Annotated in this window: 46 protein-coding genes (1 of these 46 cut by a window edge); 25 read left to right on the top strand and 21 right to left on the bottom strand. The window is 71.5% G+C overall.

Going from position 1 to position 57,521, the window contains the following annotated elements:
* On the top strand, positions 1-141 hold the final stretch of the coding sequence (locus tag POL25_RS11665) for an alkene reductase (protein ID WP_272086040.1). 927 nt of this gene lie to the left of the window's left edge; the window shows 141 of its 1,068 coding nt (coding positions 928-1,068); the start codon falls outside the window, past its left edge; the stop codon is at positions 139-141.
* A gap of 398 nt (positions 142-539) precedes the next feature.
* Here POL25_RS11665 and POL25_RS11660 read toward each other — a convergent pair whose 3' ends face one another.
* Entirely contained in the window at positions 540-908 is a 369-nt protein-coding gene (locus tag POL25_RS11660; RefSeq protein WP_272086039.1) for a TraR/DksA family transcriptional regulator, read from the bottom strand.
* A gap of 118 nt (positions 909-1,026) precedes the next feature.
* Here POL25_RS11660 and POL25_RS11655 point away from each other — a divergent pair, with 118 nt between their 5' ends.
* Both POL25_RS11655 and POL25_RS11650 read left to right on the top strand, forming a co-directional pair.
* On the top strand, positions 1,027-2,229 hold the full coding sequence (locus POL25_RS11655; protein ID WP_272086038.1) for a cytochrome-c peroxidase: 1,203 nt from the start codon (positions 1,027-1,029) through the stop codon (positions 2,227-2,229).
* Positions 2,230-2,285: 56 nt separating this feature from the next.
* Entirely contained in the window at positions 2,286-2,492 is a 207-nt protein-coding gene (locus POL25_RS11650; RefSeq protein WP_272086037.1) for an Rdx family protein, read from the top strand.
* 255 nt (positions 2,493-2,747) lie between these two features.
* Here POL25_RS11650 and POL25_RS11645 read toward each other — a convergent pair whose 3' ends face one another.
* Positions 2,748-3,473: a hypothetical protein gene (locus POL25_RS11645; RefSeq protein ID WP_272086036.1), complete on the bottom strand. Its 726-nt coding sequence runs from the start codon at positions 3,471-3,473 to the stop codon at positions 2,748-2,750.
* Between the two features lie 112 nt (positions 3,474-3,585).
* Here POL25_RS11645 and POL25_RS11640 point away from each other — a divergent pair, with 112 nt between their 5' ends.
* Together POL25_RS11640 and ftsZ are read left to right on the top strand one after the other, a co-directional pair.
* Positions 3,586-4,437: a shikimate dehydrogenase family protein gene (locus tag POL25_RS11640; RefSeq protein ID WP_272086035.1), complete on the top strand. Its 852-nt coding sequence runs from the start codon at positions 3,586-3,588 to the stop codon at positions 4,435-4,437.
* A gap of 878 nt (positions 4,438-5,315) precedes the next feature.
* On the top strand, positions 5,316-6,767 hold the full coding sequence (ftsZ, locus tag POL25_RS11635; protein WP_272086034.1) for a cell division protein FtsZ: 1,452 nt from the start codon (positions 5,316-5,318) through the stop codon (positions 6,765-6,767).
* 131 nt (positions 6,768-6,898) lie between these two features.
* Here ftsZ and POL25_RS11630 read toward each other — a convergent pair whose 3' ends face one another.
* From POL25_RS11630 to POL25_RS11620, 3 genes are all read right to left on the bottom strand, one after another.
* Positions 6,899-8,269, bottom strand: coding sequence for a hypothetical protein (locus tag POL25_RS11630; RefSeq protein ID WP_272086033.1), 1,371 nt, complete (start codon positions 8,267-8,269; stop codon positions 6,899-6,901).
* Positions 8,270-8,357: 88 nt separating this feature from the next.
* Complete coding sequence (locus POL25_RS11625; protein WP_272086032.1) at positions 8,358-11,894, bottom strand: WD40 repeat domain-containing serine/threonine protein kinase; 3,537 nt, start codon at positions 11,892-11,894, stop codon at positions 8,358-8,360.
* A gap of 79 nt (positions 11,895-11,973) precedes the next feature.
* Complete coding sequence (locus POL25_RS11620; RefSeq protein ID WP_272086031.1) at positions 11,974-12,702, bottom strand: SDR family oxidoreductase; 729 nt, start codon at positions 12,700-12,702, stop codon at positions 11,974-11,976.
* Between the two features lie 77 nt (positions 12,703-12,779).
* Here POL25_RS11620 and POL25_RS11615 point away from each other — a divergent pair, with 77 nt between their 5' ends.
* The 5 genes from POL25_RS11615 (at position 12,780) to ftsA (ending at position 17,851) form a co-directional block, all read left to right on the top strand.
* Positions 12,780-13,709 (top strand): LysR family transcriptional regulator, encoded by a 930-nt coding sequence (locus POL25_RS11615; protein WP_272086030.1) that lies wholly within the window; start codon positions 12,780-12,782, stop codon positions 13,707-13,709.
* 43 nt (positions 13,710-13,752) lie between these two features.
* Complete coding sequence (locus POL25_RS11610; protein WP_272086029.1) at positions 13,753-14,592, top strand: phytanoyl-CoA dioxygenase family protein; 840 nt, start codon at positions 13,753-13,755, stop codon at positions 14,590-14,592.
* 181 nt (positions 14,593-14,773) lie between these two features.
* A complete protein-coding gene (locus POL25_RS11605) occupies positions 14,774-15,082 on the top strand; it encodes a hypothetical protein (protein ID WP_272086028.1) in 309 nt (102 codons plus the stop codon).
* Positions 15,083-15,366: 284 nt separating this feature from the next.
* Positions 15,367-16,569, top strand: a complete 1,203-nt coding sequence (locus POL25_RS11600) for a cell division protein FtsQ/DivIB (protein WP_272086027.1) — start codon at positions 15,367-15,369, stop codon at positions 16,567-16,569.
* A gap of 10 nt (positions 16,570-16,579) precedes the next feature.
* Complete coding sequence (ftsA, locus tag POL25_RS11595; RefSeq protein WP_272086026.1) at positions 16,580-17,851, top strand: cell division protein FtsA; 1,272 nt, start codon at positions 16,580-16,582, stop codon at positions 17,849-17,851.
* 56 nt (positions 17,852-17,907) lie between these two features.
* Here the strand turns inward: ftsA and POL25_RS11590 are convergent, their stop codons facing one another.
* From POL25_RS11590 to POL25_RS11575, 4 genes are all read right to left on the bottom strand, one after another.
* Positions 17,908-18,285 carry a YidH family protein gene (locus tag POL25_RS11590; RefSeq protein ID WP_272086025.1) on the bottom strand — a complete coding sequence of 126 codons (378 nt, stop codon included), beginning with the start codon at positions 18,283-18,285 and terminating at the stop codon, positions 17,908-17,910.
* A gap of 92 nt (positions 18,286-18,377) precedes the next feature.
* On the bottom strand, positions 18,378-20,726 hold the full coding sequence (locus POL25_RS11585) for a TonB-dependent receptor (RefSeq protein ID WP_272086024.1): 2,349 nt from the start codon (positions 20,724-20,726) through the stop codon (positions 18,378-18,380).
* On the bottom strand, positions 20,723-21,760 hold the full coding sequence (locus POL25_RS11580) for a hypothetical protein (RefSeq protein WP_272086023.1): 1,038 nt from the start codon (positions 21,758-21,760) through the stop codon (positions 20,723-20,725). Before POL25_RS11580 ends, POL25_RS11585 begins: the two co-directional genes overlap by 4 nt.
* Positions 21,761-21,830: 70 nt before the next feature.
* Positions 21,831-23,447 (bottom strand): DUF8224 domain-containing phage-derived protein, encoded by a 1,617-nt coding sequence (locus POL25_RS11575; RefSeq protein WP_272086022.1) that lies wholly within the window; start codon positions 23,445-23,447, stop codon positions 21,831-21,833.
* A gap of 504 nt (positions 23,448-23,951) precedes the next feature.
* On the opposite strand from POL25_RS11575, the gene POL25_RS11570 reads away from it, so the two are divergent.
* Positions 23,952-24,536, top strand: coding sequence for a superoxide dismutase (locus POL25_RS11570; RefSeq protein ID WP_272086021.1), 585 nt, complete (start codon positions 23,952-23,954; stop codon positions 24,534-24,536).
* Between the two features lie 224 nt (positions 24,537-24,760).
* On the opposite strand, the gene POL25_RS11565 is transcribed toward POL25_RS11570, so the two are convergent.
* The gene (locus POL25_RS11565; protein WP_272086020.1) at positions 24,761-25,294 is read right to left on the bottom strand and encodes a hypothetical protein; all 534 of its coding nucleotides are present in this window, start codon (positions 25,292-25,294) and stop codon (positions 24,761-24,763) included.
* Positions 25,295-26,218: 924 nt separating this feature from the next.
* On the opposite strand from POL25_RS11565, the gene POL25_RS11560 reads away from it, so the two are divergent.
* Genes POL25_RS11560 through POL25_RS11550 form a run of 3 tightly spaced genes read left to right on the top strand, consistent with a single transcriptional unit; the run spans position 26,219 to position 34,995 of the window.
* A complete protein-coding gene (locus tag POL25_RS11560; protein ID WP_272086019.1) occupies positions 26,219-30,688 on the top strand; it encodes a type I polyketide synthase in 4,470 nt (1,489 codons plus the stop codon).
* Positions 30,685-34,041 (top strand): non-ribosomal peptide synthetase, encoded by a 3,357-nt coding sequence (locus POL25_RS11555; RefSeq protein ID WP_272086018.1) that lies wholly within the window; start codon positions 30,685-30,687, stop codon positions 34,039-34,041. The genes POL25_RS11560 and POL25_RS11555 overlap by 4 nt, the downstream gene beginning before the upstream one ends.
* 18 nt (positions 34,042-34,059) lie before the next feature.
* The gene (locus POL25_RS11550) at positions 34,060-34,995 is read left to right on the top strand and encodes a thioesterase domain-containing protein (RefSeq protein ID WP_272086017.1); all 936 of its coding nucleotides are present in this window, start codon (positions 34,060-34,062) and stop codon (positions 34,993-34,995) included.
* 310 nt (positions 34,996-35,305) lie between these two features.
* Here POL25_RS11550 and POL25_RS11545 read toward each other — a convergent pair whose 3' ends face one another.
* From POL25_RS11545 to POL25_RS11530, 4 genes are all read right to left on the bottom strand, one after another.
* The gene (locus POL25_RS11545) at positions 35,306-35,860 is read right to left on the bottom strand and encodes a hypothetical protein (RefSeq protein WP_272086016.1); all 555 of its coding nucleotides are present in this window, start codon (positions 35,858-35,860) and stop codon (positions 35,306-35,308) included.
* 33 nt (positions 35,861-35,893) lie between these two features.
* Complete coding sequence (locus tag POL25_RS11540; RefSeq protein WP_272086015.1) at positions 35,894-36,964, bottom strand: RNA polymerase sigma factor; 1,071 nt, start codon at positions 36,962-36,964, stop codon at positions 35,894-35,896.
* A gap of 39 nt (positions 36,965-37,003) precedes the next feature.
* A complete protein-coding gene (locus POL25_RS11535) occupies positions 37,004-38,227 on the bottom strand; it encodes a hypothetical protein (RefSeq protein ID WP_272086014.1) in 1,224 nt (407 codons plus the stop codon).
* Between the two features lie 106 nt (positions 38,228-38,333).
* Complete coding sequence (locus POL25_RS11530; RefSeq protein ID WP_272086013.1) at positions 38,334-39,128, bottom strand: hypothetical protein; 795 nt, start codon at positions 39,126-39,128, stop codon at positions 38,334-38,336.
* A 124-nt stretch (positions 39,129-39,252) separates the two neighbouring features.
* Between POL25_RS11530 and POL25_RS11525 the strand changes: the two genes are divergently transcribed.
* Positions 39,253-39,636, top strand: a complete 384-nt coding sequence (locus POL25_RS11525; protein ID WP_272086012.1) for a hypothetical protein — start codon at positions 39,253-39,255, stop codon at positions 39,634-39,636.
* Positions 39,637-39,655: 19 nt separating this feature from the next.
* On the opposite strand, the gene POL25_RS11520 is transcribed toward POL25_RS11525, so the two are convergent.
* The 5 genes from POL25_RS11520 to POL25_RS11500 all read right to left on the bottom strand — a co-directional run bounded on the left by POL25_RS11520 (position 39,656) and on the right by POL25_RS11500 (position 45,950).
* Positions 39,656-40,426 carry an SDR family NAD(P)-dependent oxidoreductase gene (locus tag POL25_RS11520; protein ID WP_272086011.1) on the bottom strand — a complete coding sequence of 257 codons (771 nt, stop codon included), beginning with the start codon at positions 40,424-40,426 and terminating at the stop codon, positions 39,656-39,658.
* A 14-nt stretch (positions 40,427-40,440) separates the two neighbouring features.
* Positions 40,441-41,739 carry a family 1 glycosylhydrolase gene (locus POL25_RS11515; protein WP_272086010.1) on the bottom strand — a complete coding sequence of 433 codons (1,299 nt, stop codon included), beginning with the start codon at positions 41,737-41,739 and terminating at the stop codon, positions 40,441-40,443.
* Between the two features lie 227 nt (positions 41,740-41,966).
* Positions 41,967-43,001: a TOMM precursor leader peptide-binding protein gene (locus tag POL25_RS11510; protein WP_272086009.1), complete on the bottom strand. Its 1,035-nt coding sequence runs from the start codon at positions 42,999-43,001 to the stop codon at positions 41,967-41,969.
* 29 nt (positions 43,002-43,030) lie between these two features.
* Positions 43,031-43,795 (bottom strand): SagB/ThcOx family dehydrogenase, encoded by a 765-nt coding sequence (locus POL25_RS11505; RefSeq protein ID WP_272086008.1) that lies wholly within the window; start codon positions 43,793-43,795, stop codon positions 43,031-43,033.
* A gap of 10 nt (positions 43,796-43,805) precedes the next feature.
* Positions 43,806-45,950 (bottom strand): TOMM precursor leader peptide-binding protein, encoded by a 2,145-nt coding sequence (locus tag POL25_RS11500; protein WP_272086007.1) that lies wholly within the window; start codon positions 45,948-45,950, stop codon positions 43,806-43,808.
* A 73-nt stretch (positions 45,951-46,023) separates the two neighbouring features.
* On the opposite strand from POL25_RS11500, the gene POL25_RS11495 reads away from it, so the two are divergent.
* Positions 46,024-46,173, top strand: coding sequence for a hypothetical protein (locus POL25_RS11495; protein ID WP_272086006.1), 150 nt, complete (start codon positions 46,024-46,026; stop codon positions 46,171-46,173).
* Between the two features lie 255 nt (positions 46,174-46,428).
* Complete coding sequence (locus POL25_RS11490) at positions 46,429-46,590, top strand: hypothetical protein (protein WP_272086005.1); 162 nt, start codon at positions 46,429-46,431, stop codon at positions 46,588-46,590.
* Positions 46,591-46,953: 363 nt separating this feature from the next.
* Here the strand turns inward: POL25_RS11490 and POL25_RS11485 are convergent, their stop codons facing one another.
* Both POL25_RS11485 and POL25_RS11480 read right to left on the bottom strand, forming a co-directional pair.
* Positions 46,954-47,655: a hypothetical protein gene (locus POL25_RS11485; RefSeq protein ID WP_272086004.1), complete on the bottom strand. Its 702-nt coding sequence runs from the start codon at positions 47,653-47,655 to the stop codon at positions 46,954-46,956.
* A gap of 92 nt (positions 47,656-47,747) precedes the next feature.
* On the bottom strand, positions 47,748-48,968 hold the full coding sequence (locus POL25_RS11480; protein WP_272086003.1) for a multiheme c-type cytochrome: 1,221 nt from the start codon (positions 48,966-48,968) through the stop codon (positions 47,748-47,750).
* A gap of 894 nt (positions 48,969-49,862) precedes the next feature.
* Between POL25_RS11480 and POL25_RS11475 the strand changes: the two genes are divergently transcribed.
* The 8 genes from POL25_RS11475 (at position 49,863) to POL25_RS11440 (ending at position 57,459) form a co-directional block, all read left to right on the top strand.
* Positions 49,863-51,242, top strand: coding sequence for a class II 3-deoxy-7-phosphoheptulonate synthase (locus tag POL25_RS11475; protein ID WP_272087250.1), 1,380 nt, complete (start codon positions 49,863-49,865; stop codon positions 51,240-51,242).
* A gap of 239 nt (positions 51,243-51,481) precedes the next feature.
* The gene (locus tag POL25_RS11470) at positions 51,482-51,940 is read left to right on the top strand and encodes a PhzA/PhzB family protein (protein ID WP_272086002.1); all 459 of its coding nucleotides are present in this window, start codon (positions 51,482-51,484) and stop codon (positions 51,938-51,940) included.
* Positions 51,941-51,945: 5 nt separating this feature from the next.
* A complete protein-coding gene (locus POL25_RS11465; RefSeq protein ID WP_272086001.1) occupies positions 51,946-52,569 on the top strand; it encodes an isochorismatase family protein in 624 nt (207 codons plus the stop codon).
* Positions 52,566-54,440 carry an anthranilate synthase family protein gene (locus POL25_RS11460; RefSeq protein ID WP_272086000.1) on the top strand — a complete coding sequence of 625 codons (1,875 nt, stop codon included), beginning with the start codon at positions 52,566-52,568 and terminating at the stop codon, positions 54,438-54,440. The genes POL25_RS11465 and POL25_RS11460 overlap by 4 nt, the downstream gene beginning before the upstream one ends.
* On the top strand, positions 54,430-54,732 hold the full coding sequence (locus tag POL25_RS11455) for a hypothetical protein (protein WP_272087263.1): 303 nt from the start codon (positions 54,430-54,432) through the stop codon (positions 54,730-54,732). The genes POL25_RS11460 and POL25_RS11455 overlap by 11 nt, the downstream gene beginning before the upstream one ends.
* Positions 54,714-55,556, top strand: a complete 843-nt coding sequence (locus tag POL25_RS11450; protein ID WP_272087249.1) for a PhzF family phenazine biosynthesis protein — start codon at positions 54,714-54,716, stop codon at positions 55,554-55,556. Before POL25_RS11455 ends, POL25_RS11450 begins: the two co-directional genes overlap by 19 nt.
* Before the next feature lie 30 nt (positions 55,557-55,586).
* Entirely contained in the window at positions 55,587-56,198 is a 612-nt protein-coding gene (locus tag POL25_RS11445) for a pyridoxal 5'-phosphate synthase (RefSeq protein WP_272085999.1), read from the top strand.
* 22 nt (positions 56,199-56,220) lie between these two features.
* A complete protein-coding gene (locus POL25_RS11440; RefSeq protein ID WP_272085998.1) occupies positions 56,221-57,459 on the top strand; it encodes an FAD-dependent monooxygenase in 1,239 nt (412 codons plus the stop codon).
* The last annotated feature ends 62 nt before the right edge of the window (positions 57,460-57,521 follow it).

Raw genomic sequence — 57,521 nt, 5'->3', positions numbered from 1 at the left:
CTGATCGCGTTCGGCCGCCCGTTCATCGCCAACCCGCGCCTGGTCTCGCGCCTGCGCGCCGGCCTGCCGCTGGCCCAGGGCGACCCCTCGACCTTCTACACGCCCGGCGAGCGCGGCTACACCGACTACCCGCTCGCGTGATCCGCGGAGCGCGAGAGGCGCCCGCCCGCCGCGCGCTCGACCCGGCGCCTCGGAGAGGCCTCGCGTGCGCGGCACGGGCGCGCTCGACTCAGCGCCTCGGTGACGTCGCGCTCGCGTGCGCAGCACGGCGTCCGTCCTCGGCCCAGGCGCCACCCACCTCGGTCGCGGGTCTCGGTCGCCGGGCCATGCCCGGGTCGCTCAGGCGTCCTGGGCTCCTCGCGCGTGGATCGCGTCGCGCCGGACCCCGCCCGGATCGCTCGCCGACGCCGGCATCGGGGCGCGCAGACCGGCCGGGCTCGTGCTCGCGGTCTGCTTGAACCGACATGTCCCCATGGACATGCTCACACAGGCATGTCCGGGCAGACATGCCCGATCGGGCATGTCTTTGCGGCCAGCCTTCAGCGGTAGTCGGTGAGGTGGCGGCGGCTGCGGCCGCGGGAGCTGTTGGCCTCGTCCTCGCGCTGGCAGGTCGCGCACAGGGTCGCGGTCGGCACCAGCACCAGGCGGCGCTGGGCGATCGGCTCGTCGCAGGCCTCGCACAGGCCGAACTCCTCCGGGTCGTCGACCATGCGGCGCAGGGCGTCCTCGATCGCGGCCAGGGCCTCGGTGCGGGCGCGGTTGCGGTTGGAGGCGATGACCTGCGTCATCTCGACCAGCGGCGCCGCGTCTTCGTCGGGCCTGGTCACCACCTCTTGCTGCTCGAACTCCACCGGCACGTCGCCGCCCTTGAGCAGCTCGGTGCGGCGTTGCAAGAGGAGCGTCCGCATGGGCCCGAGCTCTTCCGGCTTCATCGCCGACGCAGGATACTCGAGCCCCGGCGCGCGGGCGAGTCGTCCGGCTGCGGCGTGCTTGGGGCCGCATTGGAACTGGTGTAGGGTGCCGCGCATGGACGCGCGCAACCTCCACCTGGCATCCTCGCCTCGCCTCCGCACCGCGCTCGCGGGCGGGCTCTGCACGCTGCTCGCCTGCGGTGAGCCCGACGCGCCGAAGGCCGCCGGGGCCGACAAGGCCGACAAGGGCGACAGGGGCGACAAGGCGAGCGACGCCAGGCCGGCCGAACCGGCGCCGGAGCCCGCGCCGGTCGAGGAGTACGCGTGGGAGCTGCCGCAGGGCATGCGCGCCCCGGAGGTGCCGGCCGACAACCCGATGACGGCGGCCAAGGTCGAGCTCGGGCACCAGCTCTTCATGGACAAGCGGCTCAGCGTCGACGGCACGCGCAGCTGTTACAGCTGCCACCAGAACGAGCTCGGCAACGCCGACGGGCGGGCCAAGGCGCTCGGCCCCGGTGACAAGCTGCTCGCGCGCAACACCCCGACGATCTGGAACGTCGCCTATCACACCGCCCACTACTGGGACGGCCGCGCGGCCTCGCTCGAGAAGCAGGCGATCGGCGCGTGGAAGGGCGGCAACATGGCGGTCGGCGAGGACAAGCTGGCGGCCAAGGCGGCGGAGATCGGCGCGCTGCCCGAGTACGCGCCGGCGTTCGCCCGCGAGTTCGGGCTCGAGGCCGGCGAGCCGGTGCTGCCCGAGCACGTCGCCAAGGCGCTGTCGGCCTACGAGCGCACGCTCCTGTGCGGCGCGACCGCGTGGGACAAGAACAGCATGAACGAGGCCCAGCAGCGCGGCTGGGAGCTGTTCCGCGGCAAGGGCTCGTGCACCACCTGCCACAGCGGCGACAACTTCAGCGACGACCTCTACCACAAGATGGGCATCGGCCTGTCCGACGCCGGCGAGGGGCCCGACAAGGGCCGCATGGACGCGACGAAGGATCCGGCCGACCTCTACAAGTTCCGCACGCCGACCCTGCGCAACGTGACGCGGACTGCGCCGTACTTCCACGACGGCAGCGTGACCGACCTGCGCGCCGCGGTGAAGACGATGGCCGGGGGCCCGAAGCGCCCCGACCTCGACCCGAACTACGCCGACCGCAACCTCAGCGACGCCGAGATCGACGACCTCGTGGCCTTCCTCGGCGCGCTCGACTGCCCGGGCTCGCTGGCGACGATCGGCGACCAGAGCGTCCCGGGCATCACGAGCCCGGCTCAGCCCGCCGCGCCGGCCGAGCCGACGTCAGCCGCCGCGAAGTGACGTGCTAGGATCGGCGCATGCAGATCGACATCTACTACTGCGTGCGCTGAAACTACATGCCCCAAGCCACCGGTCTGGTGGCCGACCTGCAGGCCCGTTTCGGCGACAAGATCGCGTGCAAGATCCACCGCGGCGATCGAGGCGTGTTCGACATCCTCGTCGACGGCGAGCGGATTTTTTCCAAAGATCAGCTGCAGCGCTTCCCCAAGCGCGGCGAGATCGCGGACCTGATCGCGCCGCGCCTCGGCGGCCGCTCGCGCTGAACGGCGGTTTCCACGAGGGGACGAGGACGTGGCCCGCCGGCCGTCGTCCTCGTTCGCGATCGCCAGCGCGTCACGATGAAGCGTCGTGCTCGTTCGCGATCGCCAGCGCGTCACGATGACGCGTCGTGCTCGTTCGGGCCACGCCGAGGTGGCCAGTCACGCTGATCGTGATGTCCGCGGACGACTCGCGAGGCGGCACGTGGATGCGCGATCGCGGAGGCGCCCGGGCGGGCCAGCGCCCTCACGGCTCACGCCTCACTGGCCTGGCTCGGTGACCGTCGCTGCGCACCAGTCGACCAGCACGAGCTCGCGTCGCCGCGCCAGCTCGGCCAGCGCTGGTGGCAGCTCGTCGACGATCCCGAGCGCCGCCACCCGGCCCTCGTGCTCGTGGCCGTAGACCGGCGCTTCCATGGGCAGGAACACGAACCCGTCGGCCACGCGCAGGCCGCCGAGTCCCAGGTCGCGCCGCGGCGGCTGACCGAACGCGAGCTGCAATTCTGCCAGCACGAGGCCCGTATCGCGCAGAGGTTCGGCGATCCGCTCGCGCACGTGCAGGTTGGCGAACCCGCCGCCCGTGGGAGCCGCGAGCACCGCCCGGATCGCCGCCAGCTCGGCCTCGATCTCCGGCATGAACGCGATCGACACCAGCTCGCGCTGGCGCCAGTCGTCCTCGTGCATGCTGAAGCCGTCGGCCGGCTCGTCGAGCAGCCGCGGCATCGTGTCCTCGAGCGTCGGCAGGGTGAACAGGATCGTCTTGGGGTCGACCCACTGGATCTCGTGCAACACCAGCCGCAGCCGGCCGCTGGCCAAGAACTCGTGGCGCTCGGCCGGGTCGGCCTGCTCCACCTGCCACTCGCCGTCGCCCAGGCGCATCGTCGTCGCCGTGGTGAACGACTCCGGCAGGTGCTCCGCCGGCACGTCGGCCTCCCCGAACACGGAGTTGTCGGCGGCGTCGACGAAGGTGACCCGGATCGTGCTCATGCGTCATCCTACAGGATGCTGCGGGCGCGAGCGCCGCGAGGGGCGTGGCGTCCCTTGCGAGCGTCCGCGCAGCGGCGGCCGGTCGCGTGCGTTCGCGGTATCCTGCGCGGTGATGACGACCGACGGCGGTGAGCTAACGAAGTGCTTCGGCGTGCTCGGCGATCCGGTCGCGCACTCGCGCTCGCCGGCCATGCACGCCGCCGCGTTCGCGGCGCTCGGCCTGCCGCACCGCTACCTCGCCTTTCACGTCGCGCCCGAGCGCCTGGCCGAGGCCGTGAACGGCGCCCGGGCGCTCGGCTTCGGCGGGCTCAACCTCACGGTCCCGCACAAGCAGGCCGCCCTGGCCCTGTGCGACCGCCTCGGCCCCGAGGCGCGGCGGATCGGCGCCGTCAACACCCTCGTCTTCACAGGCGGCGCGATCGTCGGCCACAACACCGACGGGCGCGGCTTCGCGGCCGCCGTCCGCGAGATGTCTTCGGGACATGTCCAGCAGGCCATGGTCCTCGGGTCAGGTGGCGCCGCGCGGGCCGTCGTCGACGCCATCGCCGGCGAGCTGCTCGGTCCCGGAGGACATGTCCGATGGGTCAGCCGCGATCCTGCCGCGCTGGCGGCCGGTCTGCCGGCGGGCGGGCCTGTCGTCGCCGTCGGCTGGGACGCCATCGGCGGCGGCGCGGCGGTCGACCTCCTCGTCAACTGCACCACCGTCGGCATGGCCCACGGCCCGACCGACTACCCGGCGCCCGCGACCGCCCTGGTCGCCGGTCTCGCCCCTGGCGCTCGCGTCGTCGACATCGTCTACCCGCGGCCGGCGGGCGGCCTGCTCGACCGCGCCGAGGCGGCCGGCGCCCGGGTCCAGGACGGCCTCGAGATGTTGCTGTGGCAGGGCGTGTTCGCCGAGGCGCTGTGGCTCGGCCGCTCGCTCGCTCCCGAAGTCGTCGCCGCCATGCGGGCTGCCCTGCGCTGATTCGTGGCCGCGGCGCGAATCGCCGATCGGGCAGCGGCCGCGTGCCCGCCAATCGCCGATCTGTCCTTCGGGACCGATCGCGGGCGCCCGGGCCATTCGCCGATCGGTCCTCCGCCGCACGCGGGCGAATCATCGATCGCTCTCCCGGCCCATCGCCGATCGCTCGCGGAGACCGCCTGGTCGGCCTGCGGCCTCTGGGCCCTCCCGAATCGACGCGCAACGGGCTCCTGGTGGCCCTCAGGGGCGCTTTCCGGGCCTTCGCGGCCAATCGCCGAGCTGTCCCCGGGGACTGGTGCCCCGATCCGCATGTGTGGATCGCCGGACCGCGACAATTTGGCGGATCGGGGTCTTCAGGCCCGAAATTTGCTCCGTCGATCGGGCTCGGGCATGGTCGTCGCGCCTGCTGCGCTCCCGGCCCTGGCCGATCGATCGGAGTGCTGTGATCGGGACCTGAAAGCCTGAGCACCGGTCCTGTCCGCGAGGACAGCCGACTTCGTCGGTCGCGAGCGGGGGGCGCGTCCGATCTCCCTGAAAAACGATCCGCGACGATCCGATGTGATCGAGGGCCTCGAGCCGGGCACGCGGGCGGCGGGCCCGGCTGCACGATTCGAAGGGAAAACCTGTCCCATGAGACATACCGGCCGCGGACCCGCGAGGGTGGCCGTACGCCCTGCGGGAGGATCGTCGCCGTGGATTCGCCGCCGCTCGGCTGCCAGGGCCCGGTTTGCGAGAGTGTGAGTCGGACCTACACCCGACTACATGCCCTCGTGAAGAACACAAATTTTTTGCAATGAGCGATCGGCTCGGATAACTGCGTAGTGCGAAGCGAAGCACATGACCGTCAGGCCAGCAGGCTGGCGGGAAAGTGGGCAGGCAGTATGGCGCAGTTCGAACTCGAGGAAATCGTTCAACAGGCGAAGATCAAGGTCATCGGCGTCGGCGGGGCAGGAGGCAACGCCGTCAACACGATGATCACGAACAAGGTCGAGGGCGTCGAGTTCTACACGGCGAACACCGACGTGCAGGCGCTCGAGAAGAGCATGGCCCCGACCGTGATCCAGCTCGGCAAGGACGTCACGCGCGGGCTCGGGGCGGGCGCCAACCCGGAGAAGGGCCGCGAGGCCGCGCTCGAGAGCGTCGAAGAGATCGCCGAGGCGCTGCGAGGCGCCGACATGGTGTTCGTGACGGCGGGCATGGGCGGCGGGACCGGCACCGGAGCTGCGCCGATCATCGCGCAGATCGCCCGTGAGATGGGCGCGCTGACCGTCGGCGTCGTCACCAAGCCGTTCCGCTTCGAGGGCAAGCGCCGCCTGCGGTTCGCCGACGCCGGCATCGACAAGCTCGAGCAGGCCGTCGACACCCTCATCACGATCCCGAACGACCGCCTGCTGCAGGTCACCAGCTCGAACACCAGCCTGCTCGACAGCTTCCGTCTGGCCGACGAGGTGCTGCAGCACGCCACCCAGGGCGTGTCGGACCTCATCACCGTGCCGGGCATCATCAACGTCGACTTCGCCGACGTGCGCACCATCATGTCCGGCCAGGGCCGCGCGCTGATGGGCATGGGCATCGGCCACGACGAGGGTCGCGCCCTCGCGGCCGCCCAGCAGGCGATCAGCTCGCCGCTGCTCGAGGACGTCACGATCCACGGCGCCCAGGGCATCCTCATCAACATCACCGCCGGTCCCGACCTCAAGCTCCACGAGGTCGAGGAGGCCGCCTCTCTCATTCAAGAGGCCGCCCACGAGGACTGCAACATCATCTTCGGCGCCGTCATCGACCACAACATGGGCGACGCGCTGCGCATCACCGTCATCGCCACCGGCTTCGACCGCCACGCGCCGGCCGAGGACGAGCTCGAGCAGGTCATCCGCTCGACCATGACCAGCCCGCCGGGCAAGCGGCGCTCGCAGGTCCAGGTCCCGTTCGGCATGCCGAGCGCGCAGCCCCTGCAGCAGAACCCGATGTTCGCGGCCGTCCAGCAGCAGCCTGCGCCGCAGCCGCAGCAGAGCTCCAGCAGCCTGCGCCAGTCGATGGCCGACCGCCTCGGCATCCACGAGCGCGCCACCTCGGTGCCTGTCCCTTCGGCCAGCTCGTCGAGCATGAGCCGCTCGGGCGTGATCGGCCAGCCGAGCGCCCCGCAGGCGCACCCGCAGCAGCAGGTGCACCCGCAGCAGCAGGTTCACCCGCAGCAGCAGCAGCCGGTGCACCCGCAGCAGCAGCAGGGCCTGCGCCAGTCGCAGCGCCTCGAGCCCCCGGCCGTCGGCAGCGACCCGAGCGAGATCCCGGCGTTCCTGCGCCGCCGCGACGAGAACGGCTTCATCCGCTGAAGCACCCGGCGCCTGAGGTGAGGGACATGCTCTTTGGGGCATGTCCCTTTTCGCGTTTCGCGGGCTGTCACGGGGCCTGGCGCGAAGGACATGCTCCTTGGAGCATGTCCTTCGGTGCATTCGGCGAGTCGTCACGGCGCGAACATAGCCAGCCAGCCGTCGGTCTGTCCGCCGCCGATGTCGCGCTCGCCAGCGACGAGGATCTGCTCGCCCTCGACGATCGTCAGCGCGTGCCCGGAGTCGTCGCCGAACGCGCTTGCGATCGCTTGCGACCACCGGAGTTCGCCGACTGACGAGAACTTGCAGAGCCGCACATCGCGGTCTGGTTCGGCGTGGGTGACGCCGACGACCACGATGTCGTCGTGTGCGTCGACGGCGACCGCGTGGCCCATCGATCCGAGACAAGCGCTGGAGGTCCACGTCTGCGCCCCGCCGACGACGTGGCGACCGACGAACAGCTCCTCGCCGAGCCGGCGGCCGGTCGTGGCGACGTCACTGTCGGCCAGGAGCGCGACGCCGAAGATCGCGGTATTGCTCGCCGCGGTGTGCACCCACGAGGGCTTGCCGTCGACGAGTGACGCGCCGATCAAGAGGGCAGTGCCGTCGGCGTCGCCGAAGCCGGCGACGATCTGCTCGTGAGAGGCCACAAGGCCTGGCCCGAGCGGGTATTCGACGGTCGACGTGGGCGTCAGGGTCTGCGTCCACTGCACTTGCCCCGCTGGCGAGTAGCTGCGCAGCCACAGCGACGGCCCTTCGTCAGTGGCGAGGAGACCGGCCGCGATCACGCCGCCAGACGGCAGCAGTGTCAGGTCGCTCGCGTGATCGGGGCCGAAGCCCGAGCTAACCGTCGCTTCCCACAGAGCCCCGCCCTCGAGCGTGAAGCGGCCGATCCACAGGTCGTGGCCGTCGTCGTCGGTGAACGAGCCGGCTGCGTATACTCCGTCCTCGTCGGCGGCGACCGCCAGGATCCGCTCGATCGCGTCGCCGGCGTCGAGGCGGCGCTCCCACTGCGGCGTCCCCGAAGCGTCGAGGCCGAGCAGCCAGCGATCTTGCGTACCGCCCGCCGGATGCACGGCGCCACCGAGGAAGATCCGGCCGTCAGCGAGCGCGGCCACGTCGTGGTAGGTGTCGCGCCCGGTCGCGCCCGACAACCGCTCCCACAAGAGTCGTCCCGAGATGTCGCAGTCGACGTTGCAGCCGTCGCCGTCGACCGCGTTGCCGTCGTCGCAGATCTCCCCTGCGTCCGTGTGACCGTCGCCGCAGGCCGGTTCTGGGTCGCCGGTGGACGAGCTCGTGAGCGGTTCGCCCGAGCTCGAGGTCGTCGGATCGACAGGCGGCGTCTCGCCGGTCGTCGGCACCGGTGGATCGCCCGTACCGGTCGAGTGCGTCGTGCTCGACGAACCGCCCTGTCCTGAAGAGCCTGTCTCCGTGGTCTGATCGATCGGTCGATCGACGCACGCCGATATGAGCCACACCATCAATGCTCCATTCATTCGCTGCATGTCATTCAACTCCTTTTCATCCTCGCTCGGCCCACGGCTGCCCGCGCGCGACTTGGCGGTCGCACGTGCGCTGTCGAGGAGCTCGATCTCAGCGGGTACGCGCGGCGAGCCACGCCGCGAATTCAAGCCTGTCCCTCGGGACAGGGTCGATCACTTCATAACGGGCACCTAGCTCGCGCAACAGCTCGGCAGCATCGGGCGCTCGCAGCCCGAGGCCGAGCGAGCCGAGCGAGGTCTCGTGCTCGATCACGAAGGCCTCGCCGAGCTCGAGGTCGACCCGGACCCGCCACGACGAGTCGCTGAACGCCTCGATCGTGTCCTCGTCGACGAATTGCAGCGCGCGAGTCCCGGAGAGCCTCGCCGGCCACGGGTCGATGTCGTGACCTTCCGGCAGGGCGATCTCGCGGCCCGGATCGTCCGCGCCGGTCACGACCAGCAGGCGGCGGTCGGCCAGGGTGATCGCCGCCCGGGCGCCGCTCGGGCTGTACGCGAGGTTCGGCTTCAGAAGGACGGCCGGGCGGGACGTGATCTCGCCGCCGGCGTAGAACAGCAGTCGATCGGCGCGCGGTAGCCCGAGCACCGCGGTCGCGCTGGTCGGGTGCGACGCGACGGCGATCGCACTGACTTCCTGCGGCTCGCGCAGGGTGCCCAGCGACAGCGGCGCGGCCAGCCCTGAACGCAGCGCGAACACCTGGCCCTCGCGGGTCGCAGCGATGAGGTCCGCGCCGCCCGTCAGCGCCCACAGCCGCTCCAGCGGCCCCACGAGCTGCCATTGCGACAGCGGGGCGTCGGCACGGCCGTAGAGGAGGACGCGCCCATCCTCGAGCCCGACGGCGAAACTTTCGCTGCGCCGCGACAGAGCGACCGTCGTGATCGTGCCGTCGACCGCGAGGGTGCGCGTGGCGCCAGTCTCGTCCTGCAGGCACGCCCCGCCCTCGGCGGTCCGCGCCAGCACGCGTCCGCGCTCATCGAGCACGACGGCAGTCAACCAGGCGCGGCGCTTCCATGCCTCGGGGTCGACCGGGCAACCGAGCGGTCGGGTGCTCGCGTCGGCGCGAGCGAGGACGTGCAGGGGTTCGTCGTCCCTCGCTGTCACCAATATGTGCTGACCATCGGGCGCGGCGGCGATCCACGTGCTGCCTATCGGTCCAGACAATGGCTCGGGATCCCACAGCCACAAGTCGTGATGGTGGACCGCGACGAAGCTGCCGTCGGCGAGGAACGTCGCGCGCGTGGCGTCGCCGACCTCGAGGATCCGCAGCACCTTGCCGGTCGTCATCGACCCCAGGATCCAGTTGTGTTGGTACCGCAGCGCGAAGCGATCACCGCGCGGGGTGGTCACGAGACCGCCACCCTGTTCCCACAGCGAACCACGGAGCTCGCGCGATGGTTGCAAGTCGGTCTCCCAAACTTCGGTGCCGGTCCGCAGGTCGATCAGGGCGAGCCGCTGATCCTCCGGCGAGGCCCATGTCCGTCCGGACGGCCGCAACACGAGGGCGCGGTCGTCAGGCGTGACCGCGAGCAGCCTGCCCTCGTGCTCCCGGCGCGTTCCGGAGGCGAGGTCGAGCGAGCCGCTGCTGCCGACCAGGAGGTCGCCTTTCGGCGAGAACCGCCGCCAGCCGCCGAGCTCGGGCAGCAGCGTGGTGGCACCGTCGCGCTGGAGCAGCGAACCGTGCAGGAGGTCAAAGAGCGCTAGAGTCTGCCCGTCGGGGCTCATCACCACGTCGTACACGCCCGCGAGCGCCGGCTCGACCCGACGCGCGGGCTGCTGCCGCAGGTCCCACAGATATGCCGACGCGAACTCTCGCCCCTCGACGCGGTTGATGGTCTGCAGGGCCGCCAGCGTCTCGCCGCCGCGCGAAAGCTCCCAACGGTGCGTCCGGTTCGAGAAGTTGATCTGCCCGAGCGGCGCGAGCTCGATCGGCTCCGGCGGCTCGTCACCGCGAAACACCAGCGCACGCTCGTCGGCCAGCGCCGCCCACACCGGCGCCTCGGCGGCTGCGATCACGGTCCCCGAGTGCGAAGCGAGGTCGACGATCTGTCTTCCGGAACCTGTCCCGAAGTTCCATCGCCATACCGCCCCGCCGCCGTCGATGCTGACCAGCCCGCCGTCTGCGAGCGCGGCCAGGTGCCCGACCGATCGCACGTGCCCGCGCAGCACGCGATCGGGAGCGCCTCGCGCCGCGGCGGCAAGGGCGATCAGACGCGCGCTGCGGAGGTCGGCCGGCGCGGCCAGGTCGAGGGGTCGCAGCAGCGCGAGCGACTCCACCAGATCTTCGCCGAGCGCCGCGCGGGCCTGCGCGAGTGCGGCGCCGGTGGCTCGACGTTCGGACTCCGCGCGCGCCAGTTCGGCCCGGTCACGCTGCTCGCCGACCGCTCGTAAGTACATCAGCGTCGTCGCGGCCAGGGTGATCAGCGCCAGGGCGGCCACCGTCGCCGCGCCGCTATGGCGACGCAGCCACAGGCGCAGCAATTCGTCGGTCCGGTAATGGTGCGCGTCGACCAACCGACCGGTGAGAAAGCGGCGGAGGTCGGCCGCGAACGCCTGCGCCCCCGGGTAGCGGTCGCCTGGCCGCGGAGACATGGCCTTTTGTACGACCGCCAACAGCTCGAGCGGCGCGGCGGCGGCGAGCGGGCGGGGGTCTTCGAGCGCGTCGTCGGCCAGGCGGTGCAGCACCGCTTGCCGCTCGAGTCCGGCGAAGGGCGGGCGACCGACGAGCAGGTGGAAAAGCACCGCTCCGAGCGAGAACACGTCGCTGCGGGCGTCGACCTTCTCGCCGCGGGCCTGCTCCGGCGGCATGTAACGAGGCGTGCCGACGATGGTGCCAGCGTCGGTCAGCGTGGCGTCCTCCGGCGCTTCGGTCTGCTGCGAGGCGACGAGCTCGGCTGACACCTCGCCGCGGGTATCCTTGGCCAGCCCCCAGTCGATCACCACCGTCTCACCATGCGCTCCTACCAGGATATTGGAAGGCTTGAGATCGCGGTGAATCACCCCGTGGTCGTGCGCGTAGGCGATCGCGTCGGCGACCGTGAGCAGGTGCTCGAGCAGCACGAGACGACCGGCCAGCGTCGTCTGTTCGCCGAGCAACTGCTCAAGCGAATCACCGTCGACCAGCTTCATGCAGTAGTAGGGCTCGCCGTCGGCCGACCGGCCGACGTCGTAGAGCGGTACGATCGCCGGGTGCTCGAGGCGGGCGGTGATCGCTGCCTCGAGCTCGAACCGACGCGCGGCCGCGGGATCGCCGCTGCGCAGCTCTTTCACAGCGACGACGCGTCGGAGTCGCCGATCGTAAGCCCTGCGGATTACGCCAAGCCCGCCGGCCGCGAACGGCGCGCCGAACTGGTAGCGTTCCTCGTGCTCCTGCCACGCTGCCGGAGCCGGCTCGTCCGCGGCATGCGGGAGCGCGTCGAGCCGGTCGAGCAGTCGGTCCCGAGCCGCGCGCATCACCGAGGAGAGCGACGTGGATGGAGCGCGGTCAGGCTCGGCGGGGCGGTGGGTCACGTAGGTTGTGTGCCTCGACGAGGGCCCGTGATCCGAGGAGCACGAGAAAATTATCGCGCCTCGCGATAAACCGCATTCACCGCGGCCGAGCGGGATCGCGCTCGCGACCCTGGTCGGCAGCACGCACAAGCATCCGTCCAGGAATTGCCGAAGGGACATGCCCGCCTGGGCATGTCCCTTCAAGCATGTCCCGATAGCCAGCCTACCAGGGCAGCCGGTCGTGCATGTGGAAGAAGCCGCCGGTCGGGCCGTCGGCCGGCAGGGTCGCCAGCCACACGCTGGTCTTCGCGCCGTCCTCGACCTCCATCGGCGCCTGCTCCCCGCCGAGGTCGGTCTTGACCCACCCGGGGTGGGCCGAGTTGACCTTGATGGTGGTGTCGCGCAGCTCGTGGGCCAGGTGGATCGTGTACTGGTTGACGGCCGACTTCGAGGAGTCGTAGGCCACCGACTTCATGTCGTAGATCGGCGACGACGGCTCGGCGTGGAGGGTCAGCGAGCCGAGGATGCTGCTGACGTTGACGATCCGGCCGGCCTCGCTCTTGCGGACCAGCGGCAGGAACGCCTGCGTCACCGCGACCAGGCCGAACACGTTGGCCTCGAAGGTGTCGCGCCACTGCGCGAGCGTGGTCTGGCTGGTGGTGGTGCCCCACGGCTCGTTGACGACGCCGGCGTTGTTGATCAGCGTGTCGAGCTTGCCGTGGCGGCTCCCGACCTGCTCGGCCGCGCGGGCGATCGACGCCGCGTCGGTCACGTCGAGCGTGACGGCCTCGGCCTTGAGCCCGTCGCGGGCGAGCTCGGCGACCGCGCCCTCGGCCTTGGCCCCGTCGCGCGCCGCGACGATCACGGTGTGGCCCTCGCGCGCCAGCTGCCGCGCCGTCTCCAAGCCGATGCCCTTGTTCGCCCCGGTGATCAGGATGATTCGCTTGCTCATGTCTCGTCCTCGGCCGACATCGTGCGCCTCGCCCGGAGTTGCAGCAAGCGCATCGTTTTCATGATAGGATGCATGGCGTGCAACTACAGGGCGTGGACCTCAACCTGCTGGTCGCGCTCGAGGCCCTGCTCAGCGAGCGCAGCGTGACGCGGGCGGGCGCGCGGCTGGGGCTCACCGCCTCCGCCACGAGTCACGCTCTGGCGCGCCTGCGCGCGACCTTCGGCGACGAGCTGCTGGTCCGCACCCGCGGCGGGATGATCCCGACTGCCCGCGGTGAACAGCTGCTGGTCCCGCTGCGGGCCGCCCTGCGCGACGTCGGCGCGCTGCTGAGCGGGCCGGCCCGCTTCGACCCGGGCACCAGCCGCCGCGAGTTCGTGCTCGCCAGCACCGACTACATCGAGGCGGTGCTGCTGCCGCCGCTGCTGGCCCGCGTGTCGGCGGCGGCGCCGGGGGTGCAGCTGCGCGTCCGCCCGCTCGAGCTCAGCGACCTCGCGGCGTCGCTCGAGAACGGGGCGGTCACCGTCGGCGTCGGCGTGGTGTTCGAGGCCAGCCCGGGCTTGCAGCAGCAGGCGCTGTTCTCGGAGGAGATGGTGCTGGTGTGCCGCAAGGGCCACCCGGAGGTCCGCCGCACGATCGACCTGGCGACTTACCTGCGGCTGCGCCACGTGCTGGTCAGCGTGCGCGGCGGGTCGCAGAGCGCGGTCGACAGGCAGCTGGCCGAGCTCGGCCACGCGCGGCAGATCGCGCTGGTGGTGCCGCATTTCCTGGCGGCGCCGCTGATCGTCGCCAGCTCGGACCTGGTGCTGACGACGCCGGCGCGGCTGGTGCGGCGCCTCGGCCCGGCCCTCGACCTGCGCACGCTGGCGCCGCCGCTGGCGGTGCCGGGCTTCACGGTGCGCCAGGTGTGGCACGAGCGCCACCAGGACGACCCGGGCCATCTGTGGCTGCGCCAGCAGATCTTCGCCGCCGCCAAGACGATCGCTACGGGCAAGGAGCCGGGCCGATGATATGCCGTGGGCATGACTTCGCGGCGGGTCAGGAGTTGAGACGATGCTGAGCCCCGAGCAGATCGACGAGTTCGAAGCGCGTGGTTACCTGGTGCTGCCGCGTCTGATCGAGAGCGCCGACCTCGCGTCGATCCGCGAGGCCGCGCTGGCGATCGTCGATCGCTTCGACCCCGCGGCCGAGCGCACCGTGTTCACCACCAAGGATCGCGACGCCGGCCGCGACGACGCCTTCTTCGCCTCGGCCGAGGGCGTGCACTGCTTCCTCGAGGCCGACGCGCTCGACGCCAGCGGCCAGCTGCGCTACCCGCCGCGGCTGGCGGTCAACAAGATCGGCCACGCGCTGCACGACCGGGTGCCGGCGTTCGCCGCGTTCTGCCGCCTGCCGCAGTTCGCCGCGCTCCTGCGCGACGTCGGCCACGTCGCGCCGGTGCTGTGGCAGACGATGCTGATCTTCAAACAGCCGCGCATCGGCGGCGAGGTCCGCTGGCATCAGGACGCGACGTACCTGATCAGCGAGCCAGCTTGTGTCACCGGCCTGTGGATCGCGCTGGAGGACGCGCGGCGCGACAACGGCTGCCTTTACGTCCAGCCCGGCGGCCACCGCTCGCCGCTGCGCGAGCGCTACGAGGTCGACTGGCGCGCCCGCGTCGGCACCCTGCGCACGCTCGATCCGTCGCCGTGGCCGACCGACGACGAGGCGGTCGCGCTCGAGGTGCCGGCGGGTACCGTGGTGGTGTTCGACGATCACCTGCCGCATCGCAGCTCGCACAACCACTCGGCGACCTCGCGCATGGCGTTCACGATGCACGCGGCGGAGCAGGGCGCGGGCTGGCCCGAGCGCAACTGGTTGCAGCGGCCGACGCTCGGTGATTTCCCGCTGTGACGCGGAGGGCCGCGGAGTTGCCCCTGCGGGAAGCCGAAGGACCGCCGAGCGTCGCGTGGGCCCGGCGTTCATTGACATCACTGCGCGGGGCTCTGTAACCTCGGCCGCGATGCGTAGATCTTTGATCCCGATCCTTCTTGCTGCAGCCACGGTATCGTGCTCCCAAATCTCCGAGACACGAATGATCTTTGCGCCGCCGCACGACGCGAATTGTCCGCTCGAGTTCGTCCAGGCCGATATGCAGAAGATGCGGCCAGGCGGCGAGTGGGAGATCCTCGGTTATGTGACGATCGGCAAGGTCGGGACGATGGACCCGATGGACGAGAAGTTCCGCCAGATCGTCCGGCCCCGCGCCTGCAAGATGGGCGGCGAGGCGGTCGCCGTGATGACCTCGGCGACGAACCAGGCCGCGATCAGCACCGGCTCGGGCACGGTGTACGGCGTGCTCCGCCGCCCGCCGAGCGGCGCTCAGGCGCCGCAGTCGTTCTGAGTCGCGACGCGACGCCGTCGAGGCGTGACGATGTCCGGTCACGAGATTCGGGCACGCGTCATCGCGGGCGTGAATGGTCGAGTGCGCTGAGGCCTTGCCTGTCCGAAGGGACATGTCCTGTGCGCGGGCATCAACCTGTCCTTCGCGCCAGGTCGTGGCTCGCGCGGGTGCGCGCGCGCGAGGCGGCCTGGGCGCGCGCTTGCGCGGATGTTCAGTCCCACACGGCGCCGATTTCTTGCCCACACATGGAGCGCCTGATAGTCGCCAGGCTCGCTCTCTTCGCCATGGGTCTCTTCCAAAACAACCCTCGCGCGAACGCCGCGACGGCGCGCAAGCAGAACCGGCGGGTCCAGCAGGCGCGGCCGCGGCCCGTGCCAGCGGCGGCTCCGGTCGCGCGCAAGCCGGCGGTGACGACCAGCCGGGCGGGGCAGCGGGTCAATCGCCGCGTCGACGCGCCGCGGGCCGGGGCCAAGCCGGCGGTGCACGTGCCGCGCATGGGCCTGCGGTCGATGGTCGCCGCGGTGCCGCGGGTCGGCGCGCGCGGGCGGCGGCTGCTCAGCCTCGCCGCTCGCCTGGCGATCGCCGTGACCCTGGCGTGGGGCGTGCTGCTGGCGGTCCAGACCAGCTACCAATACGTGACCACCTCGGCCCGCTTCGAGGCCAAGTCGCTGGTCTACCAGGCGACGCCACATGTCCCGGTGGACAGGTTGCAGGCGCTGCTCGGGCTCGAGCCCGGCACCAACATCCTGGCCGTCGACACCGACGCGCTGCAGGCCAAGATCGCCGCCGAGCCGTGGGTCAAGCGCGCCAGCGTCCAGCGCTCGCTGCCCGACACGCTGATCGTCGAGGTCGAGGAACACGAGGCCGCGGCGGCGCTGCTGTCGGGCTATTTCTACCTGATCGACCGCGACGGGGTGCCGTTCAAGCGGCTCGAGGACGGCGAGCGCGGCGAGCTGCCGGTGATCACCGGGGTCGACCGCGAGCAGCTGGTGGCCGGTGACGCGCGGGCGCAGACGGCGATCCGCCGCGGGCTGGCGGCGTTGACGACCTACCAGGAGACACCGCGGCCGCGGCTGTCGGAGGTCCACGTCGACGAGGGCGGGGCGGTCGCGCTCTACACCGCCAAGACCGGCGCGGCGCTGCGGCTCGGCCGCGGCGACGTCGCCGGCAAGCTGGCCCGCTTCGACGCCCTGCGCGCGGCGCTCGGCGAGCGGGCCGAGCAGCTGGCGGTGGTCCACCTCGACCTCGACGCGACCCCCGGCACGCCCGAGCGCGTGGTCGCCAGCTTCCTCGACCCGGCCGCCGAGGCGGCGGTGCTGGCCCGCGGCGCCGGCGCCAAGCCTGCCCCGAAGGACATGACCCAAGAGTCAGCCGCTCAGGCGCCGGCGGCGAATCAGCCGAGCGGCCCGACCAAGTCCAAGAGCAAGAAGAAGAAGAAGGCCGCCTCCGGCAACAAATTTGCTTCTGGCATCCCGAAGTACGACTAGGAACGTAGCCATGGCAGAAGTCGGAGAAGTGATCGTCGGACTCGACATCGGCACGACCAAGGTCGCCGCGATCATCGGCGAGGTGACCGAGAGCGGCATCGACATCATCGGCGTCGGGACCTGTCCGTCGGAGGGCCTGCGCCAGGGCGTGGTGGTCAACATCGAGGCGACCACCAACAGCATCGCCCAGGCGATCCAGGAGGCCGAGCAGATGGCGGCCGTCGAGGTCCAGTCGGTGTTCGTCGGCATCGCCGGCGGTCACATCCGCGGCTTTAGCAGCCTCGGCCAGGTCAGCATGCGCAACCGCGAGGTCACCGAGGCCGACGTCGCGCGGGTGCTCGAGCAGGCCAAGGCGGTCAACATCCCGCTCGACCGCCAGATCATCCACACCCTGCCGCTCGAGTACATGATCGACGGCCAGGGCCAGATCAAGGACCCGATCGGCATGAGCGGCGTGCGCATGGAGGCCCGCGCCCACGTCATCACCGCCGCGACCACCAGCGTCCAGAACATCATCAAGTGCTGCAACCGCGCCGGCCTCGACGTCGTCGAGGTCGTGCTGCAGCCGCTGGCCTCGGCGATCAGCGTGCTCCACGAGGACGAGCGCGAGCTCGGCGTGGTGCTCATCGACATCGGCGGCGGCACCACCGACCTGACGATCTACTCCGAGGGCACCAACGTGTTCACCTCGGTCATCGTCATGGGCGGCCACCGCATCACCCAGGACGTGGCCCACGGGCTGCACACCAGCGTGGCCGAGGCCGAGGCGATCAAGCGCCGCCACGGCTGCGCGCTCGTCAGCATGATCGAGGGCGACGCGGTGGTCGAGGTGGCGGGCGTCGGTCCGCGCCCGCCGCGGGCGTTCCCCCGCCGCTTCCTCGGCGAGGTGATCGAGCCGCGCGTCGAGGAGATCCTGCTGATGGCGCAGGAGGAGCTGCTGAAGTCCGGGATGATGGAGATGGCCGGCTCGGGCATCGTCCTCACCGGCGGCGGGTCGCAGATGGAGGGCATGACGGAGATCGTCGAGGACGTGTTCCAGATGCCGGTCCGCCGCGGGATGCCGGTCCACGGGGCCAGCTTCGGCCGCGGCCAGCCGTCGCTCACCGAGGGCGGGTTCGCCCAGGTGATCCAGGACCCGAAGTTCTCGACCGGCGTCGGCCTGGTGCTGTACGGCGCGGCCCACCAGCCGATGGCGGCGGTCAATGAGATCCATCAGCCCCGCGGCGAGCGCCGCCCGGGCATCGGCAAGCGCTTCGTCGGCTGGATGCGCGACATGTTCTGAGGGACATGCTCCCCGGAGCATGTTCGAACCGGCATGTCCTCCAGGACATGCCGGTTTCAGTACATGACGACCACGAAGGTGGCGAGGCCGACGCCCAGCAGGATGACGAGCGCGGCGGTGAAGTAGAGCCCGCGGTCGCCGGGCGGGCTGCTCTTGGGGTCGATGACGCGGGCGTAGGCGCGGACGCGGTGGGAGCCGATGATGGCGACGGTGCTGCCGGTGATGAGCAGGGCGGCCCCGGTCCAGCGCGACTGACCGGCGGCCCGCAGGTGCTCGTGCGAGGTCATGGCGAGGGTGTCGAGGAACACGCCGAGCCGCGCGACCATGAGGCCGAAGCCCATCAGCGCGACCGCCGTGCGCAGCCACGCGAGCAGGGTGCGCTCGTTGGCGAGGCGGGCCTGCAGCACCGCCGGGGGGTCCTTCTCGTCGGTCATGAGGGCGGGAGCTTAGCGCCGCGCCGAAACCACGTCACGCGCCGGTCACGGGACCGACACGCGATGACGCGGCACGGTCGAGCCCGCCGCGCTCAGTACGTCACGCGCACCCCGAGCACCGGCAAGATCGGCACGCCGACGACCGCGCGCTGGTCGGAGTAGTCGTAGTTGTAGAGCACGCCCTCGGGGTTCTGGCGGTTGTAGAGGTTCTGCACGTCGAGGTAGGCCGCCACCATCGACCGCTTGTAGACCCACGTGCGATCGATGCGGATGTCGAGCTGGTGGAACACCGGCAGGCGGGCGCTGTTGACCGGGCCGTCGAGCGGGCGGGTCCACTGGCCCTGCTCGAGCTGCGCGCCGACCCGCGGGGTGTACGGCAGGCCGGTGACGACGCGGAAGCGGCCGGCGATCGACCACCGCCGCGGCAGCTTGTAGCCGAGCAGCAGGACGAGGTTGTGCCGCTGGTCGAAGTCGGCCGGCAAATTGGGCCGCACGACGTCCCAGGTGGCGTAGCCGAGCTTCGAGACCATGAAGGTGTAGGCGACCCACCCGAACAGCCGCGCGGTGAGGTCGTGGCGCAGCATCGCCTCGATGCCCCAGGTCTGGGTGCCGGCGTCGGGCAGGCTCGGGCTGTCGAGCAGCAGCGGCAGGTTGTCGCGCACGCGGCGGTAGAAGACCGTGCTGTCGAAGGTCAGGGTGCGGGTGATGTCGACGTGCACGTTGGCGCTGAGCTGGACGGCCCGCGCGGCGCCGACGCGGCCGCGCGGGTCGAACTCGAGCCGCGCGTCGAGGTAGCGCAGCGCGCCCGGCAGCACCAGCGGGCCGAAGCCGGCGATCGAGGTGGTGCCGCCGTACGGGTTCTGCGAGTTGGAGATGAAGCCCGAGGTCTGCTCGATCTTCCGCTGGCTGGCCTGCGAGTAGAGCCCGGCGCCGAACTGCAAGATCACCCGCTCGTGCGCGACCACGCGGGCCAGCACCCGCGGGTCGACGGCGAAGGCGGCGCTGTCGGGGGCGGTGAACGCGTTGACGCGCACGCCGGGGAACAGGGTGAAGCGGCCGCCGCCGATCATCGACGACACGTAGAGGCCGCTGGTCGAGACGACGCCGCGATTGGCGGTGTCGGGAGTCTCGTCGCCGGGGGGCGCCGCCGGCCCGCCGGTCGAAGGCTCGGCGAGGCGCATGCGGGTGATGAAGCGATCGACCTGGGTGTCGACGCCGAGCGTGACGTGGAACCGGCGCGACGGGCGGGCCGTCAGCTCGGCGCGCAGCAGGCCGACGACGTCGCTGCGGCGGCGGTACAGCTGGCTGCTCTCGTAGACGGTGCGGTCGAGGCGGGCCGCTGGCGCGAGCAGGAAGTCCCAGGTGCCGTGGCGCTTGCGGTAGGCGAGGTCGAAGCGGTGGAAGCCGGCGCGCAGGGCGAAGTTCGAGCCGGCGCTGTAGGTCGTGTCGGGGTACTCGATGGTGTCGGTGGCGCCGAGGACCCGCGCGGTGAGGGTGGCGCCCTGGCCGACCGGGTGGTCGAAGATCAGCTGGTAATCGTTGTAGCGCGGGCGGATGAACTGCTCGCCGCGCACGTCCGAGGGCAGGGCCTTGAGCACGAGGTCGAGGTAGCCGCGCTGGGCCGCCATCAAGAACGAGCCCTTGCCGAGCGCGCCCTCGACCAGCGCGCCGGCCGAGGTGATGTCGAGCTTGGCGTGGCCGTGCAGGCCGTCGCGTCGGCCGACCCGCGGGGTCATGGTGACGACGCCGCCGACGGCGTTGCCGTAGTGAGTCGAGAAGTTGCCGGGGACGTACTGCAAGTCCTGCAGCACGCCGGTCTGGACCACGCTGGCGAGGCCGGGCACGTGGAAGGCGCGCGGCAGCGGGTGCTCGCCGAAGAACACCTGTGATTGATTGGGGGTGGCGCCGCGCAGGACCAGCAGGCCGAGGCCGCCGGGGGCGCGCGCCACTCCGGGCAGGTTCTGCAGCGCGCGCAGCGGGTCGCCCTGGCTGCCCGGCAGGCCCTGGATCTCGTCGGGCGAGAGGCGGGCGCTGAACGGGCTCGGACGGGCGGTGCGCTCCTGCTGGACGATCGTGCGATAGCTGCCGGTGCCGACCGGTTGCAGGTAGATGACCGGCGGCTTGCGCCGGCGCCAGAACGGGGCGGTCGTCGGCTGCTCGAGCCGCTGATGCTCGGCGGCGACGACGGTGAGGATGAAGTCCGGAGCCGGCAGGTCGGTGAGGATGAACCGGCCATCCTCGCCCGAGACGGCCTCGCGGGTCCACGCCGGGCCGCGGCGGGCGGTGGCGAAGACCTTGGCGCCGACCACCGGCGTGCGCTCGCCGGCGCTGCGCAGGCTGCCCTGCACGGTCGTTCGCGCGGCGCGCTCGGCCGGCGCCGGCGTGGCGCTCGCGGCCGCGGGGGCCGCGGCGAGGACGACGAGGAGGGCCGCCGCGATCATCGGTCGTCGCTGACGAAGTGCAGCCGGGCGAAGCCGCGGCCGGCCCGATTGTCACGGGTCGATACGAACATCGTCATCGGCTCGGGGTGCTCCGGCACCAGCCATTCGATGGCCGCCTCGTACGAGAAATCTTCGGGGGCCGCGAACTCGTCGACGAGCGCGGTCAGCTGCACCCGGGTGGAGATGAACTCGTACCCCGGGTGCAGCTCCGGCTCGGCCGGGCCGTCGGTGTCTCCGTCGAAGAAATCGCTGTACTCCTGCGCGCCGCCGATCACCAGCGGCAACACCGTGATGTGCTCACCCGGCTCCACGCTCACGGTGTCGTCGAGCTCGACGAGGAGCTCCAGGCGCTCGGGGCCGCGCTCGCGCGTGACGCGAAAACCGACGATGTCAGGGTGCGTGTCGGGCTCCTGGCCGAAGATCTCGAGCGGCAGCTCGCCGAGCTCCGGCGCGAACGGCAACACCGCCCACAGCGGCCCGAGCACGTGGATGTCGCGCGCGATGAGGCACTTCTCGAGGCCGGCGTGTGGGTCGGCGCCGTAGCGCTCGAGGCAAGCCGCGGACGCGACCTCGGGGGTGCGGCTGCCGATCGCCATCACCGACAGGCCGCCGTAGGCGAAGCCGGACTGGAGGCCGAAGGCGCCGGCGAAGCCGACGCGGACCGTGTGGCCCTCGCCGAGCCGACACGCCCAGCGGATGTCGAGCGGCAGCGGGTGCGGGCAGTCGTAGAGGGCGTGACCGGTCCGGTAGTAATCGTCGATGCAGTTGGGCCAGGTGCACGCCAGCCAGATCGGCGGCTGCACCTCGTCGTCGTCGACCGCGGCGACCATCCACTCGAGCTCGACGGTGTCGAGCGGCAGGCCGCTGGCGCGGCGCTGGCCGTACGGGACCTGCACGAGGGTCGAGTAACCGCCGGGCTCGACGACGGTCATGCGCGTGCCGAGCACCCTCGCGTCCTGAATCAGCCAGTACGGCTCGAAGGGGATGCAGGCGGCGCCGCACAGGAGCGCGGCGCCGAGGGCCAGGGTGCGCATGCAGACCTCACCGTACTCGACAGGCCCGCCGCGTGCCACCACGAGGGTTTGAGCGTTTTCGCGCCTGCTGTCAATCCCAGCGGTCGAGCTTGTAGACGAGGCGCACGCCGCCCTTGCCGCTGACGCGGAAGGTGTAGTCCCAGGTGGTGCCCTTTTGCAGGCAGATCCCGCACGCCTCGGCGTCGTCCTTGCCGTCGACGACGGCGCCCCTGGCGTAAGCCTCGAGGGTGCTGCGGATCTCGTGGTACTCGCTCTTGAGGAACGAGGGGAAGAAGCCGGCGCCGCCGGTGTACTCGAGGTCCCTGGCGCCCTTGAGCAGGAAGATGACCTTCTGCCCGTGGTGCGGGAACTTGGCCGCGTCGCCCCACATCGAGGGTTGATAGGTGACGGCAGTGACCGGATGGAATTGACCGGGCTTGAGGTTCCACCGCGCCGGCTGCGAGCCGTCGACGTAGAGGTACCAGGTGACCGGGTTGCGCGCGTCCTCGCGGTCCCACTGCACGATCGGCGGGGCGTCGGGGTTCTTGGCGGTGACGAGCCCGAGGTACGAGTCGTTGCGGTCGGGGACCAGGAACTCGAGGCCCTCGGCGCCCGGCAGGACGGTGCGCATGAACTTGTCCCACGTCATCACGGTCGGCGGGACGTCGTGCCAGGTGGTCGCGGAGGCCCGCTGCCGCAGGTGGGAGAACACGCCCCGCTCCTCGCGCGCGGGCTTCTCCGCGGCCGGCGTCCACAGCGGGACGATGTCGGCGAGGCGAGCGAAGCGCCGCTCGAGCGCGCCCGCGGCCCCGAGCTTGGCCACGATCTCCTCGGCGCGGGCGATGTTGCCGGCGCTCGGCGCCGCGGTCGGCCGCTGATAGGCGAGCGGGTGCATCTTGGCGTCGAAGCGGGCCTTGACCGCGTCGAAGGCGAGCCCGGCGGCGAGGTCCTCGAGCAAGGTGCCGATCATGGTGCTGCGCACGCGCGCGAACCCGACGGGCGCGGCGTCCACGGCATGCCACACGAGGTTGTCGCGCACGCGCTGGTTGGCGGTCGCGGCCAGCCGCTCGTGCAGCGCGAGCAGCCACGCGGCGACGCTGATGCACGCCTCGGAGCGGTAGAGCTTGTCGGTGGTGAGCAGCGCGTGGGCCTGGCGCACGAGGTCGAGCGGGAACTCGGCGAGGCCGCGCAAGAGGGTCTCGCGATCGACGCGTCGGTCGGCGGCCGCCTGCGAGGCGGTGCGCACCGGCGAGGCGGGGAACAGCTGCGCCTTCGCGGGCTCGAGCGAGAGGTGCCACCAATCGCCGGTCTGCGGCTGGCCCCATTGCGGCCGCGACGACAGGAACACGCCGTCGATCGGGGCGCGCGTGACGGCGTCGGCGAGCGCCTTGACGGCGGCGACGTAGGGCGCAGGCACGTCCTGCGGAGCCCACAGCACCGACACGAGCTCGCCGTCCTCGCCGACGCGGACGAGCGCGCCGTGCCGCTCGAAGAACCGGCGGCAGGCGGCGCAATCGTGCCACTGGCGTAGGTGCTCGGGCACGGCGGCGAGGAAGACGGGCCACAGATCGCCGGCGGCGCTGGTGAACAGCGGCCCGCCGCCGGCAGTGGCAGCGGCGAAGCGCGCCCGCATGGCGCCGAGCAAGCCCCGGCCGTCGTCGTCGCGCTGATAGTCGGAAGCGGTGGTGGCGGCGGTCGGGGCAGACATGGTGACGCCAGTCGAAGGTACGCGAAAACACAGGGCCCGCGGGGAGCGAGGGCGCGCGCGGAGCCGCAGAGGCCGTGCGCGCGCTCGCGGCGCGACCGACGGGCGCTCGCACCCGCGCGGGCGACGAGGCGGCGGCAGCTCGTACGGGCGACCTCTGGTTCGAAAGGAGAAGAGGATGGGGCGTTGAAAGATCTCCGGCTGGGCCGGGAAGCGAAGCGTCGCCGGTCGTCGAAGCGTCGCGTCCGCGGATCGACGGGGACGGATCGTGACAGTGAGCATGCGTCGCCGTGTCAATCGATGTAGCTGTCCCAAGAGTCAGCCTGGACCTGCGCGGCCTGCGGGCCCCACCGGACGAGCTCGCTGCCGTGCCAAAAGATTGGCATTCTGCCAATATGTTGGCGCGGGTGCCCGCATGTGGCCGAGGATCTGGTAAGGCAACGCTCCCACCCGAGGCGCCCGTCCGCCCCCCTGCGGACCTCGTGCTTCCGCACCCCGAGGATCTCCATGCCGTTCACACTTCCCGAACTCCCCTACGCCAAGGACGCGCTCGCGCCCCACATCAGCGCCGAGACGCTCGAGTTCCACCACGACAAGCACCACGCCGCGTACGTGAACAACCTGAACAAGCTGCTCGCCGGCAAGCCCGAGGCGGAGCTGCCGCTCGAAGAGGTCATCCTGCGCAGCGACGGCGGCGTGTTCAACAACGCGGCCCAGGTCTGGAACCACACGTTCTACTGGCACTCGATGAAGCCGAACGGCGGCGGGCGACCGACCGGCGAGCTGGCGGCGGCGATCGACCGCGATTTCGGCTCGTTCGAGAAGTTCCGCGAGGAGTTCGCCAACGCCGCGACGACGCAGTTCGGGTCCGGCTGGGCCTGGCTGGTCCTCGCCGACGGCAAGCTCTCGGTGACCAAGACCGGCAACGCCGACCTGCCGCTCAAGCACGGCCAGACGGCGCTGCTGACGATCGACGTGTGGGAGCACGCGTACTACATCGACTTCCGCAACGCGCGGCCGAAGTACATCGACACGTTCCTCGACCACCTGGTCAACTGGGACTTCGTCGCCGGCAACCTGCGCGGCCGCTGAGCCTCGCAGTGACGCGCGAGGGGCTTTGCCCTCGCGCGGGCTTGAGTTCTCGCGCGGGCTTGAGTCTCCCGCGGGCTTGAGTCCTCGCGGGCTTCAATCGGACGTGAAGCTGACGCGGCGGGTCTCCGCGGTGACGAGCGCGCCGCGCGAATCGTCACGGCAGAGAGCCGTCGCAGCACGCGAGGGTACCTGTCTTTTAAGACATGTCGTCGCCGCGCGAATCGTCACGGTAGAGAGTCGTCGCAGCACTCGGGCGTGACCTCGCAGGTGCATTTGCAGCCGAGCGGAGGATCGTCGCCGTCGCCGGTGGTGGTCGCGGGGCCGGTCGTCGGGTCGGTGCGCGGCTCGGTCGGGTCGGTCCCCGCCGTCGTGTCGGACGGGTCCTCGTCGCCGGTGGTCGCCGTGGTGTCGAACAGGTCGTCGGCGGCGTAGGTCTCGCACAGCCACTCGGACCATTCGACGGGGATGGTCTGGTCGCGGCCGCAGGCGTCGTTGAACGGCTTCCACGGGCCGAACAGGGTCGTACAGTCGCAGACCCACACGTTGCCCTGGTCGAGGGCGGCGCAGCCGCTGCCGGCCGTCGTGGCGGGGCCGCTCGTCGAGCTGCCGGTGGTGCTGGTGGTGCCGGTGGTGCCGGTGGTGGTGCTGACGCCGCTGTCGGTCTCCGTGACAGCGGTGTCGGTATCGCCTGGCTGGGGCTTTCCGGGGCCGCACTGCGGCAGGATGAACAAGGCCAGGAGGAGGCCGCTGGTGCGCATGCGGGCGGTGATGCAAGGGTCGTGCGCGGCAGCCTCGTGCGTGAGGCGCCCTCCTGCCTGCGTCATCACGCGTCGCCGCCGCCGAGGATCATGGCCAGGGCGCGAGCTTCTGCGCCTCCGCGCGCGTGAGCAGCCCGTGGAGCTTGTGGGCTCGCCGGGGCCCGCGCCGGGCTGGCCTGCCGGTGCCTGAGCGAGGAGCGGCACTCGGTCAGGGCTTCGCGGCGTCGCTCGGGTTCGTGGATACGCGGGCGTTCCGTCGCTGGTACGGCCAGTCACCGTCGCAGTACCGGGGCCGCGAGGCCGGCTGAACCGGGCATGCGCGATCGCTGCTGCAATGTCGAACCGTAGATTGTGGGGACAGGGGCAGGTGCGATGAATCGCGGTGTGTCATGGGACTGCTTTCGGGCGCGCCGGGCAGCGCCGGGCGCGAGGGCTTGAGCGCGAGCGGGGCGCGACCTCGATCTAGCGAGTGAACGGAGAGGTCTGCGGCGCCCCTCGTGGACGGGTTGCGCGGTCCGCGAGGCGTCAGGGGCTCGATGAGCCTGCAAGAGCGCATGCGACTGCCCGGGCTGCAATCGCAATTGATCGCGGACCGGCCGGCACTGTTCCGATGCCGCCGACACGCGCCCGTCGCGGAGACGAATCTGCAAGAGAGACGCTTTTGTCTCGAGCGGACGATCTGGCGGCGCCCGAACTCCGAGCGTATGCGACATCTTTTGAAGGTAAAGGCGCCCCGCGGAGGCACCCGGGCGCATTCGGTATCGCGGTCACTCGGCGGGCCGGAGCGGGATGAATTATCGAGGTCCGCCGGCGCGCCCGTGACGCGACGTTCTTCGGCAGCGGCGAGAGCGACCGGCGTGGAGATCGATGGCCCGGACTGGTTCGCTCGGTCGAGCGCCTGCGTGGTGGAGAGCGAGGTGGCAGGTGCGATCGTCTGACGAGGTGCGGCGATGGTTGGCGGGGACGGTCGCGGAGCTCCTCGGCGAGCCGGCGCGGCGGATCGACGCGCGCGCGAGCTTCCGCAGCCATGGGCTCGACTCGGCGGCCGCGGCGATCCTGGCGACCAAGCTGTCGGCGTGGATCGGCCTTCAGGTGCCGCTGACGGCGCTGTGGGAGCACCCGAGCATCGTCGAGCTGGCGGCCCACGTGGTCAGTGAGGCGCGGCCGCAGGCCCTGGCGGCCCGGGTGGTGGCGGGCGACGAGCCGGTGGCGATCGTCGGGCTCGCGTGCCGTTTTCCGGGCGGGGCGAGCTCGCCCGGGTCGCTGTGGCGGCTGCTGTGCGACGGCGTCGACGCCATCGCACCGATCCCGCCGGGCCGCCTCGACCTCGACGCGCTGGCGCGGCTCGAGGCGGCGACCGGCGAAGCCACGGCGCGCGAGGGCGGGTTCCTCGGCGCGGTCGACGGCTTCGACCCGCTGTTCTTCGGCCTCTCGCCGCGCGAGGCGGCCCTCAGCGATCCGCAGCAGCGGGTGATGCTCGAGCTGGCCTGGGAGGCGCTCGAGGACGCGGGCGTGGCTGCGGGCTCGCTGGTGGGCTCGCCGACCGGGGTGTTCGTCGGCGCGCTGTGGCACGATTTTGCGTCGCTGCTGGCGCGCGCGGGGCTGGCGGCGATCGAGCAGCACACGGCGACGGGCCTGAGCCACGCGGTGATCGCCAACCGGATCTCGTACGCGCTCGGGCTCGAGGGGCCGAGCATGGCGGTCGACACCGCGTGCTCGGCCTCGCTGGTCGCGGTGCACCTGGCCTGCGAGAGCCTGCGCCGCGGCGAGTCGACGCTGGCGCTCGCGGGCGGGGTCAACCTGATCCTCGCGCCGGACAGCATGGTGCAGATGGCTCGGTTCGGGGCGCGCAGCCCGACCGGGCGGTGCCGCAGCTTCGACGCCGCCGGCGACGGCTATGTGCGCGCCGAGGGGGCCGGGCTGGTCGCGCTCGAGCCGCTCGGACGGGCGCTGGCGGCGGGGCGGCGGATCTACGGGCTCGTGCGCGGCAGCGCGATCAACAACGACGGCCGCAGCAACGGGCTCACGGCCCCGAACCCGCGGGCGCAGCGGGCGGTGCTGGCGGCCGCGTGCGCGCGAGCAGGCGTCGAGCCGGCGTCGGTCGACTACGTCGAGGCCCACGGGACCGGGACGCGCCTCGGCGACCCGATCGAGGCGTCGGCGCTGGCGGCGGTCTACGGCCCCGGGCGCGCGCGGCCGCTGCGGATCGGCTCGATCAAGACCAATGTCGGCCACACCGAGGCGGCCGCCGGGATCGCGGGGCTGATGAAGACGGCGCTGGCGCTGCACCACCGGGTGCTGCCGGCGAGCCTGCACTTTCGCACGCCCAACCCCGACATCGACTTCACGGCGCTGAAGCTGGCGGTGCAGGACCGCCGCGAAGCGTGGCCCGAGAGCGACGGCCCGGCCCGCGCCGGGGTGAGCTCGTTCGGGTTCGGCGGGACGAATGCCCACGCGCTGCTCGAGGCGCCGCCGCGGCCGCTGCGGGTCGTGGCGTTGGCGGCGGCCAGCGCGGCGGAGCGGGTCGCGCTGGCCGGCGAGGCGGCGGTGCGGCTGGCGAACGGAGGGGAGATCGATCGACCGAGCGACGCACCGTTTCGGCTGGCGATCGTCGGGCCCGGCGCGGCGGCGATGGGCGAAGGATTGGCGGCGTTCGGGCGCGGGGAGGCGGCGCCGGGGCTGTGGATCGGCGAGGCGGTGCCCCGGCGGCCGGTGCTGGTGTTCTCCGGGCAGGGCGGGCAGTGGCTCGGGATGGGCCGGGCGCTGCTGGCCGACTCGCCGGCGGCGCGGGCGGTCCTGCTGGCCTGCGATCGCCTGGTCGCGGCGGAGGTCGGGTGGTCGCTGCTCGACGAGCTGTGGGCGCCGCCGCAGGCGTCGCGGCTGCGCGAGGCCGATGTCGTGCAGCCGCTGCTGTTCGCGGTGCAGGTGGCGATCGCGGCGGCCTGGCAGGCGCAGGGCGTGGTGCCGCGGGCGATCGTCGGGCACAGCGCCGGCGAGGTCGCGGCAGCCCACGTCGCCGGCGTGCTCGACCTCGCCGACGCGGTCCGGGTGATCTGCCTGCGCGGGCGGTTGACCCGGCGGATCGCCGGCCGCGGGGGCGTGATGCTCGTCGAGCGCGCGGCGGCCGAGGTCGAGGCGCTGCTGGTGGACCACGCGGGCGTCACGATCGCGGCGCACAACAGCCCGCAAGCGACGGTGGTGTCGGGCGATCGCGCGGCGCTCGAGCGGCTGGCGGAGGCGTGCCGGCGGTCGGAGATCGGGTGCGCCATGGTCGAGGCGGCCTACGCGGCCCACGGTCCGCAGGTCGAGCCGCTGCTCGCCGAGATGGTCGCGGGGCTCGACGGCGTCGTCGCCATGCCGACGCAGGTGCCGCTGATCTCGACGGTCACCGGCGCGGCGATCGACGGACGCGCGCTCGGGCCGACCTACTGGGCCCGCAACCTGCGCGCGCCGGTGGCGTTCGCGGCCGCCGTCGAGGGGCTGGCGCGCGCCGGCGCCGACCTGTTCCTCGAGACAGGTCCGCACCCGGTGCTGGTGCCGTCGCTGCAGCAGTGCCTGGCGGGCGCGGGGCAGGGCGGGCGCGCGATCGCTTCGATGCGCCGCGACGGGCCCGGAGCCGGCGCGCTGACGGCGGCGGCGGCGGAGCTGTGGACGCTCGGGGTCCGGATCGCCGCGGTCGAGGGCCGGGAGGCGGCCGGCGACGAGGCGCCGCGGCTGGTGCCCGTGTCGGCGCACTCGCGCGAGGCGCTGCGCGAGCGGGTGGCGGGGCTGGTGGCGGCGCTGACGGAATCGGCGGCGCCGGGCCTCGACGACCTGGGCCACACCGCGGCGCTCGGGCGCGATCACCTGGCGCACCGGGTCGCGGTGGTGGCCGATACGACGGAGGGGCTGCGCGAGCGCCTGGCGGGGGCGCTGGCGAGCGGCGCCGACGCGGGCGCGCCGGTCGAGCGCCCGCCGCGGATCGCTCTGGTGTTCCCGGGCCAGGGGGGCGCGTGGGCGGGCATGGGCCGCGAGCTGCTGGCGAGCGAGCCGGCGTTCCGTCGGGCGCTGTACGCCTGCGACGCGGCGATCGAGCGCCACGCGGGCTTCTCGGTCGCCGAGGCGCTGCTCCGCGGCGAGGCGACGGACGAGGCGGCGCGGCTGCAGCCGCTGCTGTTCGCGGTGCAGGTCGCGCTGGCGCGCACGTGGGCGGCCTACGGGGTCGAGCCGGTCGCGGTCGTCGGCCACAGCATGGGCGAGGTCGCGGCGGCGCACGTCGCCGGGGCGCTGGGGCTCGACGAGGCGGCGCGGCTGATCGTGCGGCGCAGCCGGCAGATCGGCGCGCTCGTGGGCCGCGGGACGATGGCGCTGGTCGAGGCGACGCCGGCGACGCTCGAGCCGGCGCTGGCCCGCTACCCGGGGCGCGTGAGCGTGGCGGCCCGCAACAGCCCGCGCAGCTTTTTGCTGGCCGGGGAGGCCGCGGCGCTGGCGGCGATCGTCGCCGAGTTCCAGGCGGCCGGGGCGTTCGCGCGACTCACCGGCCTGCCGTTCCCGATCCACTGCGCGCTGTCGCGGCCGATCGCCGGCGCGCTGGCCCAGGACCTCGCCGGCATCACCCCGCGGTGCGGCCAGATCCCGATCTACTCGACCCTGCTCGGGCGCCCGATCGACGGCGCCGAGATGGACGCCGACTACTGGCTGCGCCACGCGCTCGAACCGGTGCGCTTCCACGAGCAGACGCGCGCGCTGCTGGACGACGGCGTCGATGTGCTGCTCGAGGTCGGCCCGCACCCGGTGCTCGCGCACGCCTGCGAGCAGACGATCGCCGAGCACGGCGCGCCGGCGCTGGTGCTGGCGTCGCTGCGCCGCGGCGGCGGGCGAGCGCACCTGCTCGAGGTGCTCGCGCGGCTGTACCAGCGCGGGCTCGCGGTCGCGTGGCCGGCCGTGCTGCCGCGCGGAGGATCGATCGTGTCGTTGCCGACCTATCCGTTCCAGCGCCGGCGGCTGTGGCCCGCGGCGCTCGCGGGCGGGGCGATCGAAGTGGGACCGACGGGCGCGGAGGCGCCGGCGCAGACCGAGCTGGCGGCGCTGGCGGCGGCGCTGGGGGCGAAGCCCTCGACGCCGCAGATCGAGCAGTTCTTGCGAGCCGTGGCGGGCGAGCTGCTGGCGCTGTCGCCGTCGGCGCTGTCGCCGACGCTGTCGCTGCGGCGGCTCGGGCTCGACTCGCTGGGGGCGATGCGGCTCGCCAACCGCGTGCGCGAGGCGCTGCGGGTCGAGGCGCCGGCGCCGTTGTTCCTGGCGGACCGCAGCCTCGCCGCGCTGGCGCTGGCGCTCGCCGAGCGGGCGGCGCAGGGGCGCGGGCGGGTGGCGTCGGCGGGCGAGCTGGCGGCGGCGATGGAGGAGGAGGGGCTGTGAGCACGGCGACGCTGATCGGAGGTCTGGTGGAGCGCGGGGTCCGGCTGTGGGCCGACGGCGAGCAGCTGCGGCTGCGCGCCGAGCCGGGGGTGGTGACGCCTGCCGACCGCGAGGCGCTGCGGGCCGCCAAGGCCGAGGTGCTGGCGCTGCTGGCCGGGCGGGTGGCGACGCCGATGTCGAGCGTGCAGCGGCGGCTGTGGTTCTTGACGCGCTTCGACACCACGCGGCCGGCGTACCTGGTGACGCAGGCGTACGGGCTGCGCGGGCCGGTCGACGCCGACGCGCTGGCGCGGGCGCTGGCGCGGGTGGTCGCGCGGCACGAGGCGCTGCGGGCGACCTTCGCCGAGCTCGATGGTTATCCGGTGCAGCTGGTGCTGCCGACGTGGGCGCCGGCGCTGATGCGGCTGCGCCTCGAAGCGACGGCCGACGACGCCGCGATCGCGGACGCGGCCCGGGACGCGTTGTGCCGGCCGTTCGCGCTCGACCAGGCCCCGCCGGTGCGCGCGTGCCTGATCGCCTGCGGGCCGGAGCGATCGATCCTGGCGCTCGGGTTTCACCACCTCGTGATCGACGGCGCCTCGCTGGCGCTGCTGGCCGGCGAGCTCGGGCCGCTCTACGCCGCCGAGCTCGCGCATGCGCCGATCACGTCGCCGGCGCCGAACCTCGGCCTCGCCGACTTCGTCGCCTGGGAGCGGCGGGTCCACGCGGCCGCCGACCCGCTCGAGTTCTGGCGCGCGCAGCTGGCCGGGCTGCCGATGGTCGAGCTGCCGCAGGACCACTCGCGGCCGCCGCTGCAGCGCTATCGCGGCCGCCAGCTCGGGTTCAGCCTGCCCGGCGACGTCGCCCACGCGCTGCAGCAGGCGGCCGCCGACGCCGGGGTCACCCGCTTCGCCGCGCTGCTCGCGGTGTTCCTGGTGACGCTGCAGCGGCTGTGCCGGGCGCGCGACCTGGTGGTCGGCACGCCGCACGCCAACCGCGACGACCGCGGCGTCGAGTCGCTGATCGGCTGCCTGGTCAGCACGGTGGTGCTGCGCGTCGAGGTGGCGCGCGGGCTGTCGTTCCACGAGCTGCTGCGCCGGGTCGACGCCTGCTGCCGCGACGCGTTCGCCCACAAGGATGTCGCGTTCGAGCGGTTGGTCGAGCTGTCGGGGCAGCCGCGCGACCCGGCTCGCACGCCGCTGTTCTCGCTGTTCTTCGGCGCGCAGGGCCCCGCGGACCCGCCGCGGCTGCCCGCGGTGACGGCCGAGGCGTGGCCGTTCGACCCGGAGGTCGCGACCTTCGACCTCGAGTGCCAGTTCGTCACCGGCCCGGGCGGCACGCGCGGGACGCTGACCTACACGACCGACCTGTTCGAGGCGGCGTTCGCGACCCGCTTCGCCGAGGCGTTCGTCCAGCTGGCGGCGGGCCTGGCCGCCGCGCCGACGGCCTCCGTCGACGCCGCGCCGATGCTCGACGAGCTGCGCGCCCGCGAGGTCGTGCTGGCCTACAACCGCACCGAGGCGCCGTTCCCCCGCGAGGCCACGCTGCCGCAGCGGGTGCGCGAGCAGGCCGCGCGCACGCCGGAGGCGCCGGCGGTGACGCACGCCGGGCGGACGTGGTCCTATCGCCAACTGGCGGCGCGCGTCGAGGCGATCGCGGCGGGGCTCGGCGAGCGCGGCGTCGGCCCGGGGCAGATCGTCGCGGTGCTGGGCGAGCGCTCCCCAGAGCTGCTGTGCGCGCTGCTGGGGGTGCTCGCGGCCGGCGCGGCCTACCTGCCGCTCGACCCCGCGTTCCCCGAGGCGCGCCTGCGCTTCATGATCGAGGACAGCGGCGCGACGCTGGTGATCCGCGACACCGAAGCGCGCGCGGTGCCCGGCGAGGTGCCGAGCGTGCTCGTCTCGGCGCTGACGGACGTGCCACCTGGTGCGTCGGCGATCCGGCGCGGCGGCCCCGAGGACCCCGCGTACGTGCTTTACACCTCGGGCTCGACCGGCAAGCCGAAGGGCGTGGTGGTCCGCCACCGCAACCTCGTCGCCTGCCTGTCGGCGATGGCGCGCGCGCCGGGGATCGCCGCCGACGACGTCCTGCTGTCGGTGACGACCTGGGGCTTCGACATCGCCGCGCTCGAGCTCTTCCTCCCGCTGACGCACGGGGCCCGGCTGGTGCTGGCCGACACCGCGGACCTGGCCGACGGCGCGCGCCTGCAGGCGCTGCTGGCCGCGGAGGCGGTCACGGTGATGCAGGCGACGCCGGCCACCTGGTCGCTGCTGCAGGCGTCCGGGTGGCCGGGCGACCGCCGCTTGCGGGCGCTGTGCGGCGGGGAGCACCCGCCGCGCGGGCTGGTCGACTGGCTGGCGCCCCGCTGCGCCGAGCTGTGGAACCTGTACGGGCCGACCGAGACGACCATCTGGTCGACGCGGGCCCGCCTCGCGCCTGGCGAGCCGATCACGCTCGGGCGGCCGATCGAGAACACGCAGGTGTTCGTGCTCGACCCCGAGGGCCAGCCGCTCGGAGCGGGCGCGCCGGGCGAGCTGTGGATCGCCGGCGAGGGCGTGGCCGCCGGTTATCTCGGGCGCCCGGAGCTGACCGCCGAGCGATTCGTCGACCACAACCCCGCCGGCCTGCTGCCGGCGCCGGTCCGCTGCTACCGCACCGGCGACCTGGTGCGCCTGCGCGACGACGGCCAGCTCGAGTTCCTCGGGCGCCTCGACGAGCAGGTGAAGATCCGCGGCCACCGCATCGAGATCGGCGAGATCGAGCACGCGCTGGCCCGCCACCCCGCGGTCCACGAGGCCGCCGTCGCGGTCCGCCCGGGACCCGACGGCGAGCGGCAATTGGTGGCGTTCGTGTGCGCCGCGAGCGGCCAATCGGTGCGGACCACCGAGCTGCTCGAGTCGCTGCGCCGCAGCCTGCCCGCGTACATGCTGCCCGCGCGGGTGGTGGTGCTGCCGGAGCTGCCGCGCACGCCGAACGGCAAGCTGCACCGCCAGGCGCTGCAGACGGCCCGGATCGCCCAGGCCGAGGCGTCGGCCCGCCATACGCCGCCGGCGGACGCCGTCGAGGTCGCGGTCGCCGGGCTGTTCGCGGAGCTGCTGCCCGGCTGCGCGCCGGGCCGCGACGATGATTTTTTCGCGCTCGGCGGGCACTCGCTGCTGGCCGCGCGCCTGCTGTTCGCGGTCAAGCAGCGGCACGGCGCCGCGCTGACGCTGACGGCGCTGTTTCAGGCGCCGACGGTCGCCGGCCTGGCGAGCGCCATCAAGCTGGCGCAGCTGCGGGCCGCGGCCGCGACCGGAGATCTCGAAGCGCTGACGGCGATGCTCGCCGGGCTGCGCGAGGAGGAGGCGCGCGACCTGCTCGCGCGCCTCGATGCGTGAGGACAAAAAGGTACGAGCATGGACCAATCATTAACCGCCACCAAACAGGACCTGCTGCGCGCGCTGATCAAGAACCGCGAGCAGACGACCGCGCGCGCGCTCGACGAGGTGCCCGCCAACATCGTGCAGTTCAAGCAGGGCGCGCCCGGCGGGCCGGCGCTGTTCTTCTTCCCGGCGACCGACGGCGGCGCGTCGTATTTCCGCTACCTCGCGCCGCACCTGCCGGAATCGGTGTCGCTGTACGGCTGCCAGGCGCCGGGCTTCGACGAGGAGCGCGAGCCGTTCGGCTCGGTCGAGGAGATCGCGGCGTACAACCTCCGCCACGTCCGCGCGATCCAGCCGCACGGGCCGTACTACATCGGCGGCTTCTGCATGGGCGGCCTGCCGTCGTACGAGCTCGCTTGCCGGCTGCAGGCCGAGGGCGAGGAGGTCGCGCTGCTGCTCAACGTGATGCCGGTGTTCCTGCGCCCTTGGGCCTGCCTGCCCGGCACCGACGCCCTGCAGCTGCGCGCGATCGAGGACCACCTCTTCATCTTCGAGCGCATGCTCGGGATCCACGTGGTGCTGCCCATGGACCAGATCCGGGCGCTGCCCGAGGCGGAGCGCTACGCGTTCGTCACCGCCTTCATGCGCGACGCCGGCTTCCTCGCCAGCCCGGCCGAGCAGCACCTCTTCATGCACCGCATGAAGATGTACGAGGCGGGCCTGCGGGCGATGCTCGGCTACAAGCCGGCGCGCACGTTCCAGGGCGAGATCGAGGTGATCGTGGTCGGCAAGCCCGACCGCGGCGAGCTCGCGCTCGACCTCAACACTTCGTACACGTGCGCGCTGCGCAGCACGCCGCCCGAGCAGGTCCGCTATCACCCGCTCGACGCCGACTCGGCGGCGATGTTCAGCGGCAGCGAGCCCGACAGCGGCCTCATCGCCCGCCGCATGGGCGACTTCCTGCGCTGAGCAGACGCGGACGACGTCGCGGCCGAGAGCGGGACCCGCCCGCCGCTCGGCCGCGAATCATAAGAGGGCGAGGCTCGCCGCCGGGAATGCGAATCACGGGAGGGCGAGGCTCGCCGTGAACGCGAGGGTGCTCGAGGCCGTGGGCCCTGGCATGATCGAGACGGTGTTTTTCACCTCCGAGGCCAACCTCGGTCCACGCGGCGCACACGTTCATCGCGCGCGCGTTCGCAGGAAGGATGGAATCACCTCGGCCTCCGCGGAGGCCGAGGTCGAGCTGTCCGTCGCTCCGGTGATATCACCCCGACTCCCATCATTCGCACTGGTCGGCCCCGTGGTCGCACCAGTTGAGCGGCTCGGCCAGGCAGACGTGGGCGCAGCCGTTGCAGTCGAAATCGCCGCCGAACGACAGCCCGAGCTGGCTGCAGAACGGCCGCTCCGGCTCGTCGCATTCGCTGTCGACCCCGCCGATCTCGCCGCTCGGCGTGCACGGCTTGTAGCATTCGCCGGCCTGGGTCGCCTCCTGGCAGCCCCAATCGTCGCACACGAAGTCGCCCGGCTCGCACTCGCGCTCGTACGACGGATCGGCCGTCGTGCTGCCGGTCCCGGTCGACGCGTCGGTGCCGCTGCCGTCGGTGCTGGCGTCGGTGCCGCTGCCGTCAGTGCTAGCGTCGGTGCCGCTGCCGTCGGTGCCCGCGTCGGTGCTGTTCCCGGTCGTCGCCTCGGAGGTGGTCTCGCTGTCGGTGCTCGTCGCGTCGTCGCCGTCGGTCGGGTTGCCGCCGATCTTCTGATCGACAAGGCAGGCCGGGGCCGAGGCGAGGGTGAGCAGCGCGAGGGTTGTTAGTGAAAAGCGGGTGAGAGAGTCCATGTCCACCACTTGCCCGGCTCGTCGGTCCGTCCGTCACCGGGTGCAGCGATAATTTTCGTGGCGGCGGGCGATCGACGACGCGGGGTATCCGGCGAGCAGCTCGCGCGCGGCCGCCTCGGCGGCTTCGACTTGACCCTGGCGGCACATCGCGCCGATGCGTGCGGCCTCGCGGGCGTCGGCGAGCGCGCCGCGCGGGAACTCGCGCGCGTGCTGGGCGAGCAGCTCGAGCGCCCGCGGCGGGTCGGCGGCGGCGAGCCGGGCCTGGTCGAGCAGCGCGACCTCGCGGGCGAGCGCGTCGGGCCCGGGCGCCGGCGCGGCCGCGGGGGCCGGCGCGGCCGCGAGGACCGGCGTCGGGGTCGGGTCCGGCAGCGCCGGGGCGGGAGCCGGCGGGCTGCGGACGAGCGCGACGACCAGCGCGCCGCCGGCCACGACGAGCGTGGTCGCAAAACCAGCCCGCGCCGTGAGCCACGCGCCGAGGCCGACGCTCGCGGCCGGCTTGCCGAGCAGCGGCAGCACGAGCGCCCACGTCCGCTGCTCGGCCTCCGCCGGCGGCGCCTCGCGCTCGCGGGCGGCGGCGACCCGGGCGGCCAGCTCCTGCGGCTCGACGAGCGCCTGCAACTGGCCCCGCGCCAGGCGCAGCCGCGAGTACACGGTGTTGAGCGGCTGCCCGAGCTCGGCCGCGACCTCGGGCCCGCTCATGCCGAGCAGCTCGACCATCTCGAACACGACGCGGGTGCCGGGGCCGAGCCGGTCGAGCAGGTGATCGAGGTGGTGAGCGGCGTCGAGGCGCTGCTGCGGCGACTCGGGCGGCGGGGGCAAGATCCGCAGCGCCTCGACCCTGCGGGCCCGCCGCGACGCGCCGCGCCGGTAGTGGGCGGCGACCCTGCGGGTGACGCCATACAGCCACGCCCGCGGCGAGACCTCGTAATGCAGCTGATCGAAGCGGCGGTAGGCGGTCAGAAACACCTCCTGGACCGCGTCGTCGACCGCCTCGGCGGCGACCCCGAAGCGCCGCGCCGACGCCCACACGAACTCGAACTCGCGCCGGTAGATCGCGCGGAACTCGCGGGTGCGCTGCGGGTCGGTGTGGCGGGCCGCGGACATGCTGTTCCGGATAGATTGCCCGGCTCGCGCGGCGATCCGTCACCGCGGATCGCCGAGCCGCACCTCGACCCCGACGAGCAGCCGGCCGGTCACCGGGGCGGGCGCGAACAGCCGCACGGCCGGGCCCGGATCGCGCACCTGAAAGTCCGGACCGACGATCGCCCCGGCGAGCTGCAGGGCCCCCGTCAGGCTCCAGCGCGCGCCGAGCCGCACCGCGACGCCGGCGCCGGCGACCACCGCCAGCCACAGGCCGGTGGTCGTGCGCGCGTCGGGTACGCCGCGCGCTTCTCCGCGCATGCCGCCGAGCTCGAGCCCGCCGCACACCGGCGCCTCGACCCGCCCGCGCCCCAGCCGCGCGCAGCCCTGGACCGACGCGGCCGCCAGCGAGGCCCGTAGCTGGCCCTGGGCGCGGTCGGCGGTCCGCGGGGCGAGCCAGACGCCCTGGACCTCCAACCGCGCTCGCCGCCACAACAGGCCCGCCGCCAGGCCGACCGCGCCGGTCATCCCGGGCAGCGCGCCGTACTCCGGCCCGCCCTGGACGCGCACGAAGCCCCCGAGCGCGGGCCGCCGCGCCGGCTCGGCTGGCGGCGCGAGCGGCTCCACGGGCTCCAGGGCGCGCTCCTCGACGGTCCCTGGCACCACCGGCGGCGGCGCGGGCTCCCAGGCGGCCGCGGGCGGGTCGTCCGGCGCGGGCGGGCCGGAGGGCGTGATGTCCTCGACGGCCTCCGCGGGGGTCGCCAGCGCGCCCGCGGGCTGGCCCGCCGGCTCCCTGCCCGGCGGGGTCGCTCCCGGCTCACTGCCCGCCGGGGTCGCTGCCGGGTGGCCGCCCGCCGGGGTCACTATCGACGGCTTGCCGCGCGGCCGGGCGCCCGCGGGCCCCGGCACCGCGGGCGCCTGCCCGACCCCCGGGTCCCCGGGCGCCCGGGCAGCGACCGCGGACGCGACGAGCACGGCGGTCGCGTCGGTCAGCGCGGCGCAGGTCGCCGCGGTCAGCGTCCGCCGCTCCTCGGGCCCGCCCGCGCGCAGGCGCAGCGCCAGGCGGTACAGCGGCGGGGTCGCGTGGACCGTGACGACACCGTCGACGCCGAGCTCGCCGGGCCGCAGCGATCGACCGAGCCGGGTCTCGATCGCCCGCAGCAGCGCGCCGCGATCCGGACACGACGCCGGTGCGCGCCACTCGATCGCGGCGCCGCTCGCGGGCGGCAACGGTTCGGGCACCTGGGCGGCGGCCAGCAAGCCCGCGAAGAGCGATCGCAGCGGCATGACGGGGCCCGCGACGGTACCACGCCCGCCGCCGAACGAAGCAGCCCTCGCGGGCCGAACCGCGATTCGCTCGATTCGCCCGCTCGATCCAAGATCTACAGCGGGATCATGGACTCGGTTCGAAGATGGACTCCCCGAAGGTCGCGGTCGGGAACATCTTCGGCAACGCGAACTTCATCCGTGCGAACGTCGGGTCACGGCGGTTCAGGTAGGCGAGCTGCCAATGGTGGAAGCCCCGTGCCCTGTAGGCGAGCTCGACGTACTGCGCGAGTGTCAGCTTCATATCGACGAGCCACGGGTCTTGCTCTTGCTGAAGGAGCCACACCTGGTCGCTCAAGGCGCCCGAAGCATCCTTTTGGATCAAGGCGACCAGGCCCCAATGGTACTCGAAGGGGTAGAACGCGCCGACGTCGACCGGCTGCCCATCGATCTTGCAGTATTGCAGCGCACCCTTGTAACCAGCGTCTGGCGCGCGGTTTTCGAGAATCATCGACCCGATGTCGAGATAGGCCATGTCTCCACTCAAGAGCTCGTCCAAAAAGCTGAAGCTGTAGCCCTGGTCGAGATAGTTCGACCTGATCCACGCGTCGGCTTCCAGCGCGCGCGCCAGAGCCGAATCAGGAACGAGATGCCATGAGATCTTCACCCGCGACAGGTTCGTCAAGTACGCGTGAAGACCGTCGGTCAGGTGAATCGACCAATCCGCGATCTCGAACGCGAGCGCCTCCGCATCCGGCGCCACCACCACGGGGCGGGTGCGCATCTGAATTCCCTCAGATGGAATCGTCCTGATCAGGTCGCTGTAGCGCGCGTACACTGTCATGGCGTTTATCGTAGCGTCGGAGCTCCACCCGCTGTCAACAGAAATCGCGGACAATCCATCGGCGAGCGCGTTCTTCATCAGAATAGCCGGGGCGAGGGCGACTCTCGCGGGTGCATCGCGCTCGCTTGCGCAGCGTCGGCGCTCCGTGGCAGGATGCCGGCGCGCGAGGACGGTGGTCCTCGTTCGCGACCCCAGGAAATTCATGAGCTGGCACATCCACGTCTATCCAGTCCAGGTCAAGACCGATTATCACGACCTGCCCGATCAGGAGCAGCGAGACGCCTACATCGAGAATGCTGCAGGGCTGCCGAAGTTCTCGGACGACCAACTGGCGATGATTCGCAAGCACCTCGGACGCCGGAAATACAGCGAGACGGGGTCGGGGCGGTTCTCCAACGAAGACGAGGACGCGGAAGCCCTGCTCACCGCCAACGGTCTGTTCTTCACCGGGCATGGCGAGTCGGGGACGATGGAGGTCTCGATGACCGCCTCCGAGTTTGCGAGCGACTACTTCATGAAGGGTAACTTCACCGTGCACGACATCCAGAATGAGACCTGGGAGCCCGCCGAGCCGAAGCCCCATTGAGCGCACCTCGTCCTCGCGATCACAGGCGCGCGAGCCGGCCGCCATCGACGACGACCGCGGTTCCTCGCACGAACGCCGCCTCCGGGGCGGCCAGGAACGCGATGGCGGCGGCGATGTCCTCGGGCCGGCCCACCTCGGAGCGATCGATCCGCTCGACGCCGGACTTCACATTGGGGTTCTCCCACAGCATCGGCGTGTCGATCGCCCCGGGCAGGACGGCGTTGACGCGGATCCCCCGCGGCTTGCCCTCGATCGCTGCGCTGCGCGTCAGCGACACCAGGGCCGCCTTGGCCGCCGCGTACGGGGCGACATGCGGCTCGGTCTCGCGGGCGTGGATGCTCGACACGTTGACGATCGCCCCGCCCGGCTTCATGTGCACGAGGCCCTGCTGAATGAAGAAGAACGCGCCCATCAAGTCGACGCCGAGCACGCGCGCCCAGTCGGCGCCGGTCAGGTCGATGAACGGCTTGAAGGTCATCAGGCCCGCGTTGTTGACGATCACGTCGACGGCGCCGAAGCGGTCGAGCGCCTGACGCATGCACGCATCGACCTGCTCGGCCTTGCCCACGTCGCACGTGACGCCGAACGCCTCGGGGGCCCCCGCGGCGACGAGCGCCTCGGCGGCGGACCTCGCGGCCTCCCCGTGCATGTCGGCGAGCACCAGCCTGGCCCCCTCGGCGGCGAGCCGGCGGGCCGCGGCGAGGCCGATGCCGCTGGCGCCACCGGTCACGATCGCGGCCTTGCCGGCGAAGCGGCGGCTGGGTGGAGAGCTCTCGGGCGCGTCAGGCATGTCCGGCTCCTGGTTCACGATGGATCGTTCGACGGCGCGTGTTGGTAGCGTCGCTCGCGGCTGCGCGCGCTGGCGACGAGGTCGCGCGTGGAAGCGTCGTCGTGCTGGCTCGGCGGGCGCACGGGCAGGCCGAGCACGACGCTCTGCGTCGGCAGGACCTCGCGCCACTCCGCGATCAACTGCCGGTAGACCTCGCCGACCGGGCGCAGCTTGCGGTCGAGGTCGCACAGGCCCAGCGGGTTGACGCGTCCGTTGTCCTCGCGCAGCGCGGTGTCCCAGTCGACCTGGTCGACGAGCGAATACCAGGTGAAGCCGACGATCGGCAGGCCGTCGTTGCGCACGCGCAGGACGTTGGCCCACTGCTTCCGCAGCCACCGGATCGGCTCGTTCTTGTCCGGACCCTCCATGAGGTTGGTCTCGGTGTGCATGATCGGCAGGCGGTAGCGGTCATAGTACTGACCCGTGATGACCGCATAGCCGAAGATCTCGCCGGACGCCTCGGTCGTGCCGTCGGGGTGGACCAAATGCTCGTTCGTCGTATAATAGTCGTTACCCATCACGCAGTGGTGCTTGAGCCCGCCGGTGAGGAAGAAGTGGTACTCGTCGCGCGTCAAGCCGTTGTCGAACAGATACTCGTACATCGTAGAATTGACGCGGTGCCCGTAGTTCAAGTCGAGCGACAGGAACCGCACCGCGTTGAGGGTCTCCGCCGGATGGATCGCCGCGGGGTTCTGGGCGTGGTAATACTCGCTGGACTCGCTCTGGATGAAGATCGCGTCGGGCCGCACCTCGAGGATCCGGCCCATCGCCAGCACGTTGGCCTTGACGATGTGCTTGAGCGCCGTCACGAACGCCCGGTCCGTCTTCAACTGCTCGTTCCACCAGCCGTACTTGGCCGAGAACAGGGCGCAGATGTACATCTCGTTGATGGGCGTGTAGAGCTGGACCCACGGGAACCGCTCGGCGAACGCGCGGGCATAGTCGGCGAACAGCGCCGGGAATTCGGGGTTCTGGTAGTCGCCGAGCCAATCCGGCACGCCGAAGTGGCAGAGGTCGGTGATCGGGAGGATGTCCCGCCGGCGCAGCTCGGCGAAGGTCTCGTCGGCGAATTCCCAGTCGTACCTGCCCGGGCCGAGCCAGGTCCGGTAGATGGGCGGGCCGTACCGCAAGTAGCGGATCTCGCACTCGTCCACGAGGTCGAAGTCGCGCCGCCAGAGCTCGTAATGCCGGCACTTCGCCATCTCGTCGACCCTGCGGCCGCCGACCGTCGGGCAGCTGTTCTCGATGCCGGTGGCGAACATGAAGTAGATCATGGCGACAGGCGCTTCCCGTCACCGTGGCGCGGGCCCGGGCGCGCGCAACATTCGCAGCGCCCTCGACTGCTCACATTCGCCGCCGCAGCGTATGCACACAGAGCGCCAGGCCGCTCGGTCGCGCGGGTCCGCAGCCGGCGCGTGCACAGGAACGCCGCGCGCTCGCTCTCTTCGTGCGCGGCGTCTGCTCGGTCGGCGTGACGGGGCTCGCCTCCGCAGGCGACCGATCAGGGTCGTTCGCCGCAGACGCGACACCACGGCAATCGCACCAGCGTGTGGATCGACGCCTCGAGGGTGGCGAGCTGCTGGACCAGCATGCGTCCGCCGATCCTCGGGAGGGTGTACTCGGTGATCGCCTTGACCGCCTCGATGGCGACCAGGTGCCCGAGCAGCTGTGCCGCCGCGTCGGCACAGACAGGGGAGGATGGGCCGGGGACGGGTGTGCGGGGAGGCTGCAACACCTCGGTCAGTGCGCACAGCGGGCAGGCGGTCTTCCCCGGCGCCACCAGCGGGCCGAGGATCGCCGTCTCACCGTCGAGGTGTGACCACAGGGACGGCGTCCCGCTGCGGTGGGCGAACCTCGCCACGCGCTCCATTCGTACGAGGTCGTCCGGACGGATCGCCACGATGATGAGATCCCACGATCCAGGGGTCCCGGCGGCCGGCGTCGCCTCGAGCGCCGCGAGCGAGCTGTCCTCGATCCGGCACCACGGTGCGCGCTCCCGCAGCAACGCCGCCATAACCTCCCGCCGCGTGGCCCCGAGGACCGCCTCGCCGCGCCCCCGCAGGGCCGTGAGGTCGCGTGGGCCCAGCTCGCCGTCGTCGACCAGGTGCAGCCCGGCGATCCCGGCCGCGGACAGCTCGGCGGCCGCCGACGCCCCCCAGGGCTCGAGGCCGATCACCAGCACTCGAGCGGCTGCCAATCGCTCGAGCGTCCGCTTCGGGGTCACGGACCACTTGCCGAGAAACTCCTGCTGCCCGCGTAGGCGCCCGGGGAACGTCGCGGCGTCGTTCACCGCCTCGATCAGGCCGTGGTTCTGCAACAGATCGAGGAACGCGCCCACGCTCGGCCGCGAATAGCCGCTGAGCGCGTGAAACAACGCCTCGCGATCGCGCGACCCATCGAGCAGAGGGATCATGAGCTCGAGGAATGCGACCATATCAGGGCCGGTGATCTGGAAGGTGCCGAGATCCGAGCGGAGGATGACCCCCTCGCCCGTCTGTGTCATGCTGGCCGAGCGGCTGAGACGAATGTTGGGCACGACGTTCTCCTCTGAAACTTCGCGTCTTGTCACGGGGGCGACCCCGGCGCGGGCTGACCGACACATATGAGGTAGATCGCCTCCTCGTCGCTCGGCAGCTCGAGCAGCGCATTCAGCTCGCCGTCGAAGAATCCGCCCAGAGCCGCCGGGCACAGGCCGAGCGCCGTCGCCGAGAGGTACACGTTCTGGCCGAGATGCCCGGCGTCGAGGAACAGGTAACGATAGCCGCGCTGGCCGTACTTCCACATCGTGCGCATCGCCAACGCGGTAATGATCAGCACCACATTGGCCTCCCCGACCATCGCCTGGCCGATCGCCAGATCCATCAGGGTCGGCTGCGCGAGGCCGACGCGCCGCAGCTCGAGCTCATGTGCGCGGGGGTCGTAATGATAGATGCCATCCTCGACGCCCTCCACGGATTGCGTCGCAAGATAGATCTCCAGCGGATAGCGGGCCCCGGCCGAAGGCGCGGAGCGCTCGTAGTTGAGGTCCCCTTCGACTTCGCGGCTGCCGCGGACCCCGTAGCTGGCGTAGAGCAGCCGACCGAGCGTCTCCAGCGGCATCGTCGCACGCACGTACTCGCGCAATGAACGCCGACGCTCGAGCACCGCGCCGAGCGGCGCGTCGAGTGCGAAGTCTCGCCCCGGGAGGGCCACGCGCAGCGAACCAGGGTAGACGCGGAACCGCGGCGGGTGCAGGTCGACCTCGTGCGCCGGGTCGACGCTGCGCGCCCGCACGTGCGAAGAGTGAAGGTGATAGAGCCGCGCGATGTTCGTCTCATTGCTCCGGGCCATGGTGCTCTCCTCAAGCCATTGGGTGCGGGTCGGGGTTGATCCCCTGCGAAGCCATCGCCGCCAGGCGTGGGTTACCGAGGCGCGCGAGGAGGTGACCGAAATGGATCTGCTGGAAATCGGGCCCCACCGCCCTGACCACCCGGAACGGCGTAGGCGCGAGGTCCGGGGACGTGACGTCGACGACGGCGACACGCAGCCCAGCGGCTTCGATCCGCCTCACGAGCCCGGCCAGAGACAGATCTTCCGGCTCTTCGAGGTCGCTGGCCGCGATCGTGCCCCCCGCGCCGAGGAACGCGAACGCGGACGCCCGGCTCGGCGGGAAGTAGTAATGCGCGTGCTCATCGAGCGTATGCACGTCCTCTGGACGCTCCGGGATCGCCACGCTCCCAGAGATCATCAGGCGATGGAGATACGGCCCGACGTGCGCTTGCTCGAGGATCGACTTGCGGATCGCATTGCGCGGGCTCAGGTGCGCGGCGAGAGCGACCGTCGCGCCTGGCCAGCGAACCCCGTCGCCGTGGCCCACGCTCATCACGACGGGGACCGCGAGGCCCACGTCGAGCAGGTACAGTTCGACCCGCACGCCGCGCTCTGCGAGTTGCCGCAGGATCTCTTGTGAGACGGGGTCCAACGGACGATTCAGTCGCAGCCGCCGCCCCGGTCGACGCGCGAGCCACGAGATCATGAACGCGTCGCGCTCGACGAGCTCGAGCGCGGCCCGCAGCGAGGCGTCCTCGAGCTCTGCACCTGCGGCGAGCCCGTTCGAGGTGACCTGACAGAAGTGGCTCTCGGGCGGGGCCGGGTAGTTGTAATACACCGGCAGCGCCGGCACTGCCACGACGCTGCTCGTCCCGAGCCAGTGCCCCAGCGTCCAGTCGATCGGCGTCCGCGGATCGAGCCGCGCATACGGGAATCCGGGTCGAGCGTACTGGTCGTCGCTGTACAAGCAGAGCCGCTCCGGGGCGATGAAGCCTCCCGTCATCGCGCCGACTGCCGTGCGCAGCAAGTCACGGGCGCGGAAGCGTCCCGCCGAATAGCGTTCGACCGCCTCTCCCACCGCGCCGATCATCGCCTCGACGAGCGTGCTGCCCTTTCCTGAGCCGAGCTTCGGCACCCCACAATGCGACGATCGATAATGACCGTCCGTGTACTGCCCGAGGACCGCCGTCGCCGTGATCGGCAGATCGGGCGCGTTCACTGGATTGAGCAGATCCATCTCGACCTGTCGCACGATCCCCACTCGTGCGTCGACCACACCCACGAGCATCCGTCGCAGCTCCTCCGGCGTGCGCGCGGCGTCGAGGCGCGGCGCGGCGTCGCCGGCTGACCTGTCGTTTGCCCGTGCCGCATGCGCGCCGCCGCAGATCTCGCACCAGGGCATCCGCAGCACGGAGTGGAGGGACGACTCCAACTCGACGAGGTTCTGCACGACGACGGCGCCGGCGAACCGGGAAGCGCTGCCTCGCACCAGCAGATTGATCGCCGCGAGCGCGGCGGCGTGGCCGACCAATGCAGGCATGGACGCCAGACAAGTGCGCCGGCGCGGCTGCGGCCGTTCGCTCAGGAGCGTGGTCTGGAGCGCGTGCTCGACGCGGCCTTCCTCGGTATGGGCGAGCCGACGCAATCGATGACACTCCCAGCAAGCCGTCTCGCCCGGTATGACGGCCGGCCCGATCACTGCATCGAGTCCATCCATATGGGCACTGAGCGAGGGCGCTCGGGCCGCATGGGCGTAGCGGGCGACGCTCTGCAGGACCAGCAGTTCGTCGGCGGCGACGCAGGCTATCACCAGATCCCAGCGGCCGTCGTCGTGGAGGAGGGGACGATGGGCGGCGACCGACAGCCGCTTCCAGGTGGCTGCGCATTCGGGGGCGATCCGCCGCAGCGTCGCGCAGAGCGCTGCCGCCCGCTCGAGCCCGCGCGTATTCTCGGGGAAGACCTCCGCGGCGAGGTCATCCTCCGACACCTGCGCGTCATCGAGGATGTGCAGCGCCCCGACGCCAGCCGCGGCCAGATCGACCGCGGCAGCGACGCCCCACGGATCGAGGCCGACCAGGAGGATCCGGGCGCCGCGCAATCGGCGTCGAACCTCCGCAGCGGTGACATCCTCACTCGAAGAAATATGGAGAGTCGATTCGGCCATCACGGTGCTCATGCCCAGATCGGAGTGGGTTCGACGCAACACGGCCCGGGACCGTGCTGCGTCGATCAAGGGATTGTCGTTAACGTTGGATCAACCGCAGCCACCACAACCGTGGCAACCGCCGCAGCCGTGGCAACCGCCGCACCCGTGGCACCCGTGGCACCCGTGGCACCCGCCGCCGCAGCCGCTGCAGCCGCCGCAGCCGCTGCAACCGCCGCAGCCGTGGCAGTTGTGACAACCATGGCATCCGCCGCATCCTTCGCAGCTCCGGGGATGCTCCGCTTCCTGGCGGCGTGCCGTGCTGAGCACATTCTTCAGCTCATTCAGCACGAGTTGGAGGTCCTTCGCGACCTCCCCAACCTTGATTTCTTCTGTCATGGGCACTCTCCCGGGGGGGTAGGTACGGCCCATGGACGAGGTCGGCAATTGGCCAGCGGGTCCGACGCGACCGCAGCGATAGTATCGATGATAACGGAATGCATCGTCGCACATGCGCAGCGTGCGCGACGGACGATGTTCGTCCCTGTCGTCTCTCTGGCGCCGGCTCGACGAATCCGCGAAGACGCTGTTCTGCCCCGCGTCGCTCATCGTCGAAACGCCAAGCTCGACGCTGCTCGAATGTGAGCAGCTGCGCGGCCGGCGGAATGAATGACGATCCGCGCGCGAAGTCGCCCCAATCCGACGGGTCGATGCATTTCCGCTCCAGACTGGCCACCGAACTGGCGGCCTGCGAGGCAGGCGCGATTTCATACACCGGTCGTATGCGCGGCACCAAGGCCCCTCAATCCGGCATGAACGGCCTGATCTCGACCGAGTCGAGGATTGGGGTGTCCTTCTCGATGTGTTGGGAAATGGGGATCAATAAACTTCCCGTGGCGCTGCGAGAGGAAATCGTCACCAAGTACCGCGCAGACGATTCAAGGAAGCCTTCATCAAGGCGAGCGCCACATGGCGCCAGCGTGGAACGGAAGTGCTCGGGTGGGTCGACGAACGGAGGCGCAGAGCCGCGGCGGAGCTACTCGTCGTCCTCGTCGCCCCAGAGCGCCAGCGAGTAGCTGTCGCCGGGCTGGCACAGCTCGAGCGGCGAGCCCTCGACGAGCGCGTGCCCGAGCGCGTGGGCCGCCATCACGCGCGTATCGTCGCCTGCAGGCAGCGCGTCGAGGGCGGCCTGCGTCGCCTCGCTGGGCTCGTACTCGTCGTCGTCGAAGTCGCCCTCGCGCAGGTCTTCGAGCGAGAACCTCGGCGCGCCCGTCTCTACGAGCGGCTCGTTCAGCCACGCGATCAGGGCGCCGTAGTCCGACTCCGGGAGGCGCCAGATCGCCTCCGTGGCGAGCGAGGCGCGCACGAACGCGTCGTGGTCCACGTCGTTGAAGTGGCGCAGGGCGGCGATCAACGACGCGCGGTTGGTGCGGAGGACCCTCGCCCACTGCTCGAGCCGCGCGGTCACGTCGACGTCGCCGGGGACGGGCACGGCCTCGTCGTGCCCGTCGTCCCGATCGAACAAGATCGGCTGCTCCCACGGCAGCTCTTGCTCGATCGCCCACTGCTGGATCGGTCCGATGAACTCCTCGCCGTCGAAGAACTCGCCGTCTTCGTCGACCACCTGGAGGCGAGGGAGGAGGACGAGCGCGCCGAGGCCCGAGGCGCGCGCGAGGGCGACCACGTCGCCGTACTTCCACTGGAAGGTGTCGTCCGCGTTGGTGGTGTACCAGCCCATGGGCGCCACTCATACCATGCTTCACCGGGGCCTCCGCGCCGGGCTGGGCTCACCTCGCTTCGTGCCGGGTACTGCGCCGACCCGCCTTGCGATCATCGCCGGCGCAGCTCGACGCTGGCGAGGTCGCGCGAGACCTCGTGCACCTCGAGCCTGGCGGCGTACTCGTCGAGGCCGAGGGCCCGCAGCGCGGCGGGCGAGAAGGCGCGGAACAGGACGCGCGCCTCCACCGAGAGCGGCCCGCGTCCGGCGCTCGCGGTGGCGACGCTCAGCCGGAGCGCCCGCTCGCGCAGCGGCTCGATGGCGTTCGAAAGGTGCTCCGCCGCGCGCCAGGGGAACAGGACCCGCTGGCCGCGCGCGTCGACGAGGACGGAGCCGAGCAGCAGCGGCTCGGGGCCGTGCGGCTCTCCGCTCGCGTCGAGCGTGCCGGTGGCGAACACGACGCGACCGTCGCCGTCGCGCACGACGACCTCGACCCAGGCCTGGCGATTGAAGGTCGAGCCGGTGGGGAAGTTGTGGGCGGAGATGTTGTTCTTGACGGTGATGCCGAGCTCGAGCGTATCGCCGGTGACGACGGACGAGGGCGCCGCGATGTCGACCCGCGCGGCGTCTGCGAGCAGCCGCTCGACCTCCACGCGATGCACCGCCTCCTCGTCTTCGGTGAGGAAGCCCTCCAGCAGCGGGATGCCGGCGCCGATCCACGTGTGCCGGTGAAGCGTTCGCGTGGGGCCGCCTGGCACCGCCTGGCCCTCGTAACGCGGCATGTGGCAGTCCTGGCATTGCACGCCGATCTCCGCCGCGGGAGACTGCTGCCATTCGGCGTAAGGGCGCTCCAGCACCAGGCCGCTGACCTCGCGGAGGTCGTGGCACCCCGCGCAGAAGCCCGAGCCGCCGTGGAGCGGCGAGAATTGCGATTCATGGAAGGAGCTGGGGATCGGCGCGGCGATGGTGCCGCGCATCGGCCCGTCGGGGTCGAGCACGTGCCCGCTGTTGTACGGGCGGGCCAGAGAGGCCACCTTGTGGCAGCTCTCGCACGTCACGCCCTCGAGGGTGATAGGCTGCAGATCGGCGAATTCGAAGCCGGCCACGATGTCCCCGCCGCGGGTGCCGATCGGGCTGTGGCACTGCAAGCAGAACTTGTCCTGCTTGCCGGCGTAGTTCTCCTGCCGGATCGCCACGAACGCGCGAAACACCGGATCTTTCATCGCATAGGCGTGCGCCGAGGTGGCCCACTCGTCGTAATGGCCCTGGTGGCACAGGCCGCAATCGTCCGCCGAGGCGAAGCTGTCGAGCCCGACCGTGGGCGTCCTGGGCATCGACAGCGGGTCGAACAGCAGATCGTCCGAGCCGCCCGCTCCGTCAGCGCAGCCGCAGACGAACGAAATCAGAGCCGGGATCAAGCGGAGCGGTTTCATGCTGCCTTGGGGCCCGACGCCGATCCGCGCCGAGCTGCAAAAACGATCACGTTCAGAGGTAGCACCCCCGCTTTTGCGGGCAACGGACGCGCCAGCCGCCGGTGAGAGCCGGCACGGCGCGTCATTTTTGCAGATCATGCGGGATGTCCCCAAGGACAGGCATCATCAGGACGTGCCATTTCGAGCCCGTGAATGCGCCCACACCAATGCCATGATCCTCTCTCCATACGCGGCGAAACTGGACCGCGGCAGAGACGATGAAGCCTCGCCGTTCACCGGGCCGCTGATCGCGCTGCGCGTGGGCCGGCCCGCCGCTCGTGCCGCTGCGCGGCGTTTCGAAGCGATGCGCTGGTCGCTCCGCACGGCGCGCTGCGCAGTCGTGGCGCCGACTCGTTCGGGCCCGATGCGTGATCGCCTGCGCCGCCCGGCTCCGAGTGGCCAAAGGTGGACCGGAGGATTTTTAACAGTCACCCCGTCACACACTCCGCCGCAGCGCACTCGCGCCCGGAATGGAGGTACTCCTCGCGCTCCCACATCGACGCCCGACCGTGACTTCGCCGTCCCGATCGCCGACGACGACGCATCCTCGGTCTCGCAGCAGGCGCCGAAGTCGAAGGCCGTGGTGTCCGAAGGTACGTGTTCCAGAGGACATATGACCGTTGAGCGCCGGGGGGCGCGTGTGCCCGAGGACTGTGACGACGGCCGCCCGTCATCCGCACGCGCCTGTAACGCCGAGGCGAGACGGCGATGGGGCGCTACCCTGGTCGGGCCTGCTAGGAGTTTCCCGTGATCTCAATGCCACCATTGTCCGCCCGATCGTCCGAAGCCGCGCCCGCCGGGATCGACGGCTGGTCCCCGACCTCATGGCAGTCCCGGCTGGCGCTCCAGCAGCCCGAGTACCCCTCGGCCGCGGCGCTCGAGGCGGTGCTGCGCCAGCTCGGCCGGCTGCCGCCGCTCGTCACCTCCGGCGAGATCGAAGCGCTGCGCAGCCAGCTCGCCGAGGCCGCCCGCGGCGACCGCTTCCTCCTCCAGGGTGGAGACTGCGCCGAGCAGTTCGCGGAGTGCGATGCCGAGGTCATCGCGGGCAAGCTGAAGATCCTCTTGCAGATGAGCCTCTTGCTGGTGCACGGCGCCGAGAAGCGGGTGATCCGCGTCGGGCGCTTCGCCGGACAGTACGCGAAGCCGCGCAGCGAGCAGGTGGAGGCGCGCGACGGCGTCACGCTGCCGGTCTACCGCGGTGACCTCATCAACGGCGTCGCCTTCGAGCCTGCGGAGCGCACCCCCGACCCCGAGCGCCTGCTGCGGGGCTACGAGCGCGCCGCGCTCACGCTCAACTTCATCCGCGCGCTCATCGACGGCGGCTTCGCCGACCTTCATCATCCCGAATACTGGGACCTCGAGTGGGTGCGGCACTCGCCGTTCGCCGCCGAGTACCAGCGACTCGCGGAGTCGATCGGCGACTCGCTGCGCTTCATGGAGACGCTGTCCGGCGAGCGGGTCGGGCAGACGACCCGCGTCGATTTCTTCACCTCGCACGAGGGGCTGCACCTGCGCTACGAGCAGGCGCAGACGCGGCAGGTGCCGCAGCGCGACGGCTGGTACAACCTCTCGACCCACCTGCCATGGATCGGCATGCGCACCTCGCAGCTCGACGGCGCCCACGTCGAGTACTTCCGCGGCATCGCCAACCCGATCGCGGTGAAGGTGGGCCCGGGCACGTCGCCCGAGGCGCTGCTCGAGCTCGCCGCCGTGCTCGACCCGAGCAACGAGCCCGGTCGCCTGACGCTCATCCACCGCTTCGGGGCCCGCGGCATCGCCCGCGGGCTGCCGCCGCTCGTGCAGGCGGTCGAGCGGGCGCGTCGCCGCGTGCTCTGGGTCTGCGATCCCATGCACGGCAACACCGAGCGCATCGGCGAGAGGTTCAAGACCCGGAAGTTCGAACACATCCTCAGCGAAGTCGAGCAAGCCTTCGACATTCACCAGCGCGCCGGGACCTACCTCGGCGGGGTCCACGTCGAGCTGACCGGCGAGAACGTCACCGAGTGCATGGGCGGCGCCCGCAACCTGTCCGAAGCAGACCTCGCGCGGGCCTACCGCTCCTTCGTCGACCCGCGGCTCAATTACGAGCAGGCGCTCGAGCTGGCGATGCTGATCGCCCGTCGCATGCGCCATTGAGGCGCTGGCGGCACGATGCATCGGCGTCGTCGGTGCATTGCCCGTGACGGCGCCGCCGTCCGCGAATCATAGGACTGATTTCAGCGCCGTTACCTCGTGTGGATAGCATCACCCGCCGGAGCTCGCCGGCTGTCGCGCTGCCGGACCCGCGTCATGCTACGCGTCGAGGGCCAGCGCCCAGTTCCTCTCGTGAATGAAATTCACGAGCGCCTCTCGAAAGGAATTGCCCAATGAGCACCATGTCCGACACCGAAGTGCGCCAGTCCAATCGCCAGATCGTGCGGCAGTACATGGAGACCCGCGGGCAGGCCCGCCTGCAGCGCCACGAGCTGTTCACCGCGGACGGCTGCGGCGGCCTGTGGACCAGCGATACCGGCGAGCCGATCATGATCCGCGGCAAGGACCGCCTCGCCGCGCACGCCGTGTGGTCGCTGAAGTGCTTCCCGGACTGGCAGTGGTACGACGTCACGATCTTCGACACCCAGGACCCGAACGTGTTCTGGGTCGAGTGCGACGGCAGGGGCGCCATCCGCTTCGACGGCTACCCCGAGGGCCACTACGAGAACCACTTCATTCACTACTTCAGGTTCGAGGCCGGCAAGATCGCGCTCCAGCGCGAGTTCATGAACCCGGTCCAGCAGTTCAAGGCGCTGGGCCTCCCGGTCCCGCAGATCGTCCGCAAGGGGCTCCCGCTATGAACGACATGGTCTTCCCTCGCATCGAGGACTACGAGCTGCACGCGCCCGAGCTCAGCGCCGCGAACATCGTCGCGTGGGCCCAGGACGACCGCCGCAGCCTCCTGCTCGTCCACGACATGCAAAATTACTTCCTCGACCTGCTGCCGCCGGCGGTGCGCCGGAGCCTGGTCGAGGGCTGCAGGAAGCTCGTCGAGCACGCTCGCGCGCACGACGTCCCGATCTTCTACACGGCGCAGCGCGGCGACATGTCGCCGAAGGAGCGCGGCCTCCTCTACGACATCTGGGGCAAGGGGATGAGCAGCGCGGCCACCCACACCGCGATCCCCGAGGAGATTGCGCCGCGGCCCCAGGACCCGGTGCTGGCGAAGTGGCGATACAGTGCGTTCTACGCCACGGCGCTCGACGAGGGGTTCCGCGAGCACGCCCGCGACCAGATCATCATCTGCGGCGTCTACGCCCACATCGGCGTGCTGGCCAGCGCCATCGACGCCTACTCGCGCGACATCCAGGTCTTCCTGGTCCAGGACGCGATCGCCGACTTCTCGAAGCAGAAGCACGCGCAAGCGTTGAGCTACGCGGCTGAATGCTGCGCGAAGGTCCTGCCCGTGAGCGAGGTGTGCAAACAATGACGATCCTGCAACGAGCCCTCGCGGGGCAACTCGACGCTTACGCGCTGGTCTTTCGCCCCGACCGGTTCGGCGCGCCGACGATCGAGGTGATGGCGGGGACCGAGCGCATCCTGGCCGCGTTCGACGACCTGAGCCAGATCCAGGCCGAACAGCGCGCGAAGGGCCGCTGGGGGACGCTCGTCGTCGCGCCCTACCGCCAGATCGCCGAGCGCGGCTTCACGGTCAAGGACGACCACAAGCCGACGCTGGCGCTCTGCGTCGACGAGTATCAGACCCTGCCGCTCGAGGCGGCACTGGCGGCGCTGCCCGAGGCTCAGGTCCATCTGCGCGACTGCGCATTCACGCCGGACGACGCCGCCTACGCGGACATCGTCGACCGCGTCATCCGCCAGGAGATCGGCACCGGCGAAGGGTCGAACTTCGTCATCAAGCGCACGCTCGTCGGCGGCCTCGACGCCTACGACGACCGCGTCGGGCTGATGATCTTCCGCAACCTCCTCCGCCAGGAGCGCGGCGCGTACTGGACGTTCTTCATCCGCATGCGCGGCATCACGTTCGTCGGCGCCTCGCCCGAGCTGCACATCAAGCTCCAGGCGAAGAACGTCACCATGACCCCGATCAGCGGCACCTACAGGTTCCCCGCGCTCGGCCCGACGCAGGAGGGCGTGCTCGAGTTCCTGCAGAACGGGAAGGAGGAGGACGAGCTGTCGATGGTCCTCGACGAAGAGCTGAAGATGATGACCGACATCTGCAGCGCGGACGTCCGCGCGTACGGGCCCTACCTGATCCAGATGTCGCGACTGGCTCACGTCGGCTATCGCATCGAAGGCACCACCGAGCTGCCCGTGGCCGAGATCCTGAAGCGCTCGATGTTCGCGCCGACCGTCGTCGGCAGCCCGCTGGAGAACGCGACCCGCGTGATCGCCCGCTACGAGACCTGCGGGCGCTCGTACTACAGCGGGCTCGCGGCTATCGTCGAGGAGGACGAGGCAGGCCCGCGGCTCGACTCGGCGATCCTGATCCGCACGGCCGAGATCGAGAACGACGGCAAGCTGGCGATCGGCGTCGGCGCGACCCTGGTCCGCGAGTCGGACCCGCAGTCCGAGACGAAAGAGACCGCGGCCAAAGCGGCCGCGCTGCAAAATGCCATCGGCGGCGGCTCGCTCGCCGACCTGACGAAGAAGGACGCGGTCGCGCAGTCGCTCGGCAGGTGGAGCGGGCGCCTCTCGAGCTTCTGGCTCGGCGAGCAAGCATGCGCCCGTCGGCCGGTCTCGCGTCGCGGCGAGGCGACCGCCATCGCCATCCTCGACAACGAGGACGCGTTCACCTCGATGCTGCAGTATCTGCTGCGCGAGCTCGGCCTGGACGTGAGGGTCGAGTCGTACGCCACCATCGGCGAGGTCCGCGACTCCGAGCTGCTGGTCGTCGGGCCGGGCCCCGGCGACCCGTGCAAGCTGACGGACCCGCGGGTCGCGGCCAGCCGGCGCTTGATGCTGGCCGCGATGGAGGCGGCCCGGCCGTTCCTCGCGATCTGCCTCGGGCACCAGATGCTGAGCTCGTTGCTGGGGCTGCCGATCCAGCGGCTCCCCGCGCCGAACCAGGGCCTCCAGAAGCGGATCTCGATCTTCGGCAAGCTGGAGACGGCCGGCTTCTACAACACCTTCGCGGCCATCTCCGCGGCCGACCGCTTCGACAGCCCGTGGGGCGCGGTGAACGTCTATCGCGACCCCGTGTCGAATCAGGTGCATGGGCTGAAGGGGCCGAGCTTCTGCTCCATGCAGTTCCACCCCGAGTCGGTGCTGACGAAGGACGGGCCCCGGATCTTGCGCGACGCGGTGTTCTCGGTCGGAGGCCTGGGGTATGCGGATTGAATTGGCGTGGTGGGACCTCGGCGCCGGCGATCCCGATCCCGACGCATTGGCGGCGAGCCCGGTGATTCAGCAGGCGTTCGCCGAATGGGAGCGCGTCCCGAACCTTACGACGAAGCTCTGGCTCGTCTCCGAGGAGACGCGCCGCTGGGGGGCCCTGATGCTGTGGCACGGCGAGAAGCCGGACCGGGCGAGCCTGCCGCGCAACGTCTCCGCCGAGCTCATCGGCAGGCCGCCCGACCACCGAATCGTTTTCGAATTGGTGGAGAGAGCAAGATGCACAGATACACCGTAGTCAACGCCTTCGGCCAGGAGCGCTTCACCGGCAACCCCGTCGCGGTGTTCTTCGCCTGCGACGATCTGGACGACGGGGACATGCAGAGCCTGGCCGCCGAGCTCCATCTCTCCGAGACGACCTTCGTCCGTGCGCCGCGGAAGGGCGGGACGTTCGAGGTCCGGATCTTCACGCCCGTCAACGAGCTGGGCTTCGCAGGCCATCCGCTGCTCGGCACCGCCGTGGCTCTGGCAGAAGATCGCGGCTTGAACGAGATGCAATTCGAGACGCGAAAGGGCACGTTTCGGTTCGCCGTCGAGCGCGTCAAGGCGCGGCCGTTCACTGCCTACGTGCAGATGGAGCAGCCGAGCCCCGTCGTGTCCCGGTATGAACGCGAGCCCGAGCTCCTTGCGGCTTTGGGCCTCGAAGCGAGCACGTCGCCGGTCGAGATGTATGACGTGGGGCCGCGGCACGTGTTCGTCGGGGTGAGAGACGTCGCCGCGCTCGGCGAGGTACGGCCGGATCTCAACCGGCTGGCGAGCCACTTCGACATGGCGGCCCTGTGCTTTTGCCCGGACGGCGCCGGCGGCTGGCGCCTGCGCATGTTCTCGCCCGCTTACGGCGTGAACGAGGACGCCGCCACAGGCTCGGCGGCTGGCCCGCTGGCGCTGCATTTGGTGCGGCACGGTCGGGCGGCGTTCGGCGAAAAGATCAGGATCACCCAGGGCGTGGAGATGGGCCGAGCATCGCGCATGGACGCGACCGCCCGCACGGAGCGGGACGGGCCGCGCCTCGAGGCGGGGGGCTACGGCTATCAAATCGCCGTCGGCAGTTACTTCATCTGAGAGTCACTCATGAGCAGCACACTCGAAAGCATGACCGGCGAGGCGGACCTCGCCTTTCCCGAGTACGACGACCCACCGGACGACCCGATCGCGATCGGCCAGCGATGGCTGCGCGAGGCGATCGAGGCGGAGGTCTGCGAGCCGCGCGCCATGGTGCTCGTCACAGCGAACGGCTCGGGGCTGATGTCGTCGCGCGTGATGGCCATCCTCGAGTTCGCCGACGTCGGCGTGGTCTTCGCGACCCATGCCACCAGCCGCAAGATCGAGGACGCCACGGCGGTCCCGTTCGCGTGTGGCCACTTCTACTGGCGCGAGCTCAGCCGCCAGCTCTCGGTGAGCGGCAAGGTCGTGGCGCTGTCGCGGGAACGCGCCGTCACGGAGTGGAACCGGCGCCCGGTCCTGCTGCACTCGATGTCGACGGCTTCGCGCCAGAGCGAGCCCCTGGTCTCGTCTGCGGCGCTGCTCGACGAGGCGCAGCGGCTCGCGGATCTGGGCGCGCTGCCTTGCCCGGAGCGCTTCATGGTCTATGCCCTCCAGCCGCTCGCGCTCGAGTTCTGGGCGTCGAGCTCCAACCGACTGCATCGCCGGCTGCGCTTCGACCTCGCGCCCGGGGGCTGGAAGAGCGCCCGGCTGCAGCCTTGAACCATTCGCGGGAGTACGACCCATGGCCCTGTCCGTCGCCACGAGCAATGACACCACCGCCGACATCGTGATCGCAGGGGCCGGGATCGGCGGGCTGACCGCCGCCCTCGCCCTGCACGCTCGCGGCATTACCACGACCATCCTGGAGGCCGCCGTCGAGCTCCGCCCGCTCGGTGTCGGGATCAACATCCAGCCGGCCGCGGTCGCCGAGCTGACCGCCCTCGGGCTGGGGGACGCGATGGCGGCGACCGGCATCCCCACCCGCGAACACCGCTACATCGATCACACGGGCGTCACCCTGTGGACCGAGCCGCGCGGCATCGCTGCAGGCTATCCGTGCCCGCAGTACTCCATCCATCGCGGCGAGCTGCAGACGCTGCTGCTGAACGCGGTCCGCGAACGGCTCGGCGACCACGCGATTCGCACCGGGGTGCGGCTGCACGACCTCCAGCAGACCGGCGGCGGCGTCCGCGTGCACGTCCATGACCGGGTCCACGGCGCCGACTTCACGTTCGAGGCCGCCGCCCTGATCGGCGCCGACGGGCTGCATTCGGTCGTGCGTGGCTGCCTCCACCCCGAACACGGAGCGCTCAACGGAGCCGGGGTGGTCATGTGGCGCGGCCTGACCGAGATGGGCGGTTTCCTCGACGGCCACTCGATGATCCTCGCCAACGACCAGCGGGCCACGCGCCTGATCGCGTACCCGATCTCCGCCCGGCACGCCGCGCGTGGCGAGGCGCTGCTCAATTGGGTCCTGCTCGCTCGCATCGGCACGCCGGGGCCGGTCAGCAGCGCGGGCTGGGACGTGCCCGGCCAGCTCGCCGACATCCTGCCCCACGTGGCCCACTGGGACCTGGGATGGCTCGACGTGCGCGACGTCTTCGAGCGCAGCGCACAGATCCTGCGCTACCCCATGATCGACCGCGAGCCGCTCGACCGCTGGGGTCAGGGCCGCGTCACCCTGTTAGGCGACGCCGCGCACCTGATGTACCCGATCGGCGCCAACGGCGCCTCTCAGGCCATTCTCGACGCCACCGCCCTCGCCGCCGAACTCTCCCGCGGCGGCGACGTGCCCGCTGCTCTGGAGCGGTACGAGAACGACCGGCGCCCGGCCACCACCGCGATCATCCGCGCGAACCGGCAGATGGATCACGCCGAGCGAGCGACATCCACCCGCCCTGCCGATGACAAGGCCGCCGAGCTGGCCACCCTCACCGCCGAGTACCGCGCGGTCGTGGAACGACGTCGCCCCACCTCCTGACGCCCTGCCGCGACGCCGAAGGTCGCCCGAGCTCGTCGCCGTTCGGACAGGGTCTTTTACGT

This window comes from Nannocystis bainbridge, from assembly GCF_028368995.1.
Lineage (GTDB): Bacteria > Myxococcota_A > Polyangia > Nannocystales > Nannocystaceae > Nannocystis > Nannocystis bainbridge.
Note: the sequence above shows the minus strand (reverse complement) of the source record. Positions and strands in the feature narration are given on the sequence as shown.

Excerpts from the sequence above, each read along its gene's own strand:
- POL25_RS11530 (WP_272086013.1), bottom strand. The coding sequence starts at position 39,128 with ATGAAGAACGCGCTCGCCGATGGATTGTCCGCGATTTCTGTTGACAGC.
- POL25_RS11645 (WP_272086036.1), bottom strand. The coding sequence starts at position 3,473 with ATGAGCACGATCCGGGTCACCTTCGTCGACGCCGCCGACAACTCCGTG.
- POL25_RS11480 (WP_272086003.1), bottom strand. The coding sequence starts at position 48,968 with ATGCCCAGGACGCCCACGGTCGGGCTCGACAGCTTCGCCTCGGCGGAC.
- POL25_RS11445 (WP_272085999.1), top strand. The coding sequence starts at position 55,587 with ATGACCGGCGAGGCGGACCTCGCCTTTCCCGAGTACGACGACCCACCG.
- POL25_RS11535 (WP_272086014.1), bottom strand. The coding sequence starts at position 38,227 with ATGCCGCTGCGATCGCTCTTCGCGGGCTTGCTGGCCGCCGCCCAGGTG.
- POL25_RS11620 (WP_272086031.1), bottom strand. The coding sequence starts at position 12,702 with ATGAGCAAGCGAATCATCCTGATCACCGGGGCGAACAAGGGCATCGGC.
- POL25_RS11570 (WP_272086021.1), top strand. The coding sequence starts at position 23,952 with ATGCCGTTCACACTTCCCGAACTCCCCTACGCCAAGGACGCGCTCGCG.
- POL25_RS11550 (WP_272086017.1), top strand. The coding sequence starts at position 34,060 with ATGGACCAATCATTAACCGCCACCAAACAGGACCTGCTGCGCGCGCTG.
- POL25_RS11465 (WP_272086001.1), top strand. The coding sequence starts at position 51,946 with ATGGTCTTCCCTCGCATCGAGGACTACGAGCTGCACGCGCCCGAGCTC.
- POL25_RS11610 (WP_272086029.1), top strand. The coding sequence starts at position 13,753 with ATGCTGAGCCCCGAGCAGATCGACGAGTTCGAAGCGCGTGGTTACCTG.
- POL25_RS11640 (WP_272086035.1), top strand. The coding sequence starts at position 3,586 with ATGACGACCGACGGCGGTGAGCTAACGAAGTGCTTCGGCGTGCTCGGC.
- POL25_RS11455 (WP_272087263.1), top strand. The coding sequence starts at position 54,430 with ATGCGGATTGAATTGGCGTGGTGGGACCTCGGCGCCGGCGATCCCGAT.
- POL25_RS11500 (WP_272086007.1), bottom strand. The coding sequence starts at position 45,950 with ATGAGCACCGTGATGGCCGAATCGACTCTCCATATTTCTTCGAGTGAG.
- POL25_RS11575 (WP_272086022.1), bottom strand. The coding sequence starts at position 23,447 with ATGTCTGCCCCGACCGCCGCCACCACCGCTTCCGACTATCAGCGCGAC.
- POL25_RS11470 (WP_272086002.1), top strand. The coding sequence starts at position 51,482 with ATGTCCGACACCGAAGTGCGCCAGTCCAATCGCCAGATCGTGCGGCAG.
- POL25_RS11660 (WP_272086039.1), bottom strand. The coding sequence starts at position 908 with ATGCGGACGCTCCTCTTGCAACGCCGCACCGAGCTGCTCAAGGGCGGC.
- POL25_RS11460 (WP_272086000.1), top strand. The coding sequence starts at position 52,566 with ATGACGATCCTGCAACGAGCCCTCGCGGGGCAACTCGACGCTTACGCG.
- ftsZ (WP_272086034.1), top strand. The coding sequence starts at position 5,316 with ATGGCGCAGTTCGAACTCGAGGAAATCGTTCAACAGGCGAAGATCAAG.
- POL25_RS11520 (WP_272086011.1), bottom strand. The coding sequence starts at position 40,426 with ATGCCTGACGCGCCCGAGAGCTCTCCACCCAGCCGCCGCTTCGCCGGC.
- POL25_RS11490 (WP_272086005.1), top strand. The coding sequence starts at position 46,429 with ATGCGCAGCGTGCGCGACGGACGATGTTCGTCCCTGTCGTCTCTCTGG.
- POL25_RS11515 (WP_272086010.1), bottom strand. The coding sequence starts at position 41,739 with ATGATCTACTTCATGTTCGCCACCGGCATCGAGAACAGCTGCCCGACG.
- POL25_RS11545 (WP_272086016.1), bottom strand. The coding sequence starts at position 35,860 with ATGGACTCTCTCACCCGCTTTTCACTAACAACCCTCGCGCTGCTCACC.
- POL25_RS11475 (WP_272087250.1), top strand. The coding sequence starts at position 49,863 with ATGCCACCATTGTCCGCCCGATCGTCCGAAGCCGCGCCCGCCGGGATC.
- POL25_RS11630 (WP_272086033.1), bottom strand. The coding sequence starts at position 8,269 with ATGCAGCGAATGAATGGAGCATTGATGGTGTGGCTCATATCGGCGTGC.
- POL25_RS11450 (WP_272087249.1), top strand. The coding sequence starts at position 54,714 with ATGCACAGATACACCGTAGTCAACGCCTTCGGCCAGGAGCGCTTCACC.
- POL25_RS11655 (WP_272086038.1), top strand. The coding sequence starts at position 1,027 with ATGGACGCGCGCAACCTCCACCTGGCATCCTCGCCTCGCCTCCGCACC.
- POL25_RS11540 (WP_272086015.1), bottom strand. The coding sequence starts at position 36,964 with ATGTCCGCGGCCCGCCACACCGACCCGCAGCGCACCCGCGAGTTCCGC.
- POL25_RS11650 (WP_272086037.1), top strand. The coding sequence starts at position 2,286 with ATGCCCCAAGCCACCGGTCTGGTGGCCGACCTGCAGGCCCGTTTCGGC.
- POL25_RS11525 (WP_272086012.1), top strand. The coding sequence starts at position 39,253 with ATGAGCTGGCACATCCACGTCTATCCAGTCCAGGTCAAGACCGATTAT.
- POL25_RS11485 (WP_272086004.1), bottom strand. The coding sequence starts at position 47,655 with ATGGGCTGGTACACCACCAACGCGGACGACACCTTCCAGTGGAAGTAC.
- ftsA (WP_272086026.1), top strand. The coding sequence starts at position 16,580 with ATGGCAGAAGTCGGAGAAGTGATCGTCGGACTCGACATCGGCACGACC.
- POL25_RS11580 (WP_272086023.1), bottom strand. The coding sequence starts at position 21,760 with ATGCGCACCCTGGCCCTCGGCGCCGCGCTCCTGTGCGGCGCCGCCTGC.
- POL25_RS11600 (WP_272086027.1), top strand. The coding sequence starts at position 15,367 with ATGGGTCTCTTCCAAAACAACCCTCGCGCGAACGCCGCGACGGCGCGC.
- POL25_RS11590 (WP_272086025.1), bottom strand. The coding sequence starts at position 18,285 with ATGACCGACGAGAAGGACCCCCCGGCGGTGCTGCAGGCCCGCCTCGCC.
- POL25_RS11605 (WP_272086028.1), top strand. The coding sequence starts at position 14,774 with ATGATCTTTGCGCCGCCGCACGACGCGAATTGTCCGCTCGAGTTCGTC.
- POL25_RS11585 (WP_272086024.1), bottom strand. The coding sequence starts at position 20,726 with ATGATCGCGGCGGCCCTCCTCGTCGTCCTCGCCGCGGCCCCCGCGGCC.
- POL25_RS11505 (WP_272086008.1), bottom strand. The coding sequence starts at position 43,795 with ATGGCCCGGAGCAATGAGACGAACATCGCGCGGCTCTATCACCTTCAC.
- POL25_RS11440 (WP_272085998.1), top strand. The coding sequence starts at position 56,221 with ATGGCCCTGTCCGTCGCCACGAGCAATGACACCACCGCCGACATCGTG.
- POL25_RS11565 (WP_272086020.1), bottom strand. The coding sequence starts at position 25,294 with ATGCGCACCAGCGGCCTCCTCCTGGCCTTGTTCATCCTGCCGCAGTGC.